The sequence below is a fragment of the Xanthomonas sp. WHRI 7064 genome (assembly GCF_040202355.2).
Lineage (GTDB): Bacteria > Pseudomonadota > Gammaproteobacteria > Xanthomonadales > Xanthomonadaceae > Xanthomonas > Xanthomonas arboricola.
The window spans coordinates 4,758,013-4,815,118 of sequence record NZ_CP167821.1; the positions used below are offsets into that span (position 1 = coordinate 4,758,013).

Sequence of the window (57,106 nt, forward strand, 5' to 3'; positions counted from 1 at the left end):
ACGCGGACGAACACCTGCATGCTGTCCAGCAGATCCATTCAACACTCCTGGTTGCCAATCAATGCAGGATAACGGCGTTTATCGCGGCTCGATAACGGATCAGGCTGGGCCCTCACTCAGACGGACGTTGTCGATGGATCTGAAATTGCGTGAATACACGGCACTGGTGACCGGCGCCAGCACCGGAATCGGCGCCGGCATCGCCCGCGTGCTGGCGGCCGAGGGGGTGCAGCTGGCGATCACCGCGCGCCGCGCCGACAGGCTGGAACAGCTGGCCAGCGACATCGCGGCGCAGGGTCACCCGCGCCCGCTGGTGATCCCCGGCGACATCACCAGCGCGACCGAGATCACGCGCATCGCCCGGGATGCCTGCCAGGCGCTGGGCCGGATCGAGATCCTGGTCAATACCGCCGGTGGCGCACGCCCTTTTGCGCTCGAGGCCAGCGATGCGGACTGGGACGAAGCCTTCGCGCTCAACTTCGGCAGTGCCCGGCGCATGACCCAGGCCCTGCTGCCCGGCATGCGCCACCGGCGCTGGGGCAGGATCATCAACTTCAGCGGCAGCATGGAGCCCCGCGAGGTCAACGGCGCCGGCGCGGCGAAGGCAGCGCTGCAGTTCTGGGCCAAGGGAATGGCCTCGCAGCTGGCGGCCGAGGGCATCACGGTCAATACCATCGCACCGGGACGCATCAACTCCGAACAGGTGCTGGACAAGCTCCATCCCACGCCGGAAGCGCGCCAGGTCTTCATCGCACGCCATGTGCCGATCGGCTACTTCGGCGAACCCGACGACATCGCTCATCTGGTCGCCTATCTGGCCTCGCCACTTGCACGCTATCTGACCGGTGAGGTGATTGCCGTGGACGGCGGCCTGCACGCCTTCGCCCACTAGTACGGCCGACTACCGACGTTACCGAGGGCCGGTGGAGGCCAGGCAGGCCGATATCGGCCGCAGCGGCGCGGTGCCGGCACGCAGGTGCCGACGAGCGTTAGACCCTGCTGCGTCCCGGTGGTGTCCCGACAGCGACAGTGCCGGGCCGTGCTCAGCGCGCGTCGAGGTAATACCAGCGGCCGTCTTCGCGCACGAAGCGGCTGTGTTCGGTCATGCGCACCGCGCTGCCGCCGCCGATGCGGTAGCGGGCCAGGAACGCCACTTCGGCGGTGTCGGTACCGGTCTCGATGGCGCGTTGCACGGTCAGGCCGAGCCAGGTGGTGCGGCCGCCCTCGTCCAGCGACAGCTCGGATGGGCGCGTGGACGGATGCCAGCTGGCGAGCAGGTACGCCACATCGCGGCGGACGTAGGCGCTGTAGCGCGCACGCATGAGGGTTTCGGCATCGGGCGCGGCGGCGCCGGCGTGGTAGTGCCCGCAGCACTGCGCGTAGGTGGCGGCGCGGCCGCAGGGACAGGGATCGGTGGGATTGGAAGTCGGCATCTGGCGATTGTGCGGGAATTGGGAAGTGGGAAGTGGGAGGCGGGGTTTCTGCGCGCTTATGCTGTCGCCCCGTCGTGCGGAGCGCCGCCTTGCTGGAACTGATTCCCACCGAATTGCCGTGGCTGCTGTGCATCGCTTTTGTCGCGGGGCTGGTGGATGCAGCGGTAGGCGGCGGTGGCCTGATCCAGTTGCCGGGATTGTTTGCCACCCTGCCGCAGCAGGCGCCGTCGCTGATTCTGGGCACCAACAAGTTCAGCGCGATGTTCGGCACCGGTGCCTCGGCGTGGCGCTATGCGCGCACCGTACGCTTTCCGTGGCGGCCGGTGCTGTACGCGACGGTGGCGGCGTTTACGTTTTCGTTTCTGGGCGCGACCGCGGTCAGCCTGATGCCCAAGCAGGCGGTGCGGCCGCTGATCCTGGTGCTGCTGATCGCGATGCTGGTCTACACGCTGATCAAGAAGGACTTCGGTGCGCTGCATCGGCCACGCCAGATCGGCCGGCGCGAACTGATCACTGCCTTGGCGATGGGCGCGGCGATCGGGTTCTACGACGGGTTCTTCGGGCCCGGTACCGGCAGTTTCCTGATCTTCCTGTTCATCCGCTTTTTCGGGCTGGACTTTCTGCGCGCCTCGGCCGCAGCCAAGGTGGTGAACCTGGCCACCAACCTGGCAGCGCTGTCGTTCTTCCTGCCCAGCGGCCAGGTGATGCTGGCGATCGGCATCCCGATGGCGGTGGCCAACGTAGCCGGTGCGGTCGCCGGCACGCGGATGGCGCTACGCGGCGGTACGCCGCTGATCCGCACGTTGTTCCTGGTGCTGGTCATCGTGCTGATCGGCAAGATGGGCTGGGATCTGCTGCACGGCGTTTAGAAATCCATACTCAGCGTCGCCGACAAGGTGCGCGGTGCGCCGGGATAATTGGTGGTCTGCGTCACCGGTTGCTCGATGTAGAAACGGTTGGCGACATTGCGCAGCATCAGCGCCAGTTGGTAACGGCCACCGAAGCGGTACGCCGCCGAGGCATCGAAGCGCGTGTAGCCGGCAATACGATAGCTGTTGGCGAGATCTCCTTCGCGCTCGCCCACATGCACCGCGCCGGCGCCCAGGGTCAGGCCGTACAGCGGCCCGCTGGCGACGTGATAGGTGCTCCACAGACTGGCGCTGACCCGCGGCACGCCGCGCAGGCGGTTGCCGGCCGGGATGACGGTATCGCGGGTGACCTGCGCATCCAGATAGCCGGCGCCCAGAATCAGCCGCCAGTTCCGGGTGAGCTCGCCGGTGATGTCCAGCTCCAGCCCGCGCACGCGTTGCTGGCCGGTGACCAGCACGAAGCCGCTGTTGTCCGGATCGCTGGTGGCGACATTGTCCTTGGTGATCTGGAACGCGGCGGCGGTGGCGAGCACGCGGTTGTCGAACAGCGCGCCCTTCAGGCCGAGCTCGTACTGGCGGCCGGTCTCCGGTGGTGCGCTGCCGCCGGAAAACAGCGTGGCGCTGCGCGGCCGGAACGACGTGGAGGTATTGGCGTACAGCGACAGCTGCGGCGCCGCCTTCCACACCACGCCGATGCGCGGCGATGCACGCCGGCCGTCTTCGCGGGTGCGCGCGCCGTTGTCGATGGTGGTCTGCTGCACGTCGTCCCAGCGCACGCCGGCCAGCACGTCCCAACGCTCGCCGATGCTGATCTGGTCCTGCACATACAGCGCGGCATAGCGCGCATCGACATCGATCTCGCGGGCCAGCACATAGCTGCCCGGCAAGGCGCCCTGCACCGGGTTGCGCACGCTGATGCGGGCCAGCGGTGCGCGCGCTTCGCCGGTGTGGCGATGCGCATCGACGTACTCGGCGCCGGCCAGCAGCTGATGGCGCAGCGGGCCGGTGGCGAAATGCGCCAGCGCTTCGGTCTGCGAGGTCGTTGCGCGCACCTGCTGGTCCTGGCGCACGGCGCGGCGCTGCAGGAAGGCGCGGTCGGCGCTGAAGCCGGTGAAGTCGGCCACGTCGCGGCCGCTGTCGCCGTCCTGGTGGTTGAGGATCTGGCGCAGCGTCAGCCAGTCGTTGGCGTCATATTCGATGCGCCCGCGTGCGGTGCGCGAAGTGCCGTGATTGCGTGACCACGGCTCGCCGAAGCTGCGCTCCGCCGGTCCACGCACCACCCCGTCGATGGCGACCAGCCCGCGATCGCCCGGGCTGGTCTGGCGGGTGTATTCCAGATCCAGATCGGCGCGCAGCTGCGAGTTGGGCCGCCAGGCCAGCGAGGGCGACACGAACACGCGATCACCATCGGCCTGCGCGGCGCGAAAGCTGCCGGTTTCCTGCGCGGCGGCGCTGAGCCGTGCCGACAGCGTCGGGCTCAGCGGGCCGGTGACGGTCGATTGCACGCGGCGCAGGCCGTGTTCCGCCACCTGCACCGACGCGTTGCCGCCGAACACCGCATCCGGGCGCAGTGTGACCAGATTGATCACCCCGCCGGGTTCGCCGCGGCCGTACAGCACCGCGGCCGGGCCCTTGAGCACTTCCACCTGGGCGACATTGGCCAGATCGCGCACGGTCTCGGTGAAGTTCTGCGCCGGGTTGAGCAGGATGCCGTCGACCGCATACGAGGACGCCTCGAAGCCACGGATGACGAAGGTTTCCGAGCGATTGCCCTGGGTGCCGCCGGGCTGCACGTTGGAGACATTGGCCACCACATCCACCAGCCGGGTGAGCTGCTGTTCGTCGATGACCGAGCGCGGCACCACCTGGATCGCCTGCGGAATGCGCTCCACCGGCGTCTGCGTGCGGGTGGCACCGGCGGCCTTTTCCGGCCGGTACAGGGCGCGCTTTTCGCTGACCACGATGGCGTCGAGCAGGCTGGCCTCCTGGGCGGCGGCCGGCATGGCGGCAAACAGGGACGCGAACAACAGGTGGCGAGGCGCAGGCAGTGGGGTCATCGGGATCTTCAGCGGGACGATGCGCGCTAGCGGGCACATCTGGGCCGATAATGATAACGATTCTTATCTACGCGCGCCCGCCTTGCTGCGCTGCTGATCTGGACGCCTGCGACCGCAGCGCGGTGACGCAGGCATCCAGGTGGCGCGCTCAGCGTTTTCCGCGCGGCTTGCCTGCAGATCCGCGCGTGGACACAGCACGTGCCTTGGCCACGGGTTTGGCTGGCGCAGGCTTGGCCACGCTACGCGCGGCAGTTGTCCTGGTTGCCTTGGTTGTGCCACCCAGCGAAGTGGTGGCGCGCCTGGTCGCTACCGTCGACTTGGCAGCGGGCTTTTTCGGCGCTGCCGCTGTTGTCGCGGCTTTGTTTGGCCTGGCAGTCGGTTTGGCGGACGCGGTCGCGCGCCTGGGTGCCGTCCCGGTGTTCGCTGGCGTCCTGGCCGGTTTGGCCGGCGTTGCCGGCTTGCGCGCTGTGCCCGCTGCAGGCGATGCACGCCTGGCTGATGCAGGTTTGGCGGATGCGGCCTTGCCCGCTGCGGTCTTCGCCGCTGCCGACTTGCCTGATCCCGCACGTGCGCTGGCAGCGGCTGTCTTCGCGGGCTTCGGCGCGGCTTGAACGGCCGGCGTCGATGCCGGCGCGACCTTGCTGGCGCGCCTGCTCGCCTTGGCCGCCGCGTCGTCCTGTGCAGGAACACCCTGAAGCGGCGCGCCCTCAGCGCCAGAGACAGCGCCGGTGCTGTCCATACGCGTTTGGACCTGCGTCGAACGCGCCGCATCCTCGCTCTGCGCAACACTCCTCGGCTGCTCCGTCACCGCTGCAGCGGCCTCGTCCCCACGCGAGCGCTCGGGTAACTGGAGTCGCTGCGCCTGCTCGTCGTATTCGATCAGCAGCACGCCGGAGTTGTGCCGGCCGCTGATTTCCACAAAGCAGGCACCGCCGATGAACGGCTCCAGCGTCATCACCGATTTCAGCGGCGTGGCCACCACCATCTGGAAACCGAAGTTCTCGAAGATGTTCATTGCCAGCGCGGTGAATTCGTTGTCGGCCTTGTCGAAGGCTTCGTCCAGCACCACCGCGCAGTAGCGTGGCAGTTCGCCGTCTTCGCCACCGAGCTGGTAGCGCAGTGCGGCGGCCAGGCAGGTGGTTGCCAGCTTCTGGCGCTGACCGCCGGATTTGCCGGCGCCGCTGCGGTAGATCTCCACCTGCGCGCGGGTCTGCGCATCCAATTCGACACCGATGAACTCCACATGCTGGCGCACGTCCAGCACCTGCTCACGCCAGCGGCGTGCGTCCGGTTCCTGCGCGCCCAGGCGTGCCACCAATGCGCGCAGGGTGGAAAACTGCGCCTCGGCCAGTGCGCGGTCTTCGGTCTGTTGATGCGACAGCACCGCGCGCAGCTGTTGCTGGAACTCCTGCACCTCGCCCAGGCGACGGTCGCTGACCTCGATGGTCAGCAGCGTGCCGCGATTGAACGGCACCTGCTCCAGACTGGCATTGACCTCGTCCATGCGCTGCTTGATGCCCTTGTGGGCCTCGGCGGTGTGGCGCTGCAGGGCCAGCAGATTGTTCTTGCTCTGGGTCTGCAGCAGATCGAAGAAGCGGTGCTCGTGGCGCGGCAGGCCATCGCTCTCCAGGCGATCCAGGCGCGCGAGAAAATCGTCGGCACTGGCCAGGCTCACGGTGAAATCGCCGCTGTCTTCCGGCCATTGCTGGCAGTACTTGCGGAAGCAATCGAGTAGCTGCGCGCTGAGCCGGCTGTCGCGGCCCTGGCTCTCGGCCAGTTGCTCGGCCAGGCCACGCTCGACCACGCGGAAATGCGCTTCCAGATTGTCCAGCGACAGCGGTGCCAGCGTCGCCAGGCGCTCGCGCAGGCCCTGCAGCTGGGTGGGCGTGAGCGCGGCGGTGCCGGCACGGCTGGCACAGGCAGCGTGCTGCTGTTCGAGCCGGACCCGCTCGCGTGCCAGCTGCGCGCGCTCCAGCCGCACGTCCTCGTAGGTGCGCTTGGCCTGGTCGCGCAAGGTGCGTGCGGTCTCGATCGCCTGGCCGAGCGCGCGCAGGCCGCTGTTGCCTTCGCGCAGCTGCTGCAGCTGTTCGTCGATGTCGCTCAGGCGCTGCAGCTTGGGGCCGACATCGATCTCGTCCCAGTCGCGCTCGACCAGCGTGTGCGCGGCCAGCTGCCGTTCCTGGTCCTGCTCGCGTTGCTTGCGCAGCGCGGCCACGTCGGCATCGCAGCTGGCGATGCGCTGGGCAAGCGTCTGCGCTTCGCGCTCGAACACCTTGAGCTTGTCGCGGTTGTCGTGGCCCAGCAACCAGCGCTTGCGGTCATTGACCGCATGGCGGTCGTCCTTTTCGTAACGGTCGCCGGGATGCTTGACCTGCCCTTCGCGGGTGATGGCGCGGTCGGCATTGCGCAGCGCGGCGGCGTTGTCGACGCATTCGTAGTCGAAGCGGCGCATCAATTCGTTGCGCAGCCACTCGGTGAAGGCATGCTCGCGTAGCTGCAGCTTGCCCGGCAATGCACGCGCATCCGGCGTGCGCGCATGCAGCGCATCGTTGCGGCGTACCCGGAAATACACCAGCCGCGTGCCGAGCTGGGTGCGGTTGACCCACTCGCTGACCTGCGCGTAATGGCGGTCGTCCACCAGCAGCGACTGCGCAAAACCGCTCAGCACGCGCTCGATCGCGCCGCGCCAGGCAGATTGATCCTCGCGTACCTGCACCAGTTCGCCGACGAACGGCAGCGCCGCTTCGGCAATGCCGGTGTCCTCGCACAGGCGCGCGCGCAAGGCCTGCATCGGTGCCGGCATGCTAGACGGCGCGCGCTTCAACGCATCCAGTTCGGCGCGGATCTCGGCAAAGCGCCGCTCATCGTCGCGGCGCGCACCCATGCGCTCGGCGATCGCCTCATCCAGTGCGCTGGCGTCGTGCTTGCCGTTCTCGAGCACGGTCTGCGCGTACGCGATCTGCTCGGCAAAGCCGCTGGCGCCTGCGGCCAGGGCCGTGCCGAGCTGGCGGCAGGCCTGTTCGATCTGCACGCGGCGCCGCAAGCGCTCGTCGCGCTCGCGCTCGACCCGGGCGCGCTCGCGTTCGAGTTCCTCGATCTGCTCGCCACCGGCGGCGCGTTGTTCGCGTTCCAGCCCGGCGAGTTTCTGTTCGTGATTGTCCAGCGACTCACGCCGCTGGCCTTCTTCGCCGGCCAGCCCGCGGTCCTGGCTATCGAGTTCGTGCAGGCGCGTCTCCAGCAAGGCCAGACGCTGCTGTTCGCGATAGCTGTCCACGCCCAGCTGCAGCTCGCGCAACTCGCCGACGCTGTGGCGCAGAGCCATCAGTGCCGCATGGTGCTCGCGTGCCGGGCTGAGCGTTTCCACCTGGCGGCGTGCGGTGACCACCGCATGGTGTGCGCCGTCGAGTTCGGCGAAGTCTTCCACCAGCCGGTCGGCCGCCTCGAACGTGCGCGGCTCGTCCAGCATGAAGCCGCGCAGGAACACATTGAGATCGCCCAGGTTCTTGGCCGACTGGGTCTTGTGCAGCAACCGCAACGCCATCTCGTTGCCGATGCCCAGCGCATGCCGAAAGCGCTCTGCGTAGCCGGCAAAACCGTCGAAATGCGCGACCTCCTCGCCAAGACGCGCCTTGAGCCTGCGCAGATCCAGATCGAAGCCATCCAGCTCGCTGGCCACATCGAAGCTGCGCGGCGCGACCATGTAATGGCGGCGCACATCGGCTGCGGCATTGCCGCTGCCGGCGATCCAGAACAGGCGAATCAGGCTGACCGTCTCACCGTGCGCGTTGCGGTATTCCAGCACCAGCGCCGACCAGGTGGCGCCCTTGCGCAGGTATTGGGTGGCGATCTCGCCCGAGGCGCTGTCCTGCTGATCGGCCCAGGCACCGCGCACATACGACACCAGGCTGCGATCGCGCCCGCTACGCTCGGCCTCGCGTGCGGCGGCGTTGAAGTCGACGATGCTGGGCGGGGTCAGCAAGGCCGACATCGCATCCAGCAGGGTCGACTTGCCCGACCCGGAGCGCCCGACGAACAGGAAGCCCTTCTCGGCGATCGGCACCTCGGTCAAGCCGTTGAACGTGCCCCAGTTGTGCACCTGCAAGCGCCGCATGCGGAACTGCTGCGCGCGCTGCTCGGCAAGCGAATCAGTGAACAGGGACGCGCCCGGCTGCGCCGGCGACAGGTTGGACTGGGAATTCATGGCTTAACTCACCAAAACGGGATGACGGGTAACGCTGAAGACGACTCACATCAGGACTGATTGAAGCGGGGTGTTGCGTGTTGCTGGGCTGGTGGCGGTGCTGTGGTCTGGGAGTGATTCGGTACGGCCCCTTCGCGGCCGGGGCCGCTCCTACGGCTGCGGTGGTCTGCGTTGACGTGGGGCGGCGGGGGCGGCCGATAAGGAAGCTGGATGCCTTGCTGCAGCCCGTGGAAAAAAGTGATCGCGTTTGATCGGGCGTGAGTGCTGACTTGTGCCGCACAACGCACGACTACACAAACTCCGCGCATCCCGGGCGTCATACATCGGGCATTGCGATCGGCCGTCCGCTCATCCGCCCTTCTGGCACCTTCTCCCGATGGGGGAAGGCACTTAGTCGAGCGCAACGTCTCCCTCGCGCAAGCCGCGATACGCCACCACCAGGGCCTGCACGTCTTCGGCCGAGAACAGCAACTTCAGCACCGGCGAGACCTCGTAGCGCTCCTCGCTGCCGCGCAGCCGCGACAGCAACTGGTTCTCGCGCATCTTGCAGATCGCCGTCAGCACCCGTCGCGCGAATCCGGCGCGGTCGGTGGACACGTTCTTCTCGTAGACCGACAGGGCCTCCACCAACTGCGCCTCGTCCACCACCGCACGCTCGCCGCGCGTATCGGCTTCGGCCAGTTGCTGGCGCAGGAACAGCAGCAGCACCGACTCGATAAAGGTCAGCGGCGCGCTGCGCAGCAGGGTCGGCGATTCCAGCTCGGCGGTGTCGGCCTGACGGGTGAAGGCCACCCCGCCCTCGCGGTCCAGCACCAGCTCCAGGAACAGCTCGCACAAGACCTGGCGGATCGCCGCCTCGTTGCGCAGCAGCGCAGGCCACAACGCACCGTGGCGTTGCGCATCGATGCTGGGGCCGGCCAGCAGCTGGCACAGCGCGCGCCGCGCATCGAACGGCAGCGTGCCGGTGTCGCCCAGAAACAGCTCGCCGCGCGGCTGTGCAGGCGATGTCTCCGTCAGCGGCGTGCGGCCGGCATCGACCGACGCGCCGCTGTCCTCGTCCGCGTCCAGGCGGGTGTCCTCAGTCCAGTTCATTGCGTTTCTCCCGGGTGAACCACACCAGCGGAATGCGTGCGCGCCGCAGGGCGCCGTCGCCGCCTTCCCATTGCACCGTTTCCATCTGTCCGTCGATCACCACGCCGTGGCGCGTGCCCAGCGACAGGTAACCGATCACGCTGCCCAGGCCCTGCGCGGCCGGGCGCTGCTGCAGCGCATCGCCGATGGTCAGGCGCGGGCGCTGGCCGAGCAGCTCGTGCAGGTCGCGGCGCAGGCTGCGCACGTCGATTTCCGATTGCGCGACCAGATCGCCCACGCTGTCGAGCGAGATGTCTGCCGCGTCGGCAGCCTGCACGCGGCCATCGACCTGGGTCAGGCGCGGGTCGTGCAGGCGCCATTGCGACAGCGAACGCAGGCGGGCAGCGCTCAACGCCTGGGTGTAGCCGGTGGCGGTGGTGGCGTGCAGGCTGTCGCGCAGCTGCAAGGCTTCGCCCTGCGCCTGCTTGAGCAATTGATTGAGCCGGCGCTGCTCCAGATAGCCGCGGCTCTGCACGAAACCGCGCAGGCTGCGGGCGAAGTGCTGCATCACCGTGTGCACCTCGCCGCCGCGCTCCAGCAGCGTGCCGGTCAACCCGCGCAAAAAGGCGCGCTCGCGCCGGTCCAGCTTGCGCGCAAAGCCGCGTGCCAGCAGCGCATCCAGCGCCTGATCGAGCTGGCTGCTTTGCTGGGTGTCGTTGAGCAGGCTCCAGAACGCCTCGAAGGTGCGCCCGGCCTCGCTGTCGGCGATCACGTCCACGCCGTTGAACAGCTGCTCCAGCACGTCGCCGCGTGCGCCCTCGTCGTCGATGATGCGTTCGCGGAACTGGCGGTTGAGCTGTTCGAAATCGTCGCGCACGCGATGGAAATCTTCGGCCAGCTCGTCGGAGAGATGGATCAGGTCGCGGGCACGCTCCAGCGCGCGCTTGCCGTCCAGCGCGGCCACGCGGCCGGAGGCCACCCGTTCGATCTCGGCATCGATGCGCGCGCGTTCTTCGCGCAGGGCGGCCAGACGCAGCTCCGGGTCGGCTTCGGTCTGGCCCGCCAGCTGCACCAGCTGCTGGATCACCAGCGACAGGCGGCTTTCTGTGGCGCTGCTGCTGCTCTCGCGCAGGCCGACGATGAAGCGGATGGCCTGGGTGGCCGCGCGCGACAGCTCGTATTCTTCTTCGGCCGCGCCCTCGGGCAGGCGACGTTCCAGCCAGCCCTGTGCCAGCCAATGCGCCAGATAGGCCTGCGCGGTACGCGGCAACTCGCGCGAGAGTTCGTCGGCGCGCAGCGCGTCGAGCTGGCGCTGCAGGCGCTCGTGCAGCACGGCCGAGGGCAGGCGGCGTTCGCCGTCCAGCAACACCGTCTGCAGCAGGCCGATCAGCTCCGGCGCGTGGTCGGCGGCCAGCAGTTTCCACACCGGCTGCTCGCGCAATTGGCGATAGCCGGCGATACGTGCCTGGTGCTTCATGGCGACGGCAACGGCTGCCTCAACGCTTGCCGCCCACTTCGATGAACTGCAGGAACTCGGCGCGGGTGCGCGCGTCCTCGCGGAAGCTGCCCAGCATCTTGGAGGTCACCATGCTGACGCCGCGCTTGTGGATACCGCGGGTGGTCATGCACTCGTGCGAGCCTTCCACCACCACGCCAACGCCGCGCGGCTGCAGCACGTCCTGGATGCACTGGGCGATCTGCGCGGTCATCTTTTCCTGCACCTGGAAGCGCCGCGCATAGCTTTCCACCACGCGCGCCAGCTTACTGATGCCGACAACCTTGCCGCGCGGCAGGTAGCCCACGTGCACCTTGCCGATGATCGGCGCCATGTGGTGCTCGCAGTGGCTTTCGTAGGAGATGTCGCGCAGCACGATCAGCTCGTCGTAGCCGGCCACTTCCTCGAAGGTGCGTTCCAGGTATTCGCGCGGTTCCTCGCGATACCCGCTGAACCAGTCGCCATAGGCTTCGGCGACCCGGCGCGGGGTATCCAGCAGGCCTTCGCGGGCCGGGTCTTCGCCGGCCCAGCGCAGCAGGGTGCGCACGGCATCTTCGGCCTGGGCCTGGGTGACGGGGGAATCGGGCTGGTCGGACTGGCTCATGCGCAGGGTGCACCCAAAGGGGGCGAGCATGGTACCCGAGGACGGGCCGGCGGCCCCAGTGGCGGTTGCGCCGGCTTGCCCGGGTTCAGTGACTATTGATTCATTGTTGAATTGATAGCATCCTATCTATTATGACGAACAGCGTTCTCTCTCCCCGCGCCCAGGTCAGCTCCGGCCTGCTGGTCGCCGCCCGCCAGTGGCAGCGGCTGGCCGACCAGGCATTTGCCGAATTCGGGCTGTCCAGCGCCTGCACCGGGCCGTTGTTGATGATCGGCCGCTCCGGCGGCGGTATCCGCCAGGTGGCGCTGGCCCAGCAACTGGGCATGGAAGGCCCCTCCCTGGTGCGGCTGCTGGACAAGTTGTGCGCGCAGGCGCTGGTGCGTCGCGAGGCCGACAGCAGCGACCGCCGCGCCAACCAGCTGTGGCTCACCGACGCAGGCCAGGCGCTGGTCGGGCGCATCGAGATCCGCCTGGATGCGCTGCGCGCGGAGGTGTTTGGCGCGCTCAGCGAGGCGCAGGTGCAGGTGGTGCTGACCTTGTGGGAGCAGATCGCGCAGGCGCACGCGCGGCTGAGTCAGTCCGACTGAGCCCGCTGTCGGGCGTCGCGCTGCGACGCCGGTTGTGACGTTCCGGATGGCCCGGTGCGCATTGCGCACGGCGCCGGACGTGGTTGTTTCCCCTTGCCCAGGATGTGCCCGATGTACGGCGAATTCAGTCTCTACGGTGTGTTCGTTCCCACCTTGCTGGCGTTGATGACGCTGGCCTACCTGCTCAACAGCGCCATCGGCGCGCTGCTGACCCGGGCCGGCGCGTACCGGCATATCTGGCACCCGGCGCTGTTCAACCTGGCGCTGTACATCGCGCTGCTGGGCGGCCTGTTTTCCCTTACCCGTTGGATGCAATCGTGAAAAAGCTGATCAAGAACGCGGGGCCGGCGCTGTTGACCCTGGCAATGGTGGTGGTGGCGGCCGTGGTGCTGCAGCACCTGTGGCGTTATTACATGGAAGCGCCGTGGACGCGCGATGCGCACGTGGGCGCCGATGTGGTGCAGGTGGCACCGGATGTGTCCGGGCTGGTGGAGGAAGTGGCGGTGGCCGACAACCAGGCGGTGCGGCGCGGGCAGTTGCTGTTCGTGGTGGACCGCGCACGCTATGCGATCGCGCTGGAACAGGCGCGCGCCGCGCTGGCCGAGCGCCAGGCCACCTTGAGCCAGTTGCGCCGCGAGATCGCGCGCGACCGCAGCCTGCAGGACCTGGTGGCTGCCGAAGATGCCGAGGTACGCCGCTCCAATGTGCAAAAAGCGCAGGCGGCGGTGGCCACCGCGCAATCGGCGGTGGACCTGGCCCAGCTCAACCTGGACCGCACCCAGGTGCGCAGCCCGGCCGACGGCCATGTCAGCGACCGCACCGTGCGCGTGGGCGATTACGTCAGCGCCGGGCGCCCGGTGGTGGCGGTGCTGGATACCGGCTCGTTCCGCGTCGACGGCTATTTCGAAGAGACCCGCCTGCAGGGCGTGCATGCCGGCCAGCGCGTGGACGTGCACCTGATGGGCGAGCCGGCCACCTTGCACGGGCATGTGCAGAGCATCGCCGCCGGTATCGAGGACCGTTACCGCAGCGGCAGCGCCGGCGCGTTGCCCAACGTCACCCCGGCGTTCGACTGGGTGCGGCTGGCGCAGCGCATCCCGGTACGCATCGTGCTGGATCGGGTGCCGGCGCATGTGCAGCTGATCGCCGGGCGCACCGCCACCGTGACCATCCTGCCGGACGCCGCGCGCGACGCCGCCACCGCGCCTGCCCGCGTGCCGGCCAAGGCCGCGCCATGAACCGCACCGTATTGCGTCCGCTGGGACTGGCCATGCTGCTGGCCGCATTGAGCGCCTGCACCACGGTCGGCCCGAACTACGCGGTGCCGGCGGAGTCGGCCTACCAGCGCCCGGCCGCCAATGCCGCGTTTGGCGACACCGGCAACGTCCAGGTGCAGGCCGGCGCGCCGCTGCCGGCACGCTGGTGGGCGCTGTACCAGGACCCGATGCTGGATGGCCTGATCGAACAGGCCTTGCGCGACAACGTCGAGTTGAAAGTGGCCGGTGCCAACCTGCGCCGCGCCGCCGCGGTGTACGAACAGGCGCTGGACGCGGGCGGTTTCGATTATGAGGTGGAGGCCGGCGTCAGCCGCGCGCAGGTCTCGGCCGAGGCCTTCCTGCAGCAGGAAAAGCTGCCGGTGTTCAACCTGGCCGACGGCAAGTTCGGGGTGTCATATCAATTTGATCTGTTCGGCAAGCTGCAACGCGGTGCCGAGGCCGCGCAGGCCGACACGCAGGTCGCCCAGGCCGCGATCGACCTGGCGCGCGTCAACGTGGCCGCGCAGGTGGCCGGCAGTTACGTGGAGATCTGCCACGCCAACCACGAGCTGCACGTGGCCGAGCATTCGCTGCAGTTGCAGCAGCGCAGCCGCGACATCACCCAGCGCCTGATCGCTGCCGGCCGCGGCACCCCGCCCGATCTGGCCCGCGCCACCGCGCAGGTGGCGATGCTGGAAGCGGCGCTGCCGCCGCTGCGCGCGCGCCGCCAGGCCGCCGGTTACCAACTGGCCGCGCTGCTCGGCAAGACTCCCGGCGAGGTGCCGGCCGGCGTGGATAGCTGTGCGCACGCGCCGGCCCTGCAGCGCCCGATTCCGATCGGCGACGGCCGCGCGCTGCTGGCGCGTCGCCCGGATGTGCGCCAGGCCGAACGCCGGCTGGCGGCAGCCACCGCGCGCATCGGCGTGGCCACCGCCGAGCTGTATCCGGATATCCGTCTGGGCGGCTCGATCGGTGCCACCGGCCTGCTGGCCGACTTCGGCGAGCCGGCCACGCATGCCTGGTCGTTCGGCCCGCTGATCTCGTGGACGCTGCCATCCGGCGGTGCGCGTGCGCGCGTGCGCGCCACCGAAGCCGGCGCGGACGCGGCGCTGGCGCAGTTCGACAACACCGTGCTGCAGGCGCTGCGCGAGGTGCAGACCGCCTTGTCGCGTTACGCGCAGGATCTGGACCGCCTGCATCTGCTGGAACAGGCGCAGCAACAGGCCGACCTGGCGTCGGCGCAGAACCGGCGTTTGTACCAGGGCGGGCGTACGCCGTATCTGTCCAGCCTGGATGCCGAGCGCACGCTGGCCACCGCCGACATGACGCTGGCCAATGCGCAGGCGCAGGTCTCGCAGGATCAACTGCAGCTGTTCCTGGCGCTGGGCGGCGGCTGGGAAGCAGCCGCCGGCCGCACCGACCCGACTGCCGCGCGATGAGTGCGCTGCTGCGCGATCGCCAGGCCTGGCTGTTTTCGGCCAAGACCTTCGCCGCCTCGATCGCGGCGTTGTACGTGGGGCTGGCCGGCAACCTGTCGCGGCCGTACTGGGCGATGGCCACGGTCTACATCGTCTCCCAGCCGCTGCTCGGCCCCACCCGCGCCAAGGGCGTGTACCGCGTGCTCGGCACCTTGCTGGCCGGCGCGGCCACCCTGGTGATGCTGCCGAACCTGGTGGAGACGCCGCTGCTGCTCAGTGCGGCGATGGCGTTGTGGCTGTCGGCCTGCCTGTTCCTGGCGCTGCTCAATCGCGGCCCGCGCGGTTATGCGTTTTTGCTGGCCGGCTACACCACCGCCTTCATCGGCTTCCCGGCAGTGACCGCGCCGGAGGGCATCTTCGACACCGTGGTGGCGCGCAGCGAGGAGATCATCCTGGGCACGGTGATGGCGGTGCTGTTCGCCGCGCTGGTCTTCCCCGCCTCGGTCAAGCCGATGCTTACCGCGCGCATCGGCAACTGGATGCAGGACGCCGCGCAATGGTGCCGGCAGGTGCTGCAGCGCGGCCCATCGCAGGCACCGCGCAATCGGCTGGCCGCCGATCTGGTGCAGTTCGAGGCCTTGATTGCCTTCGTCCGCCACGACGACCCACGCCATGCCGGTGCCGTTCCCACGCTGGAACAGCTGCGCGCACGCATGCTGATGTTGCTGCCGGTGCTGTCGTCGATGGCCGATCGGCTGGATGCGTTGCAGCGCGATGGGTCTGCGTTGCCGCTCGCCACCGCCGCGCTGCTGGAGGACGTCGCAGCCTGGGTGGACCAGGGCGAGGACGCACCCAGCGATGCGGACGTCGGCGCCTTGCGCGCACGCATCGCCGCACTGCGCCCGGTGGTGGATCAGGACATCGAGCATCTGCTGCTGGCCAGCCTGCTGCTGCGGCTGGAAGAGCTGCTCGACCTGTGGCAGGACTGCCGCGCGCTGCAGCAGGCGGTGGTGCACGGCAAGGCGACGCCGGTGCTGCGCGCGATGCCGGCTGCGGCCAGACCACCTGCAACGGCCGAATCATCCGAACGGGCTGACAGCGCACACAGCGAACCTGCTACGCGTTCGCGCATGCACCCCTCGTTGCTGCAGCGCCTGACCTGGTCACCGCGCGACGCAAGCGATGCGCCGGCAGCTGCCAGCACCACCCGCCATATCGATTTCGGCATGGCCGCGTTTTCCGCCCTCAGCGCGGGCTTTGCGCTGATGGCGTACTGCGTGCTGTGGATCGGCATCGGTTGGGAAGGCGGTGGCAACGGCGCGATGATGGCGGCGGTGACTGCCGCATTCTTCGCCGCGCAGGACGACCCGGCGCCGAGCATGCTGTCGTTCCTGACCTGGGCGGTGGTGGCCAGCGTGGTCGCCGGCATCTATCTGTTCGGCATCTTCCCGGCCATCCACGATTTCCCGATGCTGGTGTTGGTGCTGGCGGCGGTGTTCCTGCCGATCGGCGCGTTGCTGCATCGCCCCAAGACCATGCTGATCGCGCTGCCGCTGGTGGTGAACCTCACCGCGCTGCTGAGCCTGCAGAACACCTACAACGCCAATATCCAGAGCTTCGTCAACGCGGCGGTGGCGATGGTGCTGGGGATTGGATTTGCCGTAGTGCTGACGCGCTTGTTCCGCTCGGTGGGCGCCGAATGGAGCGCGCGCCGGCTGGTGCGCCAGGGCTGGCGCACGCTGGCCGATGCCGCCGAGGGCCGCGGCGCGCAGGACCGGCAGCACTTCGCCGCCCGCATGCTGGACCTGCTCGGCCTGCTCGCGCCCCGGCTGGCATTGACCCCGGAAGGCAGCGAGCTGGCCTCGGTGGATATGCTCAACGAAGTGCGCGTGGGCTTGAACATCCTGCAACTGCGCAGCGCGCGGCATGGTTTGCCGCAGCCGAGCGTTGAGGCGGTGAACGCGATCCTGGCCGATGTTGCCGCGCACTACCGGCAACAGATCGCGCACAAGCGCCCGCTGCCTGCGCCGGATACGCTGCGTGCGCGTCTGGATGCCTCGCTGGCGCGCGTCGGCAAGGTGCCGGCGGGGACGCATCGCGATGAGGCGCTGCTGGGTTTGATCGGCTTGCGTTACAGCGTGTTTGCGCGGACGGCGCTGCATACCCAGGCAAACGCCGATACTGAGTCGTCCTTAGCCCATCTCCCTGCGGGGCGATAAGGCACTGCCTGCGCGCCACTGGCGCGCGTGCCCTGGAGCGCCCGCGCTGCTGGCGGGGGTTGGGGTGAGGGGTCGTGTACCAATCCACGACCGCAGTATCGATGCTTCACCTTGGCGGCGCGTGGCGACGCGCTCACCACAGTCGGCGTGCCAGTCACCGGAGGCGCCCCGCATCCGCCCCTTCGGGGCCCTTCTCCCGACGGGAGAAGGGCAGAGCATCAGCGCTTGCGCTGATGCATCGCTGCTTCGTCGTCCAGCCAGTTGCTGCCCTTGTTGGTCAGGAAGAACATGTAGACCACCAACGACACCGCGATCACTGCCGTCGCGTAGATCACGAACTCGCTGACGTGGCCGGTCTTCAACGAGGCCTGGTACAGCAGCGGCGCGGTGCCGCCAAAGGCGGAGTTCGCCAGCGCATAGCCCAGGCCCACGCCCAGCGCACGCACATGGGTGGGGAACAGTTCCGCCTTCACCACCGCATTGATCGAGGTGTAACCGGTCAGGATCACAAAGCCCACGGTGAGGATCGCGAACGCGGTCAGCCAATCGGTCTGCTTGGGCAGCTCCATCACCAGGAACCAGGTGTAGAGCACCCCGCCGATGCCGAAGAACACCAGCAGGCTCTTGCGCCCGACGATGTCCGACAACCAGCCGCCAACCGGCTGCATCAGCATCAGCAGCGTCAGCGCGACCAGGTTGATGATGGTGCCGGCCATCACGTCGCCACCGGCGAACGCGGTCTGGATCATCTTCGGCCCGGTGACCGAATAGGTGTAGAACGCGATCGTGCCGCCGGCGGTGATCAGGAAGCACAGCAGCAGCGGGCGCCACTGATTGACGAACAGCTCGCGCATCGAGCCCGACGCCTTGGCCTTGCCGGTGCGCGAATCGGCGATGGATTCGGAGCTCAGCGACTCGTCCATGGTCTGGCGCAGCCAGAACACCACCAACGCACCGATGCCGCCCAGGCCGAACGCCACGCGCCAGCCCCACTCGGACACCTGCGGCGCATCGAAGAAATGCAGCATCACCAGCAAGGTAGTCTGCGCCAGCACGTGCCCGCCAACCAGCGTGACGTAATGGAACGAGGACAGGAACCCGCGCCGGCCGGGAATCGCCGCCTCGGACATGTAGGTGGCGCTGGTGCCGTACTCGCCACCGGTGGCAAAGCCCTGCAGCAGGCGCGCCAGCAGCAGGATGATCGGCGCGGCGATGCCGATCGTGGCCACCGTCGGCGTCACCGCGATGACGAACGAGCACAGCGCCATCATCGACACCGAGATCGTCAACGCCAGCCGGCGGCCGTAACGGTCGGCGAAGCGGCCGAAGTACCACGCACCGATCGGGCGCATCAAAAAGGTCATCGCAAAGATCGCCCACACGAACATGGTGGCGTTCTTGTCTTCCTTGGAGAAGAACTGCGATTCGAAGTAGGTGGCAAACACCGAGTAGACGTAGACGTCGTACCACTCGACCAGATTGCCGGCCGATCCCTTGAGCGTGTTGGACACCGAACGGCGAAGGCTACCGGGGGCTGCGCCAGAACCGGCGGCGATCGGAGACGTTGGGGGTGCGCTCATGCAGTCAGAACCTTGTGGGTGGGACACCCCGGAAGTATAGGTGCGTGCTTGTGTGACGCATGTAAGCATTTCGGCGCATATACAGGCCTGGCAACGGCCGGCAGTGGCGCGCGCTTCAGCCCGCTTCCGACGGTCGTCGGTGTGGTGCTTGCGGCCGCGGGCAACAGCGCAACTGCTGGTTTCTGCCAGTGACGCCCGGCACTCGCTACGGCAGCACCTGCCTGAGCGTCTCGATGAATGCACGCAGCCCGGGGGAATCTGCCGATGCCCCGGGTCATACAGCACCAGTCCCGGCACCGCCGGGCACCACGGCTCGCGCACGCGCGTTGGCCACCTGGATGCGTCAACATTGCCGGCATCACTGGCCGCAAGGACGCTTCGGGCGCCGCCGCATGAGCAAGCACCATACCGACATCAGCAAGTTCCTCAGTTTCGTGCTGCGCCACGAACCGCAGGCAATCGGACTCACGCTCGACCCGGAGGGCTGGGCCGAGCTGGACGCGTTGATTGCCGGCGCCCGGGCCAACGGCACCGCGCTCGATCTGGAGCTGATCCAGGCGGTGGTCGCCGGCAGCGACAAGAAACGCTTTGCGCTTTCTGCCGATGGGCAGCGGATCCGCGCGGTGCAGGGGCATTCCACGCCAACCGTGGCCCTGCAGCTCGAAGCCAGGGTGCCGCCCGAGGTGCTGTATCACGGCACCGCCACGCGCTTTCTCGAAGCGATCATGGCCGAGGGCTTGCGCCCCGGCCAGCGTCACCATGTGCATCTGTCCGACAACACGCAGACCGCCGCATCGGTGGGGCAGCGCTACGGCGAGCCGGTGGTGTTGCAGGTCGACGCCGGGCGCATGCATCGCGACGGCCTGCGGTTCTTCCAGGCCGACAACGGCGTCTGGCTCACCGCGCAGGTTCCGGCAGCATTCCTGACCCGCCCGCGCTGAGCTGAGGCACGCGGCAGGCCTGCCACCGCCTTCAGTGCGCGGTGCCGGCCAGCACCTGGGCCGGCATGGACACGCGCAGACGCCGGACGCATCACCCTTCACGGCCCCCATGCCGCCCGCCTTGCCAGAATGCCGGCCGCTTGGGGCTGTCGATGGCAGGGGAACCGGAGTTGGATGCATGACATGGATCATCGTGGCCACGGTCGTCACCACGCTGGTGGTGGGGCTGCTGCTGCTCAACTTCGCCACGCCCGAGAAAAAGCTCGAGCACATCCCCAGCCATTGCTACGACGTCGCCGACCCGCAGTTCAAACGCGAGATGTCGGTGTTGCTGGGTCCGGCGATCCTGCCCGGCAACAAGATCCAGGTGCTGCACAACGGCAGCGAGATCTTCCCGGCGATGCTGGCCGCCATCCGCAGCGCGCAGCGCACCATCACCTTCGAAACCTATATCTACTGGTCGGGCGAGATCGGCCGCGAGTTCAGCCAGGCGCTGTCCGAGCGTGCGCGCGCCGGGGTCAAGGTGCGCGTCACCATCGACTGGGGCGGCAGCCTGAAGATGGATGCCTCGCTGGTGCAGGACATGACCGACGCCGGGGTGGAGGTGCATCGCTACCGCCCGCTGACCTGGTACAACCTGCACCGCGTCAATAACCGCACCCATCGCAAGCTGCTGGTGATCGATGGCCGCATCGGCTTCACCGGCGGCGTTGGCGTGGCCGACCAGTGGATGGGCGATGCGCAGGACCCGGAGCACTGGCGCGACTCGCATTACCGCATCGAAGGCCCGGTGGTGGCGCAGGTGCAGGCCGCCTTCAACGACAACTGGATCAAGACAACCGGCCGCGTGCTCAACGGCGCCGAGTACTACCCCGAGCTGGCACCGGCCGGCGACAGCGACGCGCAGCTGTTCGTGGCCTCGCCCGCCGGCGGCAGCGAGAGCATGCACCTGATGTACCTGATCGCCATTGCCGCGGCGCGCAGCTCCATCGACCTGGCCGCCGCCTACTTCGTGCCGGATGCGCTGATCACCCGTTCGCTGCTGGAAGCGCGTGCGCGCGGCGTGCGCATCCGCGTGCTGCTGCCGGGCAAGCATATCGATGCGGTCTCGGTGCGGCTGGCCTCCAAGGCCAGCTGGGAGCCGCTGCTGCAGGCCGGCATCGCCATCCACGAATTCCTGCCCACCATGCTGCACACCAAGCTGCTGATCATCGACGGCCTGCTGGTCTCGGTGGGCTCGACCAACTTCGACATCCGCTCGTTCCGCCTCAACGACGAGGCCAGCCTGAATGTCTACGACCGTGATCTGGCCGCGCAGATGACCGAGGTATTCGAGCGCGACCTGCAACGGGCCGAGCTGTACACGCTGGAGCGCTGGCGCAAGCGGCCGCTGCGGCAGAAGCTGGGCGAGAAGCTGGTGGTCCCGTTCCGCTCGCAGGTGTAGGCAACGGCCTTCCCACCTGGCAGTGAGCGCACCCGCGCTCAGCGCTGCACACTCGAGCAAGCGCTCACGCCTGCAGCCGCAGCTGGCGCAGCCGCCACCACAGCCCGCCAACGTGCACCAGCGAGTACAGCACCAGCGCTGCGGCAATGCCCAGCGTCAACGGGCTGGCCTGCGAGCCGGCCGCCGCCGCGCCCGCGCTGAAGGCGCCATCGGCCCAGCGCCAGGCCAGGCGCCCGAGCAGCACCAGCGTCAGGCCGCCGCCGATCCACGGATTGGGCGTATACCAGCCGCGCCCTTCCACCCATTCGGCATGGGTGTAGCGAAGCGACAGCGCGCCCAGCCCGATGCCGACCAGCGTTCCCACGGCGATCCCTGGCCGAACCTGCGGCAGGCCATACACCGCAAACGCCAGCGCTGCCGCCGCAATGAGCAGCACCACGGTACGCAGCGCCGTGCTCACCGGCTTCCATTGCTGGCGGCCGAAGCTGCGCCGGATGCGCCGGTAGTAGAGGAAGGCGATGGCCGCCATCGACAGATACGGCGTCAGCGGTGCGATGGCAGCAGCGGGCATGGCGATTCCTTTGCGGGGTGAGGTGACCGACGCAGAATGAAACCGGCCCCCGCAGCGAACAAGGTGCCAAGTGTCACTTTCTGCGCGCACAGGCGGGTTGCCCGGGCGGCCACCGCCGCGCGCGGCAATCGCGACAGGCGCCAGCGTTCACGCAGGACCGGCCTGCCGGCTACCGCCGGTGAACGCCCCAGCCGCGCGCCAGCCATTGCCACACGCGAAGCGGAGCCGCACGGGTAGACTTGCCGGCAGAGTTCCCCCACCGCAGTGCCATGTCCGCCATCAAGCAAGAAGCCCGCACGCTGATCGACACGCTGCCCGAGACGGCAGGATGGGACGACGTGGTTCGCGTCGTGGACACTGCCAGCTTCGAGGCCGCCGTGCTGGACGGCATGGCCGCAGCGGATCAGGGCGCCTTTGCCGCGCCGGCAGAGGTGAGCGCACTGTTCGCCAGATGGGGCGTTGATGTTGCGGCGTGACTGGACCGTCCCGGCCGCCAGGCAACTCGCACACGCCCAGGATCACTACCACGCGCTCAACCCGACCGCCGCCGCCGCGATGGCGCGGCAGGTGCTGGAAGCCACCCGCACCCTGGCCGAGCAACCCGGCCGCGGCCGCGCCGGCCGCGTCGTCGGCACCCGCGAATGGGTGGTCAAGCAAACGCCCTACGTGCTGGTCTACCGCGTGCGCGACGACGCGCTGCAGCTGCTGCACGTCCGCCTGCAGACGCAGGACTGGCTGCCGCGCACCGAGCCGCTGATCGAACACATCGAACCCTGGATCGCCGCGCTGATCAGCGCCCTGCTGCACGTGCTGATGCTGCTGATCCTGCTGTCGGCCTCCACGCCCACCATGACCCCGCCGCAGGGCTCGGCCAGCGGCGGCCGCACCAAGGTGGATTTTGTCGGCGACACCTCCACGCCCGAGCAACCCACGCCCTCGCCGACCCCGACTCCGCCGTCGCAAACGCCCGCGCCCGTGCAGCCACCGCCGGCCGCCTCGCCGGTGCAGTCCACCCTGGTCAAGACCGCCAAGAACCCGATCCCGCCGGCAGGCAACACCCGCCGCGGCGGCCTGGTCGAGCAGCGCCAGACGCAACCGGTGCAGCGCGCCACCCCGCCGCAACCGCCGGCAGAGCCCTCGTCGCCGCCGCAGCGCCGCCCCGAAACCTGGACCGGCCGCCCACCCGGCATGCTCGAAGAAGAAGCCGATGCCGCCGAAGACGGCATGTCCAACACGCCCACCATCAGCGAAGGCCGCCGCCGCGACCGCAACAACGCCCAACCCAGCATGGATGTGGGCGGCTACCAGGTCTATTACGAAGTGCGCAGCGAAACCCAGCTGCGCAACTGGCGCGACCAGGGCATGAAGGAAGTGGCCATCATCCTGCCCGGCACCCAGTACCGCATGGTCTGCCCGCTGGAAGTCGCGCTCAAGCGCGGCTCCAGCAAATGCCGCCTGTTGCCGCCGGACTCGCCGGAGCTCAAAGACATCGGCGATGCCCGCGAGGTCATCAACATGATGGAGGTCTACAAGCAAGGCGAGCCGGTATGGCGCGGGCCCGGGCCGTATCGGTGAGTAGTGGGGCTAGGTTGGCCCTGGATTTCACTTACTGCTGGTGCGGGGATGACTGCTTCGATACCGGTGACGTTGTTTGAGTGCCTGCACTTTCCTGAAGTGCAAGCAACCTGATTCCTGCGCGAGGGCGACATGCCTTCTTTCACCGTCTGCAATATTCCCGACGACGTGCATCGCGCGATCCGCGCGAGGGCTGCACTGCACTGCCGCAGCACCGAGCCGAACGAGCCGAAGCTGCCTTCGGCGCGTTCACCGATTACCCGGCGGTTGCAGGCATCAGCGGCCCTGGTCTTTGCCCAGTTTGGTACCCAGTGCTCCCTTGAACGGCGCCGGATTGCTGGTCACCAGGCAGTTGTAGGTCTTGTCGCTGTTGAGAACCAGCACGGACGACTGCGGCCCCTTGAAGTCCAGCCCGACCGAGAACAGCACATAGGTGTTGGGCAGCGCGCTCGGCCGAAACGCACCGAAGGCATACTCCCCGGACAAGCCCAACGGTGACAGCGGTATCGTCACCGTCATCGGCTGCGTGCCCCCAGGCGATGGCAGCGACGAGGACGCAGACATCATCTTGGACTGCACGTCGATGGAGTACTTGGTGGTGACCGCCGAGCCCAGGTACTTGGAACCCGGTGCGGAAACCTGCTTGCGACAGGCCGTAATGTCTTCGGGTTTCTGATCCTGCTGGCCCGTCTGCAGCGTGGCAAAGACATAGCTCAGCGTGACCGTGTCCGTCCCGGTGACCGGTGCGGCAACGGCAGCGTCCATGCACAACGCGGCCACGACGAGTGAGAGGCCACAGGCCGCAAGCGCACCGCGATAGCTGGTTTTACGTTTCATTTCGATCGTTCCCTGGTGTGTGATGCAAGGTGTCGGCAGCGGCTGCCGCTTGCGCCTTGAATGGACATTCGCAACGGCACCTGTGCATAACGCCAAGCGGCAGATGATCGATTGCGTACGATGACGACATGCGTGTGTGTGGCAGCACCACACCTACGCCACCCAGCTGGCCACGCCGCTGGTGGGTTCATCGTTGAAGACCAAGACCTCGCAAACCCGGCAAATCGTCTCAACAACGTCGTTGCGTGATGCAGTTTGAAATTCGGAAGCGAATACGGCGCTGTCCACGGCTCACGTCAAGCATCAGTCGAGGCAAAGCGGCTATTTGAAGCGCTTAGGACTTGTAACTTCCAGTAACGCCAGTAGAAGTGTAGTCGCCTACTTGAAGAGGCGTGGATTGCAGGAATATCTCAATGCATACATTTGAATGTGGCACAAAATGGATCGCCTGGGCAGCCCTGACGACCCAACTCAGCTATTCATCAACCATGGGAAGCTTGTAGTACGCTGGTATCGTCTGCACGGAAGGAGTGTTGATGTACCAGCCTGCCTGGGAAGGCTCAGGACCGCGCGGACATTCTATTCAAGTGATTGGTTGTATCAGGAGATCGCCATGCCACGCATCGTGCTAAACGGGTGGGCCGCAACGCTTGCACTTACCGGGCTTGCGGTGCTCCCGCTTTCATCCTGCGCCAATGCAGATACTGCACGTACCGCTTCGACACAGGAAGACACCATGAAATCAGGAGCAAGCCCAATGCTTGAAGAGATTTATGCATCAAAAAAGCCCGTTCGATTCGAACAGGTCGACGTTAGTAGCATCGTTGCCAAGTACGTTCCTCTGGGAACAACAAAGTTGGTGGTGCTGGAGACGTTCAGCAAATCTCCAACGTCAAAGATTGTTGAAGACACCCCAGGCAAGGTGGTCGTCAGGGACAATAAGGGGCAGGCAATGCTTGATCCAGATGCACGTTCCGTTGTGATGACTTTTTCTTTGGATGCCGACGGCAAGGTGACACACGTCGACGCCGTCCACATCAAGAATCAGTAAGCCAACGGAGACCATCATGGACGAGAAGATTGAAGTTGGATATCGCAACATCGGGTCTGCGCTGGGCAAGGAGTACCATCACAAATTCCTTCTCTACACCGATAAAGAGGGCAACCAGCACACCATCAGCGGCTGGACCGGCGATGAGCAACCTGGATTGCCGTATGGCCGGATGCACGTTGAGACTAATCTGCCCTACAACCGGGCCAACCCCGATCATCGCGACAATCCGAATGCGGTTGGACAAAAGCAATATCGCGAAGAGATCACACACGGTGCGGACTTGTCGGGAACCTGGGCACGCATGGTCGCCAATGCCAAGAGCAAGGATGACAAGTATCCCTACGATCCCCAGTTGCAAAACTCCAACACACTGGCCGATAGCGTTCTGCGGGATGTACGCCTTCCGGAACCAAAGAACGATGGCGTTTTCGGCCACTGGGCGCCTGCATCGGGACGACAGCTCGACGAATCGATCCAGCCCTCGGTGCCAGGATTAGGTAACTCAGGACGTACCTTCAGCGCAGGCGGAGCACCCCTCGATCCGCATCAGGAAGCGCGGCTACGCGATGACCCATTGTTCAAGCAAGCCTTGGCGGGGCTCGATAAGCTCGGCCCGGATGCAGGCGTCTACACCAATCAGCAAGACAAGGAACGCATTGCCGGTGCCCTGGCGGTCCAGGCCAAACTCAATCGCCCGCCGCTGCCCGAGATCCAGGACGTTATTCCGAATCACACAAACGGCAATATTTTCGCGACGTACAAGAATCCAGGAAATGACATGGATGTATTACGCACGCACGTAGATAAAGCCGAAGCCGTCAAGCAGCCCTTGGCCGAGAACCTGCAGAAGCTCGAAGTTGCCAATCAACAGACCATGCAAGCGTCTACGCAGGAGGCATCACGCGCAGTGGACCAACCAAGTCATGGTGCGCTTGGAATGCGGTGAACAGAAATTGGGAATGCAGTCGTATCGCCTTGCTCCCGCAGCTCGCCGCCGCGGCGCTCTCCCAGCCACAGTTCCAGGCTGCGTGGCGTATCGGCGCTGATCACTTGGATCGCTCATCTACCGGGTCCGGCAGGTCTGGCCGGACCTGGATGCCCAATTGCCGCAACAGCTCGGACATCCGGCCTAGTTGCACAGCGACCTGGCCGCCTGCCGCAAGCCTTCCGCATTGCGGACTGGGCGGATATAGGCGTCGATGTCGGATGCTCGGTCGATTGGGATGCGCATGGCAGTGATCGAATCTAAAGCGGGCTTTAGATTATTCCGGCAGTCAACAGGTACAAGCGAAACCTGAAGCCGACATTAGATTAGCTATCGATTAGGCAGTTACTGGGATGAAACTGACGCTGACTTTCGTTTTGGTTACTTGGGGATGGCCCAACTTCACGCTACCGCTCGCGATGCCGGCCGGAGTCGGTGTCGCGTCCGGTTGATGATGTGAGCGCTGGAGCGGGCAGATCGGATACGGTGACCAGACCTCGCGTTGGTGGCGCACGGCTGGCCGGGAACTGGCTACAGTCTGCACAGGGCCGTGTGCGCCCGCTCCATCCACCTGCGTTCCCAAGGATCTGCATGTCTCTGCATCGTCTTGCCCCCCGCCTGGGTCTGGCCGTTGGCCTGTTGTGCGCCTGCTGCACGCACGCCGCCGCACCGGCAGCGGCCCATCGCCTGCTGCGCGTCACGCTGGACGGGGCGAGCGACCAGCCCGTGTCCGGGCGCCTGCTGGTCTTCGCCACCCTGGCCAAGGACGCCCAGGCCGCGGCCAAGGATGGCAAGGATGGCAAGGACGGCAAGGTGGAGGAGGTGAGCGTGAACCCGTTCCGCCCAACCGCGGTGGCGGTGGCGGCGCAGGAGGTGACCGCGCTCGCCCCCGGTGCCAGCGTCGAGATCGACCTGGACAACATCGCCTTCCCCAGCGGCTTTTCCGCGCTGCCGGCCGGTGAGTACCTGTTCCAGGCCGTGCTGGATCCGGACCACAGTTACAGCTATGCCGGCCGCGATGGCGGCGACCTGTTGAGCGAGGTCACCGCGGTGACGCAGGGCAAGGGCAAGCCGTTGCCCACGCTGAAGCTCAGCAAGCAGGTGCCCGCGTCGGACGACCCGTGGCAGGTGTCGCCGCGGGCGCCGCAGGCAATCCGCGACGCTATCCCGGAGGCCAGGCTGCATAGCGCGGACGCCTCGCTGGTCAGCCCGTCGCTGAGTGCGTTCTGGGGCCGGCCGGTGTCGCTGCGCGCCCGCGTGCTCACCCCGCCTGGCTACGACGCCAAGGCCGCCACCCGCTATCCCACCGTGTATGTCACCCACGGCTTCGGCGGCAACTACAACCGCTTTGCCGGCAGCATCGCCGCCACCTGGAGCGCGATGGCGGCCAAGCAGATGCCGCCGATGATCTGGGTGTTCCTGGACCAGTCCACGCCCACCGGCACCCACGAGTTCGCCGACTCGGTCAACAACGGCCCCTGGGGCACCGCGCTGACCGAAGAGCTGATCCCTTCGCTCGAACGGCAGTACAAGATGGACGGCAACGCCAAGGGCCGGTTCCTCAACGGGCATTCGTCGGGCGGCTGGGCCACGCTGTGGCTGCAGACGCGCTACCCCAAGTTGTTCGGCGGTACCTGGTCCACCTCGCCCGATTCGAGCGACTTCCACGACTTCACCGGGCCGGATCTGTACGCGCCCAATGCCAACGTCTACCGGCGCCCGGACGGCAGCCAGTTCCCGCTGATCCGCGACCAGGGCAAGGTGGTGGCCGACCTGGAAACCTTCGCCAAGCTCGAACGCGTGTTGGGCCCCTACGGCGGGCAGATGACCTCGTTCGACTGGGTGTTCTCGCCGCGCGGGCCCGACGGCCGCCCGGTGCCGATGTTCGACCGCGACACCGGCAAGGTGGACCCGGCCGTGGTGGCCTACTGGCGCACGCACTACGACATCGCCGCGCGCGTGGCCGCGCAATGGCCCGCGCTCAAGCCGGATCTGGACGGCAAGATCCACCTGATCGTCGGCACCGCCGACACGTTCTACCTGGATGGGGCCGCGCGCAAGTTCCAGGCCGTGATGGACGGCCTGGGCGCAAAAAGCAACTTCCGCTACCTGGAAGGCCGCACCCACTTCGACCTGTACAAGGAAGGCGAGGACAGCAACGCCTTGATGAAGAAGATTGCCTGGGAGATGTACGCCGTGGCGCGGCCCAAGCAGTAGCCCGCCGATGCACGGCCGGCGCTGCCGATCGGCGTGCCGGCCACCGGCACGCCAGGGCGCGGCGTCACCGGCCCCGCTGCTCAGGCCGAGCGCTTGGGCAATTCCCACTCCAGCTGCTGCCTGAGCACCAGCAGCAGCACCTTCAGGCGGCCGCTGCGGACCAGCGCCGCCGGCGTCTGGCCGTCAAGCGCGTTCATGGGCTTGCGGAACCAGCCGATCAGCGCCTCGTTGTTGCCGCCGTTCAAGGCCCAGGCGTGGCAGACGATCTCGCCCAGGTTCTCGATGCCGGTGCTGCCCAGCAGCTTGAGGTGCTCCGGCGTGAAGGCGAACAGCGACAGCACCAGCTCGGCGTCGGCGGCCTTGCCGTGGTCGACCGCCATCTGCTGGCTGTGCGCGGTGTTGTAGGCCGCCCCGTGCGCGCGGAAGTCTTCGGCACGCCGCATGCCGGTGAGCAGTGATGCAATGAGGTCGGCGCGTTCCATAAAGCAGTCCAACGGTGTGATAGCGCGCACGCTATCCGCGTCGTCGCCGCTGCTCAATCAGGAGTCTCCTGACAGCGGCGATGGGCGTCAGCGGCGGTTGCATTACGCGCCGGCCGGCCGGTACGGAGTTGGCAGGCCGGCGGCGGCTTCGGTGGCCGATTCCCGCTTGCGCGCCCGCCTGGAAGTGGCGCCAACCATTGGCAGCGCTTAACGCTGGGATTGCTAGCATCCGGGCGTGTCACTGGCAGCAGCCCGCACCCACACGGCTGCCGTATTGGAGTGTCATCTCATGAGGAGTTGTCAGATGCCCTGGAAATCCGCCCTCGCCGTGCTTGCCCTGTCCACCGCCGCCCTGCCGGCCTTGGCCCAGTCCGACCGCCAGGTGGTCGAAGACATGCTCACCCGCTCGGCCAATGTCTGCCCCGGCCACAGCACCGAGCGCACTTCGCCCACCGTCAAGGCCGTGCCCGTGGGCGCGCTGCGGGTGATGCTGGAACGCGGCCTGGTCATGTGCCCGGACCGCCGCCTGGATGCCGCCGCGCCGGCGGTGTTCTACGGCCGCCTGGGTGTGTTCGCCTGGAACCCGGAAGTGCCCGCCGGCAAGACGGTGATCGTCAAGCAGATCGACACCATGACCCGCAACGAGGAATACCCCGCCGAGACGCTGGTGTGGGATGCCAAGGGCACCGCGCTCAAGCAGCAGACCGTGCCGATGTTCGAGCCCAAGCCGGGTGCGGCGGTGTTGTACAAGGTGCGTTGAGCGCAGGCACACGCCACCGATGCGCGACCCATTGCAACCACACACACTGCGCCCGCGCGATCGCGCAAGGCGACGCAGGCGCAGGGTGTGGCTAGGCATCGGTATTGTCCTGCTGCTGGTAGCACTGGGCGGCTACCGCTGCACGGCAAGCCCGGCCGAGCAACGGCAGCAGACGTACTGGCGCGACAAAGCCGAGCGGGAACTGACACCAGGCATGTCGCAAACGCAGGTACTGGCCTGGGCGGAGCGCAATGCGCTGCGTACCGCCATGGGCATGGGCCCCACGCTCATGGCCGCCCCCGTGCGAACGCGGTGGCCGCATTTTCCCTGCGCAACCACGTTCACCATGATTTCGCTGACGTTCGATGCGCAGGGAATGCTGGTTTCCTTCCGAGTCGGTCGAGGGGGCACCTGTCTGTAGAGCGGCAGTTGCCGCCTGGTCCACGACGCGCGCTGCATTGGCTGGTTGCGCTGCGTGTCAGGCCTCAGCGAGCGTCGATTCCGACGCCGGCACCCGCCGCGGCTGCGGACAGACGCATGTGCCGGCGCGCGGCGTTGGCGATGGCGCTCCCCACCTTGTGGATCAGCAACGGCACCGCCCAACTGGCCCATAGCAGCGCCGCGATCGTGCCCGGCGAGGGCGCAATCCCGGCCCCCACTGCCGCATAGAGCGCGATGCGAAATATCACCGGCGCCAGGGTCACCAGATACGCCCGCACCATCCAGCGCTGGTGCAGGTCCACCTGCCCGCGAAAGATGGCCACCAGGCCTACGGAGGCCACCACCAGCCACACCGCTTCCGTCGCTGCGAAGGCCACACGGATCGCCATCGGCGCCGACGAGGTGGCGATCAAGCCGGTGGCGCCGAGCATCGCCACCAACATGCCAACGAAATACGCACGCCCAACCCAGCGGTGCACCCATGCGTGCCTGCGCCAGCGTTGCGTGGCGAACTGCAACGTGCCCAGGGCGATGCCGACGGCACCGCCACCCAGGTGGCACCACAGCCAGCCGCGCCGGGTCAGGAACATGGCGTATGCCGGCAACTCCAGCGCGGCGTACTTCAGGTACACGTGGCGCACGAACTCGGACGCGAGCGCGGCCAGCGCAAGCCACAGCAGCGCCCACGCCACGCGGGCAAACGGCCTGCTACCTGCTACCTCGACACCTTCGCGCATCGGATCGACCCGCATGCCCCGCTCCTTCGGCCAGCCTGCTCTCGGCAGCGGAACGCTAGCATGGACATGCAGCAGGAGCGTGGGCGCGATCGTAGGTGCGGCGCGGAGGGAAGACTTACGCCTGGCGCTGCATTGCGTGCGACACCGGATCAACACCGTCGCTACCGAGCCGCTGCTCGTAGATCTCGTCGACCACGCCGCGTACCGCGCGGGCGGCATTGAAGATGCTCTCGCCCAGGACCGACAGACTGGTGACATCCAGCGGCTTGCCGCTGCACACCGCCACCATGTCGCTCTGCGCAGTGATCGTGCGCAGCAGCGTATGGAACTGGTCGATCTGCTGCAGGGTGACGCCGAAGGTGAAGGGCTCTGCGTGCGTTTGTATTTTGGCCGCTGGCCGCACGCGCTGCCGATTATTGGTCGTAAGGGCTCTCGAAGTGGTCATGGCATCCGTCCTCGACGTGAGCGGACGGGGATGTCCGCAAAGCCACCGTAGCGCGCTTTTTCGGATATCTGAAAACCAGATATTCGCCCGATTTTTAGCGGAGCACAGGTTCCCGTCTCAAGCCGATTTTTTCGGTTCGATCGTCGCGGTGAAGCGCCGAGGCTCACCAGTGATCGGGTCATCGAATGCCAACGTGTGCGCGAACAACTGCAGTGGCCGCTCCGGATCATCGGGCCGCTGATCTTCCAGCTCTGGATAGAAACGGTCATGCAGGATCGGCGCGCCCAGCGCGGCCATATGCACGCGCAATTGGTGCTTGCGCCCGGTGACCGGCTCCAATCGATACGTCCACGTGTCTGCGCCGCGCACAACCACATCGATCACCGTCTCGCTGTTCGGCTCACCCACACCCTCGCGCATGCGGAAGAACGGCTCGCCCGGCTCCAGCCGGCTGCGATGCACATACGGAAACGTCAGCCCCGGCAGCGGCGGTGCGACTGCCAAGTAATGCTTGCGAATGCGTCGCTCGCGGAATAGCGCTTGGTAGATCCCGCGTGTTGCAGCGTTAGCAGAAAACAAAACCAGCCCCGCAGTATCGCGATCAATGCGGTGCAGCGGCACCAACGCGGGGTTATCGAAACGCCGCGCCAAACGGGTCAACAGCGTCTGGTGCACGTAGGCACCGGCTGGCACCACGGGCAGGAAATGCGGCTTGCAGGCCACGACAATATGCGCGTCGGCATGCAACACCGTTTCCGTTGCCGTAATGATCGGCTCGTCCGCTACTTCGCGGAAGTAATAGATCTCCGCACCAAGCCGATACGGCGCAGCGATATCCAATGCCTGCTGCTGCGCATCCAGTACGCGCCCACGCGCGAAGCGATCACGCCACGTGTCAGCACCAACCACCGGAAAGCACGCACACAGTGCCTCCCACACCGTGTGCCACGGGCCGGACGGCAGCTGGAACTGGCTGGCAGGAGTGCCATCGAGGGTCGGGCGAGGAGCAGACATGGCGACAGCAGAAGCGCACTCAAGCAGATGGGCTGGGATCGTACCTTGTCGCGTCGATTCTCTACGCAGTGATGTAACAGCTCTCAATCCGAGAGAGACTTTCGAGCGCTGCGCACCGCATGCATTGCTGGGAAGCGTGCACAGCGACCACTACCGCAGCCCGCTTCATCGCGTGGATTGGCATGCGGTTGCGCTAAACAACGCGCAAGCGAACTCAAACTTTAGCGTAAAGAACACACCTGTTTACCTGCGCACGCGTCGTGCCGAGTGTTGATGAGGCATCGATCGCAACGGCGCGCGTGGTCTGCTGACAAAACCCGTTTCAACGGCTATGTTCAAGCCGGGAACGGGGGTTCTGGCATGGGACGCAGAAAGAAACAGGGTGGATTCGATGCATTGGCCGCATTGCCGTGGCCGGTTGGCTTCGTTATGGGAATCACTGCGTATCTGGTGGTGCGCTACGGCATCGGCTGGTGGTTCTCTCACCAGGACGGAATGTTGTCGCAAGGCTTCGCCCAGCAATCGAGTGGAATGTTCGCGCCATTGGCGTGGACGCTGCTCGGCGTCTGCTGGCTTGCTGCGCTACTCTCCTACCTGGGCACACGCAGCCGGCGGCACTTTCTGGAAACACGCACAAGCCTGGAGAGCCTGGCCGCCGGCGGCTGGCGCCAGTTCGAACTATTGGTGGGCGAAGCATTTCGCCGCCAGGGCTACAGCGTCGAAGAAACCGGCCTGGGCGGCGCCGACGGCGGCATCGACCTGATCCTGCGCAAGGACGGCCGCCGCACGCTGGTGCAATGCAAGCAATGGAAGCGCCAGCAAGTCGGCGTCAGCGTCGTGCGCGAGATGTTCGGCCTGCTCGCCCATCACCAGGCCCACGCGGTAAAGATCGCCTGCATCGGAACCTACACGAAGGACGCTGAGCGCTTTGCCGAAGGCAAGCCCATTGAATTGATTGGCGGCGCACAGTTGTTGGGGATGATTCGAGCGGTGCAACGACAAGCCACAGCGCAGTCGACGCCGGGGCCGGCGCCAGTACGTGTCGAGCCCGTCTTTGCTTCACCTGGGTCCACCGCCTCCGCAGCCATCGTCACCCCAAGCTGCACGCGCTGCAGCAGCGCGCTTGTGCAGAGAAGAAATCGGCATACCGGCGAGAGCTTCCTAGGCTGCCGTCAGTTCCCGAAGTGCAGAGGAGCCGCATAATTGAACCTGACCCCATTTTTCGAAGCGCCTTATTCAACTGAGATAGGCATGCTCAGTGCGGAAGCTATAGTGCCGAACCCGCAGCCGATTAGGCACCTGATCCAACAGCTTCGGTCCCGACCGCGTTGTTACGCCTCCGCCTCCCCGGGTGTAATCCATACACCTGCTCAAAGGTTGGATAACACCACCCGTATCAGTGTTGGGCGACGCCCCGGCTATCGGGTAAGTGGTTGATATTGGATAGGAAGAGCCTATTACCAAGCGTCCGCCATTTGCGGATACTAGATACAACACCGCATTTAGGCGGTCCAACATTAGTTAGGGCGCACAAAAAGTGTCAGACGAGCTTATACATCTCAACAAAATCCACGCAGACGGGCACTCGAAGTATGTGTACTTCCTGCTAGCTGCTACTGGCGCTGCACTTGGCTATGCTCTTCAAAAAATTGATGGCTCTACCTACAGCTGCCAAGTTTGGTTCGGCCTTTCCGCGATTGGGTGCTGGATTTTTAGCTTTTTCTTCGGTTGCATGCACGTCACAGCGATCCAGTCAGTAATTCTTTCAAACTCTCACTTGCTTCAGCTTCAGCAAGGCAATCATCCCATGCAGCCAAGGACGCAACAGGAAATGGAAATCGCATGGCGCATTACAAACGATGCACTGGAGTCAAAGAACAATAGGGCTCAGCTCCTCCTTCGGCTTCAGTTTTGGTTGCTTGCTACAGGCGTCTTGTTGTTTACAACTTGGCGCGTACTCGTACTGATGGGTACAGCCTAGAGTGCGCCCTAACAATTCATTCAAGCCGAACCCGCTTGGCGGGTCGGCTTAATTCTGGTGTTAGACCCCTTGGGGAGGGATAACCGCATGACAAAGAAAGAAGTAACCTCGAGGCCCGCTGCAACTAAGGCTTCCAAGACGCTCACGAGCTCTTCGTCCTCGAAGGCAGCGAAGTCAGCCGCAGGCAGTGCCCTGTCGCAGCGGAAGGCGCCGCAAAAGGAAACATCTTCCGCCGCCGGGAAAGCCGCCTCGAAAACGCTCCGCGATAGCAAGGCGAGTTCGGGTGCGAAGAGCGCCGCAGGCTCTGCGCTCTCTCAGCGGCCCGCAGCCGCGAGAAAATCCACCTCGGCCACGCGTGGCGGTGGCACTGAAAGCGGCGGACCGAGGGGGCGCAAGAAATGAACCTTAAAGGTGCGCTCGACAACTACTACTACCACTCCGGCAAGGCGAGTGACATTGTCCGACAACTTGCGCTGGGCGCCATTGCCATCATTTGGCTATTTCAAACTACAGATGGTGGAGCCCGTGTGCTTCCGGCGGCTCTGTTTCTTCCGCTCAAGCTCATTGTTGGGGCGTTGGCGGCCGATTTGCTTCAGTACGTCGTCGCAGGTTTTTTATGGGGTGCGTTTCATCGTTCAAAAGAGAAAAAACTCGGAGAAAACGACGCGTTTAAGGCGCCACGCACAATCAACTGGCCCGCAATCCTCTTTTACTATGACAAAGTAGCTCTTGTGGTGCTCGCTTACTGGCACCTTTGGCGGTTCCTGTCCCAAGCTATCCGTGCAGGGGTCTAACAATTCGTCCAAGCCTACACCGCTTCGCGGCGCGGCTTAACTCAGGCGTTAGGTGTGCCAATTGGAGATTTTCGCTAATGAAGCGTGACATGGAGCTTGTTCGCCAAATCCTCTTAGCCGTTGAGTCCAGCCAAGCCAAATCTGCGTTTGACGGATATGACGCCGACTCGATCAAATACCATAAAGCACTGGTGATTGAGGCCGGATTGGCTGAAGGTTCTGTTCTCAAAAGTGGTACTGGAAATCGTGAAATCCCTGCAAATGTGATGCTTAAGAAACTCACTTGGGCAGGGCATGACTTCATTGACGCCATTTCATCGGAATCAAACTGGGAAAAAGTAAAAGCCTTCTTGCAAGACGGCGGCAAGCAACTGACCATCGAGACAGTCAAAGCTGCGGTTGCTCATCTATTTGGCTTTGGCACTTAACAATTCATTCAAGCCGAACCCGCTTCGCGGGTCGGCTTAATTCAGGCGTTAGGCCACAGGAGAAATTTTCTTGGACGTCGAAGTAAAGCCATCAGCTAAAGCCTTAGCTGAAGCCTTGGGCTTGTCGGAGGATCTCCTCCGAGCGATTGAGCTATCGCAAATTCCTCTGACCAACGTCGCTTTGATGGCCGCTCGCCTCGCTAGACTCCTTAACGACTTCGATCATCAGAAAATTTTTGAGTATGAGAGCGGTGGATATCCATCCTCGCCAACCGGGGTATCGCCAGAGGTTTGGCGCCTTGCAGTACTTTCTGGGAGGACCTACAAACAAAAATTTAAGGAAGAAGTCAAAACTTATGCAAGACTCGAATCGATTGAGCAATTGGAGGCTCTGCTAGAGGCTTCAAAGCTCGGGATCGATGCAGCTAGGGATCCGAGCGTTTCGATCTCTTCCGCCAATCCAAACCAGTACGTGGGTTCGGGAAGCGGCAATTGGGCAGAAAGAAACAGGCTGCACCAATCAATCAGCGAGGCATCCGCGAAACTTAGCTCTCGCAGGTCCTTTATCTATTCGTACGTTTTGCAAAAAAACCTAGAGCTAAAATTCTCTGGAATCGCGGGGGACGCATTCTCAAGAATCCGTCTAGTAGCTGATGAACTAATCGGGATTACAGTACCATCAGCTGCGCAGAAATTTATTGCGATCTACGAGAACCTACAGTCCGACAATCCGGAAGATTGGTCTAACGCCGTTCATAGCTGCCGACGAATCTTGCAAGACTTGGCGGATCACCTGTTCCCGGCTACGGGCACGCCGCGCAAGAAATTGATAGGTGGCAAGGAAGTTCGTATTTCTCTTGGGGCAGATAACTATATAAATCGCCTCGTCTGCTTCACTGAGGACAATTCCACTTCAGAACGCTCCGAAGAAATTGTAGGATCTCAGCTAACGTATTTGGGTGATCGCCTCGACTCCCTGTTTAGAGCTGCTCAGAAAGGCTCGCATGCGACCATATCAACACGAGACGAGGCAGATCGTTATGTCGTGTACACGTACATGCTAGTAGCCGACCTCTTGAGACTGGCTGCGCCCGCGAGCCAATAATTCGTTCAAGCCGATGCCGATTCGCAGCACGGTCTAACTCAGGCGTTAGCGATCAAGGTGCGAGTGTCAAGAATTTGGATAGTAACGGGGTTAGTAACGGGGTCAGGTTGACTTTTTCTGACCTCGTCAGCGCTCACATTCGAAATGTCTGGGTGGGTGCACCTTGACCTCCCATACATCCCCCACCCGCCATCCTCGGCTCCAGACTCAACTGGAGAACACACGATGATGAAGTGGATGGGCACCGCGCTGGCCGCGGCATTGCTGGTGAGCGGTTGCGCCAAGGAGGAGGGCGAGAAGTTCGTCGGCCACTGGGTCAACGTGCAGACGCAGGAAGAGACGATGGACATCGAGCGCAATGGCGAGACCTTCATGGTCCGCAGCACCACGCCGAAGTTCTTCAGCCGCAAGCCCAAGACCGAGAGCTACCCGGCGGTCTACAAGGACGGGGCGCTGCGGGTCACCAACGATGGCGAGACGGTGAACTTCGCCATCGACGCGGCCAACGGCCACCTCAACACCGGTGGCGAGCAGTACCAGCGCGTGCCGGCCAAGTAAGCCCACCGCTGTCGCCAGCGCCCGCGTGCAGACCTTGCCGGCCGCACGCGGGCGTTTGCGTTTGTGGCCTAGCCGGCCACGCCGAAGGGCTACTGGTGCACGCTGCCTCGCGCAGACGCCGAGCCGGACGCACCGCCCATCGCCCGGTCTTGCGCTACCGCTGCCATTCCACCCCGCGCAAGCCGTACAGTGCGCAGGCACGCCAGGGTCATGGCGCTGCCCGACCGATCAATCCAGCAACTACGAGGGTGTCATGAGCAAGGGGATGGACCAGAAGAAGAGCCAGAAGAAAGAGCCGACCAAGACGCTGAAGGAAAAGCGCGCGGCCAAGCAGGAAAAGAAGGGCAAGTAAGCCGCCCGGCCTGCCAGACGGCAGACGAGGTCAGGCGTAGGCCTGACCTCGCGGTGTGACGCCGTGCCAACCTCAATGACCGCCCAGGCGTAATGGGTGCTCAGGGTTATCACGGATGAAGCGATCGACCTCCGACAGCTTGGCTGGGAGAGCAACGCACGGGTGGCTGCGGTAACTGAAGAACCGAAAGCCAGCGCGATACAACCGCTCGACCTTGCGCCATTGCGCCTGGTTGCGGGCCGGGGGTGCCTTGAACGAACGCCCCATCACGCACAGCGCGTTACCGCAGCCAGGACAGGGGGCCACCTGCTCGCGCGGAGCGATCTTGAAACTTCTGCGGCAACCGAAGCAGGCGTGCGCTAGCCGATAGGCGGCGCCGGTGACGGGCGCCTTGGGCACACGCGGCTGACGAGCACCGACGGCATAACGCAATGCGGTGCGATGGGCTTTGTCGGTGGAACTCATTGACGTGCCTCCGGGCCGACCACGGCTGGCTGACGCTGCACGACATATCGAGTACTGCCATCGCATGACGCGGTGCCGGCCCGATGCGTGGCGGGCAGGATCGCTGCGACCTCGTCAGGCAGAGCCAGTTGCCAATCCAGGTTGGGAAAGGCGGCAGGGAAGCTCGTGCCGTTCGGATTGGCAGAGTGCGCGTAAATGCCCGTATCCATCGTGTCCTCACTGAGGTCTGCCCACAGTTGCACCGCTGCCCCACGTTGCGCCAGACGTGCTTCCAGGTAGCACAACACGCGCACTGCAACCGCGTTGACCATCTGCCGATGCTCAACACAGGAGTGGCCGCGGCCATTCCAGTCCACATGCGTATGCCACAGGTCGAACCAGCTTTCCGGGTCCAACTTGTCGACCGCTGCACGCGCCTTGGCTTCTGCCCGCACCCAATAGCGCTCCATGCGTTTGCGGCGACGTCGGTCCACCGGTGCGGTCCTGTTTCGGGAGCGCGGTTTCCGTCAAAACACTGCACGGCGTCACCCGAGCTGGGGTCCCAAAGCTCTGCAATCGGTCAACCAGCCCAGATGCGCTAATGTGGGTTTGTATGGATTTAGGAGCGCGTCATGAGCCGTTTGACCATTGATCTAAGCGATCAGCAGCATCAGAGCCTGAAGGCGCTGGCGGCTCTGCAGGGCAAGACCATCAAGCAATACGCGCTTGAACGCCTGTTCCCTGGCGACCTAAACGCCGATCAGGCATGGCAGGAGTTGAAAACCCTCCTTGGGGGACGTGTCGAGGAAGGCCTTGCCGGCAACGTGTCTACCAGGAACGTCAGCACCATCCTGTATGAAGAATTCGCCGAGGGCCGTCGCGGTTGATGCACGGCTAAGTCCTCACCGACGCAGCCGAAGCCGAAGCCGATCTGCGCGGGATCATCCGCTACACCTCGGCACGCTGGGGCCAGGCGCAGGTTCGCCGATACATCGCAGACCTATCGAGGCGTGATCTCGATGATGTTGGATGTAGCAGTCTTCAGCGACGTCATATCGGCTGAGGTGGTTTTACTCTTTGATTCCTGCTGCTCCCGATAACGTATAAGTGGGTGTACCCCGACCGAGTAATTGCGCCCAGGCATGATCTGGTAACTCAATGACAGATTGATCGTCCTGACGATTGACTGCCCCGGCTTCAGGACAAGAGATGGCGTGGAACCTCGGACGTTGTGCACATAAATGCCGCGATAGTCGACGGGGCTGCCGTCCTCTTGCAGGACCTTGAACAGATTGGTCTGCAACACCCCGCCTTTGTCTACGTCTGGAACATACGAGGCAGGTAGCTCGATGGGCTGGTCACCTGCGTTGGCCATCGTGACTGAGACGGATGCTCCAGCTGTCGCTGTATGCGCTGCCTGTCTGTTTTGGAGTCTGATCTCCAGCCTCCCAGCCGCAGTCGCGCTGGAGCAGGCTGACAGCGCGAGAATCCCAAGAACCCATATCGCCTTCATCATTCACCTCTTACGCGCAAGCGCTTCTTTGTCGTCAGTTCTCATGCCATCTCTCCGGCTTGGGGTACGAGCCCTGGACGGGCGGAACCACCGTGGCGGGCGACTCCTGGGCAGACGCTAGTCGCGATTCATCCTCGGAGCGATCTTTCAATCCAACGTGCACTATCGCGCGCGGTTGGGGACCTGACGCTTTGGCGCTTCCCACATCACCGTCTAGCGCAAGTCCTCGTCGGCACCGTCCACCCGGTCTCCTGCATCAAGCTGCTGCAACACGCGATCGAAATCGCTCACGAACAGCTGGTCCTGCACGATGCGGTACTTTTCGAACTCGCTTTCCGCATGCGCTTTGGCGATCTCGGCGGTGACGCGCCCTGCGTCCTGCAACACCTGCCGGTCGGTTGCTTCGATGAAACGATTCAGACGTGTTTCCCAATCCTGCATGGTCATCGGAATCTGCCGCAGTGCCATGTCCTCGGCCAGGTCCAGATAGGCCGATACGAGGCGTTGCAACTGCGCCATCTCGCCGGTGGTCAGGTAGTTCTTGGCAACCGCCACGTCAAACTTCTGGATCTTCCCGCGCGGTGCATCGGCCCAGGTGGTCAGGCCCATGTGCTGCTTGCCGGCATCGGCTCGGTGGTAGACGACTTCTGCTGCGGTTTGCCCGTGGATGGCCCAGTGCAGCTTGTTCTGCACTGTGGCGAAGAACCGCTGGGTTCCCTGCGCGGTGGCATCGTAGTCCAGGGCGGTGGCGTAGATGTCGGTGATCTTCTGGTAGAACTTGCGCTCGGAGAGACGGATCTCGCGGATGCGCTGCAACTGCTCTTCGAAGTAGCGCTTGCCGAGCACCGTGCCGTCATTCTTCAGGCGCTCATCGTCCATCGCGAAGCCCTTGATCGTGAAGGACTCGATGATGGTGGTGGCCCACTTGCGGAACTGCACCGCGCGCTCGGAATTGACCTTGTAGCCCACGGCAATGATGGCCGCGAGGTTGTAGTGCTTGGTGTCGTAGCTCTTGCCGTCGGCGGCAGTTATTCGAAAATTTCGAATAACTGCATCTGGCTGTAACTCGTTGTCAGCGAACACCTTTTTCAGGTGGTAGTTGATGGTGTGGGTTTCGACATCGTAGAGCTGGGCCAGCATCTTCTGCGTCAGCCAGACGTTTTCGTCGGCATACGCCGCCTGCACGCCGCCCTCGCCTGCGGCGGCCACGAAGGTCAGGTATTCGGCCGCCGACGAGCGGACGAGCGAAATTTCATGCTTTTTCGCCATTGATGCCTCCCATGCTGGCGATACCGCACAACCAGTTTTTCTTCGTCCATGATGCTATCCGGGCATGCCCGGTGATGGTGATAGGCGAACGTGCCGTTCTGCCGTAAGTGATGTTGCCATTGCGCCGGCTCGCGTCCATCAGAACAACGACCCCTGCACGGGCAGCGCAGTGGATGGTTCTGCTGCTTGCGTGGCGGGTACCGCCTGCTGCTGCGCACCCAACCGCCACGCCAGGCCCGAGATGCGTGCGGCGTGCCGGGCGAGTGCGCTGCGGATGACCGCTTCGCTGCCGGCCAGGTGCAGGGCGCGGCGGGCGCGGGTGATGCCGGTGTAGAGCAGTTCGCGGCTGAGCACGCGGGCGTCGCGGGTGGGCAGTTGCAGCCAGACGGTATCGAATTCGCTGCCCTGGGCTTTGTGCACGGTCATGGCGAAGGCGCTTTCGTGCGCAGGCAGTGCGGCGGGGTGGAAGCCGCGCACCTGGCCGTCGCCGTCGCCTTCGAACCAGGCGACCAACGGGCCTTGGGCCCGGCTGTCGGTGCCTGGGTCGCGGCGGTTGGCGGTGCCGCCGGGCTGGCCTGGCCCTGAAGCGGCGCCTTCGCCGCTGCGCCCCGAAGAGGGACTCGCGTCGCTTCGCAGGCAGATGCCGACGTCGCCGTTGAACAGGCCGTGGCGGTAGCTGTTTTCGGTGATCAGCAGCAGGCGGCCCTGGAACCAGGGCGAGGCGGCGCCGAGGCGGCGCGCGCCGAAGCCGGTTTCGGCCAGCAGTTGTTCGATACGGGCGTTGAGGCCGCGTGCGCCCTGCGGGCCGGCGCGCACGGCGGTGAGCAGGCGCAGGCGCGCGGCGTCGCGCAGGGCCGCGGCCGGGTCTTGTGCATCGGCCAGCGCGCGCCAGTGCGCGAGCAGTGCGTCGCGGCCCAGGGTGAGCGGGTCTTCGCCGTCTTCGTGGAAGTGCACGCCGGCCAGCTCGCCGCTGCGCAGCAGGGCCAGGGCGGTGTCGGCGTCGCCGGCGCGCACGGCGTCGGCCAATGGGGCGAGCGCGAAGTCGTGCGCCTGACGGTAGCCGCGCAGCAGGTGCACGCGGTGGCCGGCCAGGCCGCCGCTGTGGGTGGCGGCGGGCGTGGTGTCGCCGGGCGCGTTGCCGAGCAGCGCTTGCAGCGCCTGTGCGTCCTGCGGCTGCAGGGCATCGCCGGGGCCGGCGGCCTGCAGGATGGCGGCGAGCACGTCGCCGGCTTCCACCGAGGGCAGCTGGTCGGCGTCGCCGAGCAGGATCAGCTGGGTGCCATCGGCCACGGCTTCGACCAGCTTGCACATCAGCGGCAGGTCGACCATGGAGGCTTCGTCGACGACGATCAGGTCTAACGGCAGCGGGTTGTCGGCGTGATGGCGGAAGTGCGGGGAATCCGGGATGACGCCGAGCAGGCGATGCAGGGTGCTGGCACCGCTGGGCAGGGCGTCGGCCAGGGCCGGGTCGATGCCGCCAGCGATGGCGCGCGTGACCGCAAGGCGCAGGCTCTCGGCCATGCGCTCGGCGGCGCGGCCGGTGGGCGCGGCCAGGGCGATGCGCGGTGCCGGGGTGTTGGAGGCGTGTGCCTGGGCGATGCGCAGCAGCAGCAGGCGGGCGATGGTGGTGGTCTTGCCGGTGCCGGGGCCGCCGGTGACCAGCAGCAGGGTGCGGCGCAGCGCCAGCGCGGCGGCCTGAGCCTGGCGGTCTGGGTGGTGGGATGGGGCCGGTGGGGCCGTACCTTCCTGGTCGACGGATGGCTCGGGCAGGCCCGTGCCCTCGCCCGCCCTTCGGGCACCCTCTCCCATGTGGAGAGAGGAAGCCTGGGGGAATAGCTGCGCGAACAGTGGGGCCAGCGTGGCGGCGTCGAAGGGCGGCGGCGACTGGGCGGCAATGCGTTGCAGGCCTAGCGCCAGGCGGCGTTCGTACTCGCGGTAGCGGCGCAGGTAGAGCAGGCCGTGTTCCAGGACCAGCGGGCAGTCGGCGGCGGCGGGGTCTTGCGGATTGGGTTGGTCGACCCAGCGCGAGGCGGCCAGGGTGCGTTGCCAATCGGTGGGGTCCGGGAGTGCGGGCGCTGGGCCCTCGCGCGTGTCCAGCAGCATGCCGGCGCGGCTGGGGTCCAGCCCTGCGTGGCCGCTGGTGACGGCCAGCGAGGCGAGTGCGGCGCCGGCCAACACCTGGGGGTCGGTGTCCGGGGCCAGGCGTTGCAGGCTCTGGGCGAAGGTCAGATCCAGCGGGCGCAGGGCGTCGGCCTTGATCAGGGCGTTGAAGAGGGTTGGGTGGTTCATGGGGTGGACGCCTCCCGGGCGCAGGCGCCCTCACCCCAACCTCCGCTGCGCGTCCCGGCCCGCGCGGCGTGGCGCAGACACTGCCAGGCACGCGCGCCAGTGTGCGCAAGCGGGGTCTGCCCGCCCCGAGGGGAGCCGGGCGTGCGCACAGCGCTGATCGGGCGTGCGGTCTGTTGGGTCATGGCTTGGATGCTTCGGCGGCGGACGTACCCTCACCCCAACCCCCGCTCCGCGCCCCAGCCCGCGCCAGCGGCGCTCCAAGGCACGCGCGCCAGTGGCGCGCAGCCAGTGCCTTATTGCCCCGGGGAGAGCGGGGCTTTGGTGCGTCAGCGGTAAGGGGCTGTGCGCTAGCGGGCATCGGGCGTGCCTGGGTTGCTGGATGTCGGCTCCGGGGCGCTGCCGGCGAACAGGGCGTCCAGGGCTTGGACCAGCGCCGGGTCGAAGCGCCAGGCGTGGATGCCGGGTGCGGGCGTGACGCGGTTGACGGCGTCGAAGCCGGCGTCGGCGTCGAAACCCGAATCGGAGATGGAGCTGGCGCCATTGACGAGGTCGGAATCGGAGGCGGCGCTGGCGCCGTTGACGGAGTCGGAGTTGGAGTCGAAACCGGAGTCAGAACCGGAACCGGGGATGGAGCTGGGGTCGGCTGCGGGGTTGCGGGTGGCGTCCAGGCCGCGGCAGAACAGGTAGCGCACGCCGCCGAAGTCGCGCGCGTAGTCGTAGCCATCGCCCAGGCGGAAACGCAGCCAGCGGTGCAAGGCGACGGTGTAGATCAGCGCCTGCAACTCGTACTCGCTATGCGCCATGGCGCGGGCCAGGGCGTCGGCGTCGTAGCTGGGCAGGCGGTTGGACTTGTAGTCGAGCACGTACCAGCGCCCGTCCACGGTGTAGGTGAGGTCGATCAGGCCGGTCATCAGGCCTTCCAGCCGCTGGCGCGCGCCGAAGGCCTGGCGGTCGCCGACCACGCCAAACCGGTGCAGCAACGCAAGCAGCGCATCGACGCGGGTGGGCCGCATGGCGAAGTGGAATTCCATCTCGTTGCGGCGTTGCGGCGCGGGCACGGCGGCCAGTGTGGTGCCTTCGGGCAGGGCGACGGTGAGGGTGTGGCCGATCAGCGCGGTGAGCATGGCCAGGCCGTCGTCCCATTCCTTCTCGACGTAGCCACCGCGTTGCAGCGCCTCGAGGATGGCGGCGGCCTGGCCCTCGGGTGCGGGCAGGCCGGGGCGCCAGGCCTGCCAGGCGGCGAAGTCGCAGCGCTCGAACACGTCGTGCATCACCACGCCGAAGCGGTTGCCGGCAAAGCGCGGGTCGAAGGCGTCGACCTCGGCGGCCACCGCAACGGCCTCGCTGCCGGACGGCTCGTCGCTGCCGCCACTGCCGACCACCGTGGCGCTGGCCATCGGGTCGGTGGCGGCGCCGGCATCGGCATTGGCCAGCTGGGTGAAGCTGTAGACCCACCAGTCCGGGGCGATATGCCGCTGCGGCGCGCGCGCGGGCGGCACCTGTGCCTCGACCGGCGGCGGCAGGCGCGGCAGGTTGGTAGGCGGCGTGGACGTGTCCACCACCACTGCGCCCTCGCCGGCCGCGCCTTGCAGCGCATCGAGCGCGCGCAGCATGCCGGATAGTGCGGTGCGCTCGTGCTGGTGGAACGGGCCGCTGGCGATCCACAGCGCGTGCTCGGCACGGGTCAGGCCGACGTAGAGCAGGCGTGCGTCTTCGGCACGTTGTTCCTGCTTCCAGGCCACTTCGGCGGCGCTCCAGGTTGGGTCGTCCTTGTCTGTCTTCCAGTGCAGCTGGCGGCCGAGCTCCGGCGCATGCACCACGCAATGGCGGCCGGCGCCCTTGTCGCTGCGGCCGATGCCGATGTACGGCAGGAACACCAGTGGATATTCCAGGCCCTTGCTCTTGTGCAGGGTGACGATCTGCACGCGGCGCGCGTCCGATTCCAGCCGCAGCTGCTGGGCTTCGTCGTTGTCGTCGGCATTGGCGATGCGGCGCGACAGCCAGTCGACCAGGCCGTGCGGGCCGAGTGCGCGGGCATCGGCCTCCTGCAGCAGTTCGGCCAGCTGCAGGTAGTTGGTGAGGCGGCGCTCGCCATCGACCAGGGCGAGCAGGCGTTGCCCGTGTGCGGCGCCCAGGTCGCCGATCAGGGCGAGCGGGCCGCCGCGCTGCCAGCGCTCGCGCCAGTCCAGCGCCTGCTGCTGCCAGCGGCGGTGACGCTCGCCGTCGTGTGCGAGTGCGGCGATGGCGGCGGCGTCCGCTCCGATCAGCACGGTGGCGAGCGCGGCGCGCAGGCGGCTGTCGTCGCCCGGGTCGAGCAAGGCCTGCAACAGGGCCAGCAACTCCAGCGCTTCGTCGGTGGCGAACAGGCTCTGCTTGCCGGCCGCCACGGCGGGGATGCCCACCGCGCCCAGCGCCTGCTGCATGCGCGTGGCCTCGCCGTGGCTGCGCACCAGCACGGCGATATCGCCGGCCTGCACCAGGCGGCCATTGACGGTGGCGGTGCCGTCGCGGCCACCGGCCAGCCAGCCGCGGATCGCCGCCACGCAGGCGGCGGTGGCCAGCTCGCGGGCGCGGTTGGCGCTCCAGGGTTTGGGCTTTCCTGCTTGCTTGGTTTTTGCCGCTGCCGCGGCAGGTGGCGGCGGCGGGTCCGGGGCGCGCCACAGCGTCAGCGCCGGGGCGGCGGCGCCATCGCGTTGCAGGTCGGCATCCACCCGCTTGGTGCCGGGCCGCACCGGGTGGAAGGCGATGCCATCGGTGAGGAAGGCATCGGTGTAGCCGGCCTGCGCGTACAACGCGTCGATGGCCGCCAGCACGCCGGGGCGCGAGCGGAAGTTGTGGCTCAGCGGCGGGGCGAGTTCGGCAGTGACCGCGGCGGCCAGATAGGTGCGCACGTCACCACCACGGAAGCCGTAGATGGCCTGCTTGGGGTCGCCGATCAGAAACAGCGCCGGCTCCAGGCCGGCGGCGCGTGCGAGCGGGCCTTCGCCGAACACGTTGGAGAAGATCGCCCACTGGCGGTCGTCGGTGTCCTGGAATTCGTCCACCAGCGCGATGGCGTATTGCGCGCGCAGCCGCGCGACCAGCGCCTGGGCCTGCGCGCCTTCCAGCGCGTGCGCGACGCCATCGACCAGGTCGTCGTAGGTCTGCACGCGGCGCTGGCGCTTGAGCAATGCCAGCCGCGCAATGGCGTCCTCGCGCAGGGCGTGCAGCAGGCGGATGCGGCGACGGCTGCGCCATGCTTCGATACCGGCCAGCGCGGTGAGATAGCCGTCGATCTCGTGGCTCAGCGGCGAGGCCGGGGTGCGATCGACAAACTTCTTGTTGGTGCCGGCGGCCAGTTCCGCAGCGGTCAACTTGATCAGCTTGGCGTGCGGGGCGGCGTTGACCGAGGGCGCGGCGGCGAAGCTGTCGAACCAGTGCCACAACGCTGTTAGCCACTCGGGCTTGTAGCTGACCTTGCTCAGGATGCCGCCATCGATGGCGGCCATGATGGTGTCGAAAAACGCGCGGCCGTGCGCCTGGAATGCGGCGGCTAATGCGGTGCTGGCGTCATGCACGGCCTGCAGCAGCGCAGCCCCATCGTCGGTGGTCGTTGCCACCGCCGGCAGCAGCGTTGGATGGCGCACCAGTGCGCGCAGATCGCTGGCCAATGCCTCCGGGCCGCCCGACCACAGCGCGATCAGGTCTTCGGCCATTGCCGCATCGGCGGCGCGCTGGCGCCAGAGATCGGCGGCGACTTCGCCGAGCAGTTCGCGATCGTTGGCGAGCAGTTCCGGTGCGGCGAAGGCCTGGCCGCTTTCCAGCGCATGCTCGCGCAGCACGCGCGCGCAGAAGCCGTGGATGGTGAACACGGCGGCCAGGTCGATTTCTTCCACCGCCTGTTGCAGGCGGCGGCGCAGGGCGGCGGGTGTTTCGGTGCCGGTGGCCAGGTGCGTGGCGAGGATGGCGCGCGTAAGCAGCACATCGGGCGCGTCCTGTAGGAGTGGACCTGGCCGCGACGAGTCGTCGGCGAAGTCGGTCGCGGCCCGGGCCGCTCCTACGGGGGCGTCGGGGACCAGGGTTGCGGCCAGCACCAGGCGCTCGCGGATGCGGCGGCGCAGTTCCTGGGTGGCGGCCTCGGTGAAGGTGACGGCGAGGATCTGGCCGATGCGCAGGCCACGCTCGACCACCAGCCGGGTGAACAGCGTGGCCAGGGTGAAGGTCTTGCCAGTGCCGGCGCTGGCCTCGATCAGGCGTACGCCATGCAGCGGCAGGTGCAGATACGGGTCGGTGACCGGGCTGGCGCTCATTCGGCCTCTTCCTGCGCGCCATGCCAGTGGCGCCAGCTCTCGATCAGACGCTCCGGATCCAGCGTGGCATCGGCGTTGCCGCGCTCGAGCAGGTCGTACACGCGGTGGCTGGTGATGGCGAAATCGGCAAAGCGCTGCGCGTCGGCGAACGGGTCACGGCCGCGGTTGACCAAGCGCAGTTCCGGGCTGTGCGATTCGCTCCAGCCGAAGCTGGACTGCCACTGCCCGGCAGCGTCCTTGATGGCCTTGTCCAGGTCGTCGCTGCGCGCGGCCTGGTGATATTTCCAGCTGCTGTAGGGCGCGAACGCCAGCGGCGTCTGCAAGCCCTGCCGGTACATCTGCAGCAGCGCAGCCAACGCGCCCTGCGCCTGGGTCTGCGACAGCGGTTCGGCATCGATGGGATGCGGGCCTAAACCGTCTTCGTCTTCGAAGAAGCGCACATAGGGCGCGTGCTCGCCGGCAGCGCGCAGCAGCAGCCATTCCAGGCCGTGGCGGATCGCGCTGCGGCCGCTGAGCGCGCCGACCTGCACCCGCCCCACCCCGCTCGCATACCAGCCGGGCACGCGGCCGTGCACCTCGGTCTGGCCGATGTGCACCTGCAACCGGCGCGACTGCGCCGGCGCTTCGCCACGCCACTGCCGGAATGCCTCGGCATACGGGCGCAGTTGCGCCACCCGCTCATCAAGCTGGCGTCGCCCGAGCGGCCCGGACGGCAGCAACGCGCGCGCGCGCAGACGCTCGTAGAGCCGCTCGGTGTCGCCGGCCAGCGCGGCATCGAACACGTGCTGCTGCAGGCCGTATTGCTCCAGCCCGCGCGTGGGCGCGAGCAGCGGCTCCAGATCGCTGTCTTCGCCGGCCGGATCCGGCAAACGCATCCCCAGGCGGTGGCGCAGGAACTGCCCGGCCGGGTCGGCGAACAGGCGGCGCAGTTCGTCGATCGACACATTCGTCGGCACTGCGATGTCATCGGCCGGCAACGCGCCGGCCACCCAGGGCGCCAGCGGCTGGCGCTGGCCGGTAAGGCTGTCCACCGCGGGGCGCCACTGCCGGCGATAGCTGAAACGGCGCGGATCGGCGCCGTGATCGCCCGGCGCACCGAAGGCGGCGGCGGCAAACGGCTGCAACGGGTGGTGCACCACCAGCGTGTCGATTGCCGCCGGGTCGGCGTGGTACTGCGCGGCGCTGCCCAGCAGCTCGCTGACCAGCACCGACGGTTCGCGCGCGCTACCGTCGCGCGCATCGGCGCCGAGATAGCTCAGGTAGAACACTTCCTGCGCGGAGGCGAACAATTGCAGGAACAGGAACCTGTCGTCCTCGCGGGTTGAACGGTCGCCGTGCCGGCGACGCTCGGTGCCCAATTCTGCAGTGAGGCGATTGAGCCCGGCGGCCGGGTCGCGGCGCGGGAAGTCGCCATCGTTCATGCCGAGCAGGCAGATCGCGCGGAATGGCAGCAAGCGCATCGGCACCATGCGGCCGAAGCTGATGCCGCCGGTGAGCAGCGGCGCGCGCGTGTCCGACTCGCCCAGCACTGCAGCAAAATGCGCGCGCACCACTTCGGCCGGCACGCTGCCTGCGTACTCGGCGCGCACTGCGTCGCGGGCGAACTGGTCGATCAAGCTACGCAAACGGTCCAGCGCGCGCTGCGCACGCGGTGCCGAGGGCGCTTTTGGCATCAAAGCCTCCAGCAGGCCGAGCAGCCGCTCGCGCCATTCCACCGGCGTCATCGCCTCGGCCAACACGGACTGGTGACGTTCGAGCACACGCAGCAGCTTCAACAAGATATCCAGTGCGGCCAGCGCGCTGCCTTCCAGCTGCGGCCATGGCGCCACGCCCTCGATATCGTCGTCGGCGCCGCTGGCATGGCCAAGCAGCAGCCGGTCCAGCGCGAAGCGCCAGGTGTAGGCGTCGTCGCTCGGTGCCTGATGCTGGCGCCGATGCGCCGCATCCAGCCCCCAGCGCGCGCCGGCCGCATGCAGCCAGCCGCGCAGACGGTCCAGCCCGGCTTCGTCCAGGCCGGCGGCCTCGGCAATCGGCGCGCTGGCGAGCAGGTCGAGGATCTCGTGCAGGCCGAAGCGTGCGATCGGCAAGCCGAGCAAGCTCAGGAACACTTCGGCCAGCGGCTCGCTGGCCAACGGGCTGGCGTCGGCCAGCGCGTACGGCAGCGCGTCGTCGTTGCCGTGGCTGCCGAACACCGCATCCAGGTACGGCACGTACGGGTCGATATTTGGCGACAGCACCGCGATCTCGCGCGGCTGCAGCGGCGGGTCGAAGCGCGCATCGTCGAGCAAGGCGCGCAGCTGGTCGTGCAGCACCTGCAGCTCGCGCAGGCGGGTGTGGCAGGCGTGCACCTGCAGGCTGGGGTCGTGCAGATTCACCGCCGGCAACACCGCAGGCACGCTGGGCGCGCGGCGATGGAACAGGTCGCTCTGCATGCGCCGCAGCAGGCTGTCGCCCAGGCCACCGTCGGCCAGTGCGCGGCGGCCGGACTCCAATGGGTCGGCGTAGGCGGCGATCTCGGCCAGCGGGTGCACCACCTCGTAGTCGCCGACCAATGCCATGAAGTCACGCCCGGCCGCGCCCCAGGCCTGCAGCAGCGGGTTTTCCTGCACCTGCTCGGCAAACAGCTGTACCGCACCGTCTTCGCGACGGCGCTGCCACAGGGTTTGCAGGTCGCCCCAGTAACCTTGCGTGGGCGTGGGCAGATAGAAATGCAGCGTGCCCACGCGCGCCTGCGTGGCCAGCACGCGCAGCACGTCGGGCGAAATATTTAAGATGGCGAAGGCGAACAGGCGCCTGGGCAAGCCCTGCGGCAGCGGGCCGTCCGGGCGCGCGTAGCGATCCAGATACTGGCCGATGCGACGCGCGCGGTATTGCCGGCCGGTGGCGATGCTGCGCCACAGCCGCGCCTGCGGATCATCGGGGTCGGCGCCGCCTTCCCAGCGCAGCAACCAGTCGCGTCGCCAGGCCTGGTACTTCTCGAACACATTGCCCAGCTCGCCGGCCAGCGCCCAGGGCTTGAGCGCATCGCCATCGGACAGATAACCGGCCAGCGGCGCCAACGCCGCGTCGCTGCCCAGATCGGCCTGCAAGGCGGTATAGAGGCGCCACTGCGTGGTCGCCATGTCCAGGTCGTCGTCGGCCGGGCCGAGATTGCATTCCAGCGCGCGCGCGACGAACTCGCCGGGTGTGAGGAATTCCAGATTGGCCGCAACCCCATGCTCGGCCGCCAGCGTGGACTGCAACCAGCGCCGCATCGCCACCTGCGGGATCAGCACCACCTCCGGCTGCAGCAACGGCTGCTCCGGCACCGGCCGGCGCAGCTCCTGTGCGAGCAAGGCAGCCAGCGTATCCAGCGCATTTGAGGGATAGAGGCGGAAATCGGGCGCGGAAGTGGCGTGCATGCGTACGCGCATTGTGCCGGATGCGGCCGTGCTGCGCTGTTGGCCCAGGGCAGGCGCGCAGCGAGTGGCGCCGCTGTTCGGGCCGTACTGGAGTGGGCAGGCGCGGGGCCAACGATGGCGATGACGGCCAACACGCTGGAGCTACTGCACCCGAACGCAGCAGGCACGAGCGGATTGCGGATTGCCTGCGATGCCGCGCGGCCGCGGCACTCGGCGATATCGCTGCAAGCCACCGTCGACCAACGCGCCTCCAGGCGCCGGCGCCGCCATGCAATACCCCTGCGGCGGCATCACAAAAAGCGATGGGCCGGGGTCTTCGCCCGGCCCATCGCGGTGGCTTGGTGCACGACGCTAGAGACGATCAGTATTTCTTTTCCAGGTTGATCATCCAGGTCTGATCGTTGTTGCTGTCGCCATCGGTGATGCCGCGGTATTCCAGCCGTGTCGACAGGCCCTGCTCGGTCAGCAACGCCGCGCCGATGCCCACCATCAGGCGGTTGCGATCGAACGCGCTCTGGCCCGCACGGTAGAACGGCCCGCCGTTCAGATCGGCGTAGCTCAGCGTGGCATCGCCGCGGCCCTGGAAGTCGCGCTGATATTCCACGCGCAACTGCGGGGTCAGCCGGCCCCAGGCCACTTCGCGGCGCCATTCCAGGCGCAGGCCCAGGTTGCCGGTGGTGGTGGCCACGTCCATGTCGTCATAGCGCAGCGCGAACGGCGCCACGCCATCTTCGACATAGCCATCCAGCGTGGCGCGCGCCACATCCAAACGCGCATACGGGGTGATCTGCAGCTCGCCGCGTTGCAGGTCCGCACCGGTGGACAGCGAGGCGATCCACTGCTTGCCGTCGCGGTTGCCTTCGGCCATCGAGGCGTCGTCGGTGACATAGCGGCGCAGGTCGTAGGACAGCAGCTGGTAGCCGACCAGGGTGTCGAAGAAGAACGCCTTGCCCGGATGGAAGCTGGCATACAGCGCCATGGTGTAGGCGGTGGCCTTGGAGTGGCTGCCGTTCCTGCCCACATCGCTGTCGTCGCGGCCCCAACCCAGGCCCGCACCGATCGCCAGCGACTGCGCCACCCGGTAATCGGCGCCCACGCTCAGGCCGTCGGTCTGGAAGTCCACGCCGTTGCTGTTGGACTGCTTGTCCAGGCTGCCAGAGCGGATCGCACCGCCCACCCACAGCCCCAGATCGCCCTGCCCCTGCGCGGTGCTGGTGCCGCTGCTGGCCACTGCAGGCGCATCGCGGAAGTCGTTGTCGGCCTCCTGCGTGTCCGGGCTGCACGGCTGCGCACTGATGCCGCGGTCGGCCTGGCGGCAATGCGAGGTCGGCTGGAAGCTCACCGCGTTGCTGAAGGTGCTGCCGCCGCGATGGGTGGCTTCCAGACGGCGCTGGAAGTTGTCGATCTGCGCCCGCGCAAAACGCCGCGTGGACTCGGACTGCGCATCGATCAGGCCACGCACTTCCGCATCCACGCTGGGGTCGCGGCGCGGCGCGATGGTGAACACCACGTTGGCCGGCACCGAGGTGGCGAACGCGTTGGACAAGGTGAACTGCACCGTGGCCTGGCCGACGAAGGCCGGGTTCGGGGTGAAGGTCAGCATGAAGGTCGGCGTCTCGGCCATTGCAGCAGCCGCCGGCGACGGGCCCGAAGCACGTGCCGCCGCCGCGGTGGCGAGACCACCAACCTGGGTGATGGTGGCGGTACCGGCCGAGGCCGGCAGCACCGCGACCACGGCCGCCGCCACGAACGGCCCGCCGGTGGCATTGCGGGTCAGGTCGACCTGCTGCGCCTCGCCCGGCACTGCCGCCGCAGTCACCGACACCGCAACCGGCCGCGCGTTGACCGCGATGGTCACGGTGGCCGCCGCCGAGGTGCCGCCGCTGCCGGTGACCGTGTAGCTCACCACATCGGTGCCGACGAAACCGGCAGCCGGCGTGTAGACCAGCTCCAGCCCGTTGACCACGGCGGTGCCGTTGGTCGGCGCAGCGGCAATGGCGATCGTGGTGATGTTGCCGGTGTCGTTGGCGGTCACCGCCACCGTCACCGCAGCATCGGACATGGTGGCCGCCACATCCGCCACCGCCACCGGCGCCGCATCGCTCACCGTGAAGCTGTAGGCCTGGGTGGCGCTGGCATTGCCGGCATCGGCCACCGCGATGGTGAAGGAAGAGGTGCCCTGCGTCGTCGGCGTGCCCGACAGCGTGCCGTCGTTGGCCAGCGTCAGGCCGGCCGGCAACGTGCCGCTGGCAATGCTGTAGCGATAGGGCGCAATGCCGCCACTGGCCGTCAGCACCTGGTTGTACGCGCTGCCGCGCACCGCCGGTGGCAGGGTCGGTTGCGCCAGCACCAGCGTTGCCGCCGCGATGGTGACCGAGTAGTTCTGGCTGGCCTGCACAGCCGGGCTCGGGGTGCTGTCGGTCGCGGTCAGGGTGAAGTTGAAGGTGCCGGACAAGGTCGGCGTGCCACTAAGCGCGCCGGTCGCTGCATCGACAACCACGCCATTGGGCAAGGCGCCCGCAGTCAGTGCATAGCGGTAAGGCGCCGTGCCGCCGGTGGCCGGCGTGATCGCTGCGGAGTACGCCTGCCCGGCCGTGCCTGCCGGCAAGGTGCTGGCCGGCAACGCCAGGTTCGGGCCGGCCACGGTCAGTGCATAGGCCTGCGTGGCGGTAAAGGTGTTCGCATCCGTCGCGGTCACGGTGACGTTGAAGCTGCCTTCCACCGTGGCGGTGCCCGACAACGTGCCGTTGCTGGCCAGCGTGATGCCGGCCGGCAGGCTGCCCGCGCTGACTGCATAGGTGTACGGCGCGGTGCCGCCGCTGGCGCTCAGGGTCTGGCTGTAGGCGGTACCGCGGGTGGCGGCCGGCAGCGTGGTGGGCGCGATCACGACCACAGGTGCCGCGATGGTCAGCGTGTAGCTGCGGCTGGCCTGCGCCGCCGGGCTGGGTGTGCTGTCGGACACGGTCAGGGTGAAGTTGAACGTGCCCGCCACGGTCGGCGTGCCGCTGAGCGCGCCGGTGGCCGCGTCCACCACCACACCCGCCGGCAGAACACCGCCGGTCAATGCATAGGTGTAAGGCGCAGTGCCGCCGGTGGCCGGCGTGATCGCCGCGAAGTACGCCTGCCCGGCCGTGCCTGCCGGCAAGGTGCTCGCCGGCAAGACCAGATTCGGGCCAGCCACAGTCAGGGTGTAGGCCTGGTTGCCGGTGAAGCTGCCCGCATCGGTCGCGGTCACGGTGAAGTTGAAGGTGCCTTCCACCGTGGCGGTACCCGACAGCGTGCCGTTGCTGGCCAGGGTGATACCTGCCGGCAACGTGCCGCTGGCGAGCGCGTAGGTGTACGGCGCGGTGCCGCCGCTGGCGCTCAACGTCTGGCTGTAGGCGGTGCCGCGGGTGGCGGCCGGCAGCGCGGACGGCGCGACCACGATCGGCGGCGCAGCGATGGTCAAGGTGTAGCTACGTGTGGCCTGCGACGGCGTGCCTGTGGTGCTGTCGGTAGCGGTCACGCTGAAGCTGAAGCTGCCCACGCTGCCGGGGGTGCCGGTCAGGGCGCCGCTGCTGCCGTCGAGCGTGATGCCCGCCGGCAAGGCACCGGCGGTGACGGCGTAGGTGTACGGCGCAACGCCGCCGGTCGCCGGATTAAGCGCACTCGAATAGGCCTGGCCGGCGGTGCCGGCCGGCAGACTAGTCGCCGGGAAGGTGGTCGTGGCCACGGCCACGGTCAGCGTGTAAGCACGGGCGCCGCTGGTGGGGCTGCCGCCGCTGTCGGTGGCGGTCGCGGTGAAGTTGAAGCCGCCGCTGGCGGTGGGCGTGCCGGACAGCACGCCGCCAGCGCTCAGGCTCAACCCGGCCGGCAACGCACCGGCCGTGATGGCGAAGGTGTACGGCGCGGTGCCGCCGCTGGCGCTCAGGGTCTGGCTATAGGCGCTGCCCGCGGTCGCCGCCGGCAGCGATGCCGGCCCGACCACCACCACCACATCGTCGTTGACGATGGTGCCGGTACCGGTGGCGCGGGCGATGCTCGCGTTGCTGGCGCCGGACAGGCCGACGCTGAAGGTCTCGTTGGGTTCGACCGCGGTGTCGCCATTGACGGTGATCGCCACGCCCTGCGCGGTAACGCCCGGCGCGAAGGTCAGCGTGCCGGAGCGGGCGGCGTAGTCGCTGCCGGCGGTGGCGGTGCCATCGGCGGTGATGTAATTGACCGACACGGTCTGGCCGCTGGCCGCACTCAGGCTCACCGTGAAGGTGGCCGTGGTGGTGCCGCTGTTGCCTTCATTGACGCTGACGTCGTCGATCGACAGTGCGGGCAGCGCATCGTCGTTGACGATGGTGCCCTGGCCCTGGCCATCGCCCACGCTCGCCCCGGTGACGTTGCTGACGTTGACGAAGAAGGTCTCGTTCGGCTCGCTGAGCGTGTCGCCGTTGACCAGCACGGTGAAGGTGGCGCTGCTGCTGCCGGCGGGAATGGTCTGCCCGGTCAGGCTGGAGGCAACGTAGTCCACGCCGGCAGTGGCGGTGCCGTCGGCGGTGGCGATATCGAAGCTGACGCCGCCGGTGCCGGCCGGCTGGCTGAGCGAGACGGTGAAGGTGGCATTGGTGGTGCCGGCATTGCCCTCGTTCACCGACACGTTGTTGATCGACAGCGTCGGCTGGTTAGGAGTGATGGTGATGTTGACGGTGATGGTGTCGCCCCGGCCATCTTCAAGCGGGAACGTATCGCTGGTGGCGCTGTCACCGTTGTGGGTGTAGGTGACGATCTGCGTGCCCTGCGCACCACTCGGATTGGGCACCACGAGCGTGCCGTGCGGGGGTTGCACGCCGTTCCAGCCGATGCCGATATCGTCTGCTCCCGTGCCATCGCAGGTCGTCACGTCGATCTGTACCGAACCGCCCTGCACCACGGTGGCGTTCAGCGTCGGGCAGTAGGTCGAGGCTTGCGCCATCGCCCAGCCTGGCGCCAAGAGCATCATCGCGAACAGGACAAACATCACGGCCAAACGTGCGCGGCCACCAGTGGCGTCCGCTGGAAACCTACGTTGCTTATTCACTGTCCACACCCCTGGAGCGCGCCATCCCCGGCGCCGGCAACGATCCTCGTGCCTGAAGACAACGTCGCCCTAGTGGGATTGCTCCCTTCGACATTGCGAGGGTATTTGAACAGGAACTGACTAACGAATAAAGAACAAAAACTTAATACTTCATTCCAATTCTGAATAGTTGAGACTTGCTCTATTCAAACATGACATGTATCTGTGCAAATTATTCCGACACGCAGTCGACGTTGCACTTACGGGAAGGAAGTCCGCATGAGTGAGTTCTTCTTGGGTCAGATCATGATGACCGGCTTTGTGTTTGCGCCCAAGTATTTCGCGCAGTGCAATGGCCAACTGCTGCCGGTCAATCAAAACCAGGCACTCTTCAGCTTGCTTGGTACGCGTTTCGGTGGCGACGGCCGCACTACCTTTGGCTTGCCGGACATGCGCGGGCGCACGCCCATCGGCTTCGCACCGTCAACGGATCCGAGCTGGCAACCCCCGGTGCCGCCACTGGGCCAGATGGCTGGCAGCGAGAACGTGACGCTGCTGCCAAGCAATTTGCCCGCACATACCCACCTGCTGGAATCCACCAGCACCGCGGGCAATAACCGCAGTCCTTCTGGCCGCAACTTCGGCAACAATGCCAGCACCACGGGTCCGGCCACTGCGCTCTATGCGGCACCGGGGACGCTGGTGTCCTTGGACCCGAAGTCGGTAGGCCCTGCCGGCGGCAGCCAACCGCATCCAAACATGCAGCCTTACACCACGATCAATTTCTGCATTGCGCTGTCCGGCATCTTTCCCTCGCGTAGCTAGTTCGCCGGCACTTCTACACGCTGCGTGCCGATGACGGCGCGGCATCACAGACCAGGAAGGACACCATGGCCACTCCATTCATCGGCGAGATCCGCATGTTCGGCTTCGGCCGCACCCCGCAGGGCTGGCAGGCGTGCGACGGCAGCCTGCTGTCGATCTCCGAGTACGAGACCCTGTTCGTGCTGATAGGCACGCTCTATGGCGGCGACGGGCAGAACACCTTTGCGGTACCGGACCTGCGCGGACGCGTGCCGCTGCACCAGGGCCAGGGCCCTGGTCTGAGCAACTACGTCATTGCCCAGACCTCTGGCACCGAAACGGTGACGCTCAACAGCCTGCAGATGCCGGCGCACACGCACACGCTGGTCGCTACACCCACTGCCGCCACCGCGACCGCGCCTGCGGGATTGCTGCCCGGCACAGTGACCGGCGACGTGTTCTACGCGACCGATACGACCGGTGCCACGGCAGCGCCGATGGCGACGCAATCGACGACGATCACCGGCGGCGGACAGGCGCACGACAACACTATGCCGACC

44 protein-coding genes and 4 pseudogenes (2 of these 48 running past the window's edge) are annotated in these 57,106 nt (G+C 66.6%); 26 read left to right on the top strand and 22 right to left on the bottom strand.

Features of this window, described 5'->3' with window-relative positions:
- Positions 1-38, bottom strand: the beginning of a protein-coding gene (locus ABQY74_RS20215) for a LysR family transcriptional regulator (protein ID WP_047126568.1). 835 nt of this gene lie to the left of the window's left edge; only the first 38 of its 873 coding nucleotides appear in the window; its start codon is at positions 36-38; its stop codon lies off the left edge, out of view.
- A gap of 23 nt (positions 39-61) precedes the next feature.
- On the opposite strand from ABQY74_RS20215, the gene ABQY74_RS20220 reads away from it, so the two are divergent.
- Positions 62-892 carry an SDR family NAD(P)-dependent oxidoreductase gene (locus tag ABQY74_RS20220; protein ID WP_260400695.1) on the top strand — a complete coding sequence of 277 codons (831 nt, stop codon included), beginning with the start codon at positions 62-64 and terminating at the stop codon, positions 890-892.
- 151 nt (positions 893-1,043) lie between these two features.
- Here ABQY74_RS20220 and ABQY74_RS20225 read toward each other — a convergent pair whose 3' ends face one another.
- Positions 1,044-1,433: a YchJ family protein gene (locus tag ABQY74_RS20225; RefSeq protein WP_047126566.1), complete on the bottom strand. Its 390-nt coding sequence runs from the start codon at positions 1,431-1,433 to the stop codon at positions 1,044-1,046.
- Between the two features lie 89 nt (positions 1,434-1,522).
- Between ABQY74_RS20225 and ABQY74_RS20230 the strand changes: the two genes are divergently transcribed.
- Positions 1,523-2,302, top strand: coding sequence for a TSUP family transporter (locus ABQY74_RS20230; RefSeq protein WP_181098469.1), 780 nt, complete (start codon positions 1,523-1,525; stop codon positions 2,300-2,302).
- Here the strand turns inward: ABQY74_RS20230 and ABQY74_RS20235 are convergent.
- From ABQY74_RS20235 to folE, 5 genes and pseudogenes are all read right to left on the bottom strand, one after another.
- Positions 2,299-4,359 carry a TonB-dependent siderophore receptor gene (locus ABQY74_RS20235; RefSeq protein ID WP_047126750.1) on the bottom strand — a complete coding sequence of 687 codons (2,061 nt, stop codon included), beginning with the start codon at positions 4,357-4,359 and terminating at the stop codon, positions 2,299-2,301. The two genes, ABQY74_RS20230 and ABQY74_RS20235, sit on opposite strands and share 4 nt — an antisense overlap.
- A gap of 756 nt (positions 4,360-5,115) precedes the next feature.
- Positions 5,116-8,560 (bottom strand): annotated as a pseudogene (locus ABQY74_RS20240) (ATP-binding protein); the annotation flags it as partial.
- 390 nt (positions 8,561-8,950) lie between these two features.
- Positions 8,951-9,652, bottom strand: coding sequence for a DUF4194 domain-containing protein (locus tag ABQY74_RS20245; RefSeq protein WP_349792712.1), 702 nt, complete (start codon positions 9,650-9,652; stop codon positions 8,951-8,953).
- Entirely contained in the window at positions 9,639-11,108 is a 1,470-nt protein-coding gene (locus ABQY74_RS20250; protein ID WP_016902174.1) for a DUF3375 domain-containing protein, read from the bottom strand. The genes ABQY74_RS20245 and ABQY74_RS20250 overlap by 14 nt, the downstream gene beginning before the upstream one ends.
- Before the next feature lie 19 nt (positions 11,109-11,127).
- Positions 11,128-11,730, bottom strand: a complete 603-nt coding sequence (gene folE, locus ABQY74_RS20255; RefSeq protein WP_016902173.1) for a GTP cyclohydrolase I FolE — start codon at positions 11,728-11,730, stop codon at positions 11,128-11,130.
- 131 nt (positions 11,731-11,861) lie between these two features.
- Here folE and ABQY74_RS20260 point away from each other — a divergent pair, with 131 nt between their 5' ends.
- From ABQY74_RS20260 to ABQY74_RS20280, 5 genes are all read left to right on the top strand, one after another.
- Positions 11,862-12,317 (top strand): MarR family winged helix-turn-helix transcriptional regulator, encoded by a 456-nt coding sequence (locus tag ABQY74_RS20260; RefSeq protein WP_047126564.1) that lies wholly within the window; start codon positions 11,862-11,864, stop codon positions 12,315-12,317.
- A gap of 102 nt (positions 12,318-12,419) precedes the next feature.
- On the top strand, positions 12,420-12,638 hold the full coding sequence (locus tag ABQY74_RS20265) for a DUF1656 domain-containing protein (protein ID WP_024939640.1): 219 nt from the start codon (positions 12,420-12,422) through the stop codon (positions 12,636-12,638).
- Positions 12,635-13,555, top strand: a complete 921-nt coding sequence (locus tag ABQY74_RS20270; protein WP_046345151.1) for an efflux RND transporter periplasmic adaptor subunit — start codon at positions 12,635-12,637, stop codon at positions 13,553-13,555. The genes ABQY74_RS20265 and ABQY74_RS20270 overlap by 4 nt, the downstream gene beginning before the upstream one ends.
- The gene (locus ABQY74_RS20275) at positions 13,552-15,012 is read left to right on the top strand and encodes an efflux transporter outer membrane subunit (protein ID WP_047126563.1); all 1,461 of its coding nucleotides are present in this window, start codon (positions 13,552-13,554) and stop codon (positions 15,010-15,012) included. Before ABQY74_RS20270 ends, ABQY74_RS20275 begins: the two co-directional genes overlap by 4 nt.
- Positions 15,009-17,210, top strand: a complete 2,202-nt coding sequence (locus tag ABQY74_RS20280; RefSeq protein WP_349792715.1) for an FUSC family protein — start codon at positions 15,009-15,011, stop codon at positions 17,208-17,210. The genes ABQY74_RS20275 and ABQY74_RS20280 overlap by 4 nt, the downstream gene beginning before the upstream one ends.
- 218 nt (positions 17,211-17,428) lie before the next feature.
- On the opposite strand, the gene ABQY74_RS20285 is transcribed toward ABQY74_RS20280, so the two are convergent.
- A complete protein-coding gene (locus ABQY74_RS20285) occupies positions 17,429-18,790 on the bottom strand; it encodes an MFS transporter (protein ID WP_039513708.1) in 1,362 nt (453 codons plus the stop codon).
- A gap of 392 nt (positions 18,791-19,182) precedes the next feature.
- Between ABQY74_RS20285 and ABQY74_RS20290 the strand changes: the two genes are divergently transcribed.
- Both ABQY74_RS20290 and ABQY74_RS20295 read left to right on the top strand, forming a co-directional pair.
- Positions 19,183-19,731 carry an RNA 2'-phosphotransferase gene (locus ABQY74_RS20290; RefSeq protein ID WP_104575314.1) on the top strand — a complete coding sequence of 183 codons (549 nt, stop codon included), beginning with the start codon at positions 19,183-19,185 and terminating at the stop codon, positions 19,729-19,731.
- Positions 19,732-19,909: 178 nt separating this feature from the next.
- Positions 19,910-21,175, top strand: a complete 1,266-nt coding sequence (locus ABQY74_RS20295) for a phosphatidylserine/phosphatidylglycerophosphate/cardiolipin synthase family protein (protein WP_016902165.1) — start codon at positions 19,910-19,912, stop codon at positions 21,173-21,175.
- Between the two features lie 64 nt (positions 21,176-21,239).
- On the opposite strand, the gene ABQY74_RS20300 is transcribed toward ABQY74_RS20295, so the two are convergent.
- Positions 21,240-21,746, bottom strand: a complete 507-nt coding sequence (locus tag ABQY74_RS20300) for a hypothetical protein (RefSeq protein WP_349792717.1) — start codon at positions 21,744-21,746, stop codon at positions 21,240-21,242.
- Positions 21,747-22,015: 269 nt separating this feature from the next.
- On the opposite strand from ABQY74_RS20300, the gene ABQY74_RS20305 reads away from it, so the two are divergent.
- The 3 genes and pseudogenes from ABQY74_RS20305 to ABQY74_RS20315 form a co-directional block, all read left to right on the top strand.
- A complete protein-coding gene (locus tag ABQY74_RS20305) occupies positions 22,016-22,222 on the top strand; it encodes a hypothetical protein (RefSeq protein ID WP_053054105.1) in 207 nt (68 codons plus the stop codon).
- Positions 22,209-23,321 carry a type II toxin-antitoxin system RelE/ParE family toxin gene (locus ABQY74_RS20310; protein ID WP_349792719.1) on the top strand — a complete coding sequence of 371 codons (1,113 nt, stop codon included), beginning with the start codon at positions 22,209-22,211 and terminating at the stop codon, positions 23,319-23,321. The genes ABQY74_RS20305 and ABQY74_RS20310 overlap by 14 nt, the downstream gene beginning before the upstream one ends.
- A gap of 132 nt (positions 23,322-23,453) precedes the next feature.
- A pseudogene (locus tag ABQY74_RS20315) lies at positions 23,454-23,501 on the top strand (plasmid stabilization protein); the annotation flags it as partial.
- A gap of 96 nt (positions 23,502-23,597) precedes the next feature.
- Here ABQY74_RS20315 and ABQY74_RS20320 read toward each other — a convergent pair.
- The gene (locus tag ABQY74_RS20320) at positions 23,598-24,158 is read right to left on the bottom strand and encodes a hypothetical protein (RefSeq protein WP_349792721.1); all 561 of its coding nucleotides are present in this window, start codon (positions 24,156-24,158) and stop codon (positions 23,598-23,600) included.
- Positions 24,159-24,771: 613 nt separating this feature from the next.
- Between ABQY74_RS20320 and ABQY74_RS20325 the strand changes: the two genes are divergently transcribed.
- The 3 genes from ABQY74_RS20325 (at position 24,772) to ABQY74_RS20335 (ending at position 28,414) form a co-directional block, all read left to right on the top strand.
- Positions 24,772-25,209, top strand: a complete 438-nt coding sequence (locus ABQY74_RS20325) for a DUF6393 family protein (protein WP_228608098.1) — start codon at positions 24,772-24,774, stop codon at positions 25,207-25,209.
- A gap of 16 nt (positions 25,210-25,225) precedes the next feature.
- Positions 25,226-26,158 carry an XVIPCD domain-containing protein gene (locus ABQY74_RS20330; protein ID WP_043087610.1) on the top strand — a complete coding sequence of 311 codons (933 nt, stop codon included), beginning with the start codon at positions 25,226-25,228 and terminating at the stop codon, positions 26,156-26,158.
- Between the two features lie 630 nt (positions 26,159-26,788).
- Entirely contained in the window at positions 26,789-28,414 is a 1,626-nt protein-coding gene (locus tag ABQY74_RS20335; protein WP_349792724.1) for an alpha/beta hydrolase-fold protein, read from the top strand.
- Between the two features lie 80 nt (positions 28,415-28,494).
- Here the strand turns inward: ABQY74_RS20335 and ABQY74_RS20340 are convergent, their stop codons facing one another.
- Positions 28,495-28,896: an antitoxin Xre/MbcA/ParS toxin-binding domain-containing protein gene (locus ABQY74_RS20340; RefSeq protein ID WP_181100883.1), complete on the bottom strand. Its 402-nt coding sequence runs from the start codon at positions 28,894-28,896 to the stop codon at positions 28,495-28,497.
- Between the two features lie 328 nt (positions 28,897-29,224).
- Here ABQY74_RS20340 and ABQY74_RS20345 point away from each other — a divergent pair, with 328 nt between their 5' ends.
- Positions 29,225-29,656: a hypothetical protein gene (locus ABQY74_RS20345; protein WP_349793116.1), complete on the top strand. Its 432-nt coding sequence runs from the start codon at positions 29,225-29,227 to the stop codon at positions 29,654-29,656.
- A gap of 85 nt (positions 29,657-29,741) precedes the next feature.
- Positions 29,742-30,077 carry a hypothetical protein gene (locus tag ABQY74_RS20350; protein ID WP_184432808.1) on the top strand — a complete coding sequence of 112 codons (336 nt, stop codon included), beginning with the start codon at positions 29,742-29,744 and terminating at the stop codon, positions 30,075-30,077.
- A gap of 57 nt (positions 30,078-30,134) precedes the next feature.
- Here ABQY74_RS20350 and ABQY74_RS20355 read toward each other — a convergent pair.
- From ABQY74_RS20355 to ABQY74_RS20365, 3 genes and pseudogenes are all read right to left on the bottom strand, one after another.
- Positions 30,135-30,834, bottom strand: a pseudogene (locus ABQY74_RS20355) (DUF2306 domain-containing protein).
- A gap of 115 nt (positions 30,835-30,949) precedes the next feature.
- Positions 30,950-31,279 (bottom strand): hypothetical protein, encoded by a 330-nt coding sequence (locus ABQY74_RS20360; protein WP_349792727.1) that lies wholly within the window; start codon positions 31,277-31,279, stop codon positions 30,950-30,952.
- Positions 31,280-31,396: 117 nt separating this feature from the next.
- The gene (locus ABQY74_RS20365; RefSeq protein ID WP_349792728.1) at positions 31,397-32,293 is read right to left on the bottom strand and encodes an RluA family pseudouridine synthase; all 897 of its coding nucleotides are present in this window, start codon (positions 32,291-32,293) and stop codon (positions 31,397-31,399) included.
- A 360-nt stretch (positions 32,294-32,653) separates the two neighbouring features.
- On the opposite strand from ABQY74_RS20365, the gene ABQY74_RS20370 reads away from it, so the two are divergent.
- From ABQY74_RS20370 to ABQY74_RS20390, 5 genes are all read left to right on the top strand, one after another.
- Positions 32,654-33,496 carry a restriction endonuclease gene (locus ABQY74_RS20370; protein ID WP_349792729.1) on the top strand — a complete coding sequence of 281 codons (843 nt, stop codon included), beginning with the start codon at positions 32,654-32,656 and terminating at the stop codon, positions 33,494-33,496.
- A gap of 1,176 nt (positions 33,497-34,672) precedes the next feature.
- Positions 34,673-35,068, top strand: a complete 396-nt coding sequence (locus ABQY74_RS20375) for a hypothetical protein (protein WP_349792730.1) — start codon at positions 34,673-34,675, stop codon at positions 35,066-35,068.
- A gap of 89 nt (positions 35,069-35,157) precedes the next feature.
- Positions 35,158-35,496, top strand: coding sequence for a DUF2513 domain-containing protein (locus ABQY74_RS20380; RefSeq protein WP_372469987.1), 339 nt, complete (start codon positions 35,158-35,160; stop codon positions 35,494-35,496).
- 70 nt (positions 35,497-35,566) lie between these two features.
- Positions 35,567-36,601, top strand: a complete 1,035-nt coding sequence (locus ABQY74_RS20385) for a hypothetical protein (protein ID WP_349792732.1) — start codon at positions 35,567-35,569, stop codon at positions 36,599-36,601.
- A 225-nt stretch (positions 36,602-36,826) separates the two neighbouring features.
- Positions 36,827-37,159: a hypothetical protein gene (locus ABQY74_RS20390; protein ID WP_349792734.1), complete on the top strand. Its 333-nt coding sequence runs from the start codon at positions 36,827-36,829 to the stop codon at positions 37,157-37,159.
- A 424-nt stretch (positions 37,160-37,583) separates the two neighbouring features.
- Here ABQY74_RS20390 and ABQY74_RS20395 read toward each other — a convergent pair whose 3' ends face one another.
- Both ABQY74_RS20395 and ABQY74_RS20400 read right to left on the bottom strand, forming a co-directional pair.
- A complete protein-coding gene (locus ABQY74_RS20395; protein ID WP_349792736.1) occupies positions 37,584-37,976 on the bottom strand; it encodes a hypothetical protein in 393 nt (130 codons plus the stop codon).
- Positions 37,973-38,425: a hypothetical protein gene (locus ABQY74_RS20400; protein WP_372469988.1), complete on the bottom strand. Its 453-nt coding sequence runs from the start codon at positions 38,423-38,425 to the stop codon at positions 37,973-37,975. The genes ABQY74_RS20395 and ABQY74_RS20400 overlap by 4 nt, the downstream gene beginning before the upstream one ends.
- 162 nt (positions 38,426-38,587) lie before the next feature.
- Here ABQY74_RS20400 and ABQY74_RS20405 point away from each other — a divergent pair, with 162 nt between their 5' ends.
- Positions 38,588-38,842: an antitoxin gene (locus tag ABQY74_RS20405; RefSeq protein ID WP_104555827.1), complete on the top strand. Its 255-nt coding sequence runs from the start codon at positions 38,588-38,590 to the stop codon at positions 38,840-38,842.
- A gap of 44 nt (positions 38,843-38,886) precedes the next feature.
- Positions 38,887-38,964, top strand: a pseudogene (locus ABQY74_RS20410) (type II toxin-antitoxin system RelE/ParE family toxin); the annotation flags it as partial.
- Here the strand turns inward: ABQY74_RS20410 and ABQY74_RS20415 are convergent.
- The 6 genes from ABQY74_RS20415 to ABQY74_RS20440 form a co-directional block, all read right to left on the bottom strand.
- The gene (locus ABQY74_RS20415) at positions 38,956-39,330 is read right to left on the bottom strand and encodes a hypothetical protein (RefSeq protein ID WP_225874229.1); all 375 of its coding nucleotides are present in this window, start codon (positions 39,328-39,330) and stop codon (positions 38,956-38,958) included. The pseudogene ABQY74_RS20410 and the gene ABQY74_RS20415 overlap by 9 nt on opposite strands.
- 351 nt (positions 39,331-39,681) lie before the next feature.
- The gene (locus ABQY74_RS20420) at positions 39,682-40,737 is read right to left on the bottom strand and encodes a virulence RhuM family protein (protein WP_104553862.1); all 1,056 of its coding nucleotides are present in this window, start codon (positions 40,735-40,737) and stop codon (positions 39,682-39,684) included.
- Positions 40,738-40,875: 138 nt separating this feature from the next.
- Positions 40,876-43,026 (bottom strand): exodeoxyribonuclease V subunit alpha, encoded by a 2,151-nt coding sequence (gene recD, locus ABQY74_RS20425; RefSeq protein WP_104555828.1) that lies wholly within the window; start codon positions 43,024-43,026, stop codon positions 40,876-40,878.
- A gap of 347 nt (positions 43,027-43,373) precedes the next feature.
- Positions 43,374-47,315 carry an exodeoxyribonuclease V subunit beta gene (recB, locus tag ABQY74_RS20430; RefSeq protein WP_349792741.1) on the bottom strand — a complete coding sequence of 1,314 codons (3,942 nt, stop codon included), beginning with the start codon at positions 47,313-47,315 and terminating at the stop codon, positions 43,374-43,376.
- Positions 47,312-50,716 carry an exodeoxyribonuclease V subunit gamma gene (gene recC / locus ABQY74_RS20435; protein ID WP_349792743.1) on the bottom strand — a complete coding sequence of 1,135 codons (3,405 nt, stop codon included), beginning with the start codon at positions 50,714-50,716 and terminating at the stop codon, positions 47,312-47,314. Before recC ends, recB begins: the two co-directional genes overlap by 4 nt.
- Before the next feature lie 361 nt (positions 50,717-51,077).
- On the bottom strand, positions 51,078-55,703 hold the full coding sequence (locus ABQY74_RS20440) for a putative Ig domain-containing protein (RefSeq protein ID WP_349792745.1): 4,626 nt from the start codon (positions 55,701-55,703) through the stop codon (positions 51,078-51,080).
- Positions 55,704-56,021: 318 nt separating this feature from the next.
- Between ABQY74_RS20440 and ABQY74_RS20445 the strand changes: the two genes are divergently transcribed.
- Positions 56,022-56,567 (top strand): phage tail protein, encoded by a 546-nt coding sequence (locus tag ABQY74_RS20445; RefSeq protein WP_104555831.1) that lies wholly within the window; start codon positions 56,022-56,024, stop codon positions 56,565-56,567.
- Between the two features lie 65 nt (positions 56,568-56,632).
- A protein-coding gene (locus tag ABQY74_RS20450) for a phage tail protein (protein ID WP_104595935.1) crosses the window boundary here: on the top strand, positions 56,633-57,106 show its 5' portion. 54 nt of this gene lie beyond the right edge of the window; only the first 474 of its 528 coding nucleotides appear in the window; it begins with the start codon at positions 56,633-56,635; its stop codon lies off the right edge, out of view.

Excerpts from the sequence above, each read along its gene's own strand:
- ABQY74_RS20220 (WP_260400695.1), top strand. The coding sequence starts at position 62 with ATGCAGGATAACGGCGTTTATCGCGGCTCGATAACGGATCAGGCTGGG.
- ABQY74_RS20225 (WP_047126566.1), bottom strand. The coding sequence starts at position 1,433 with ATGCCGACTTCCAATCCCACCGATCCCTGTCCCTGCGGCCGCGCCGCC.
- ABQY74_RS20235 (WP_047126750.1), bottom strand. The coding sequence starts at position 4,359 with ATGACCCCACTGCCTGCGCCTCGCCACCTGTTGTTCGCGTCCCTGTTT.
- ABQY74_RS20245 (WP_349792712.1), bottom strand. The coding sequence starts at position 9,652 with ATGAACTGGACTGAGGACACCCGCCTGGACGCGGACGAGGACAGCGGC.
- ABQY74_RS20250 (WP_016902174.1), bottom strand. The coding sequence starts at position 11,108 with ATGAAGCACCAGGCACGTATCGCCGGCTATCGCCAATTGCGCGAGCAG.
- folE (WP_016902173.1), bottom strand. The coding sequence starts at position 11,730 with ATGAGCCAGTCCGACCAGCCCGATTCCCCCGTCACCCAGGCCCAGGCC.
- ABQY74_RS20260 (WP_047126564.1), top strand. The coding sequence starts at position 11,862 with ATGACGAACAGCGTTCTCTCTCCCCGCGCCCAGGTCAGCTCCGGCCTG.
- ABQY74_RS20265 (WP_024939640.1), top strand. The coding sequence starts at position 12,420 with ATGTGCCCGATGTACGGCGAATTCAGTCTCTACGGTGTGTTCGTTCCC.
- ABQY74_RS20275 (WP_047126563.1), top strand. The coding sequence starts at position 13,552 with ATGAACCGCACCGTATTGCGTCCGCTGGGACTGGCCATGCTGCTGGCC.
- ABQY74_RS20280 (WP_349792715.1), top strand. The coding sequence starts at position 15,009 with ATGAGTGCGCTGCTGCGCGATCGCCAGGCCTGGCTGTTTTCGGCCAAG.
- ABQY74_RS20285 (WP_039513708.1), bottom strand. The coding sequence starts at position 18,790 with ATGAGCGCACCCCCAACGTCTCCGATCGCCGCCGGTTCTGGCGCAGCC.
- ABQY74_RS20290 (WP_104575314.1), top strand. The coding sequence starts at position 19,183 with ATGAGCAAGCACCATACCGACATCAGCAAGTTCCTCAGTTTCGTGCTG.
- ABQY74_RS20295 (WP_016902165.1), top strand. The coding sequence starts at position 19,910 with ATGACATGGATCATCGTGGCCACGGTCGTCACCACGCTGGTGGTGGGG.
- ABQY74_RS20300 (WP_349792717.1), bottom strand. The coding sequence starts at position 21,746 with ATGCCCGCTGCTGCCATCGCACCGCTGACGCCGTATCTGTCGATGGCG.
- ABQY74_RS20305 (WP_053054105.1), top strand. The coding sequence starts at position 22,016 with ATGTCCGCCATCAAGCAAGAAGCCCGCACGCTGATCGACACGCTGCCC.
- ABQY74_RS20310 (WP_349792719.1), top strand. The coding sequence starts at position 22,209 with ATGTTGCGGCGTGACTGGACCGTCCCGGCCGCCAGGCAACTCGCACAC.
- ABQY74_RS20320 (WP_349792721.1), bottom strand. The coding sequence starts at position 24,158 with ATGAAACGTAAAACCAGCTATCGCGGTGCGCTTGCGGCCTGTGGCCTC.
- ABQY74_RS20325 (WP_228608098.1), top strand. The coding sequence starts at position 24,772 with ATGCCACGCATCGTGCTAAACGGGTGGGCCGCAACGCTTGCACTTACC.
- ABQY74_RS20330 (WP_043087610.1), top strand. The coding sequence starts at position 25,226 with ATGGACGAGAAGATTGAAGTTGGATATCGCAACATCGGGTCTGCGCTG.
- ABQY74_RS20335 (WP_349792724.1), top strand. The coding sequence starts at position 26,789 with ATGTCTCTGCATCGTCTTGCCCCCCGCCTGGGTCTGGCCGTTGGCCTG.
- ABQY74_RS20340 (WP_181100883.1), bottom strand. The coding sequence starts at position 28,896 with ATGGAACGCGCCGACCTCATTGCATCACTGCTCACCGGCATGCGGCGT.
- ABQY74_RS20360 (WP_349792727.1), bottom strand. The coding sequence starts at position 31,279 with ATGACCACTTCGAGAGCCCTTACGACCAATAATCGGCAGCGCGTGCGG.
- ABQY74_RS20365 (WP_349792728.1), bottom strand. The coding sequence starts at position 32,293 with ATGTCTGCTCCTCGCCCGACCCTCGATGGCACTCCTGCCAGCCAGTTC.
- ABQY74_RS20370 (WP_349792729.1), top strand. The coding sequence starts at position 32,654 with ATGGGACGCAGAAAGAAACAGGGTGGATTCGATGCATTGGCCGCATTG.
- ABQY74_RS20375 (WP_349792730.1), top strand. The coding sequence starts at position 34,673 with ATGAACCTTAAAGGTGCGCTCGACAACTACTACTACCACTCCGGCAAG.
- ABQY74_RS20380 (WP_372469987.1), top strand. The coding sequence starts at position 35,158 with ATGGAGCTTGTTCGCCAAATCCTCTTAGCCGTTGAGTCCAGCCAAGCC.
- ABQY74_RS20390 (WP_349792734.1), top strand. The coding sequence starts at position 36,827 with ATGATGAAGTGGATGGGCACCGCGCTGGCCGCGGCATTGCTGGTGAGC.
- ABQY74_RS20395 (WP_349792736.1), bottom strand. The coding sequence starts at position 37,976 with ATGAGTTCCACCGACAAAGCCCATCGCACCGCATTGCGTTATGCCGTC.
- ABQY74_RS20400 (WP_372469988.1), bottom strand. The coding sequence starts at position 38,425 with ATGGAGCGCTATTGGGTGCGGGCAGAAGCCAAGGCGCGTGCAGCGGTC.
- ABQY74_RS20405 (WP_104555827.1), top strand. The coding sequence starts at position 38,588 with ATGAGCCGTTTGACCATTGATCTAAGCGATCAGCAGCATCAGAGCCTG.
- ABQY74_RS20415 (WP_225874229.1), bottom strand. The coding sequence starts at position 39,330 with ATGGCCAACGCAGGTGACCAGCCCATCGAGCTACCTGCCTCGTATGTT.
- ABQY74_RS20420 (WP_104553862.1), bottom strand. The coding sequence starts at position 40,737 with ATGGCGAAAAAGCATGAAATTTCGCTCGTCCGCTCGTCGGCGGCCGAA.
- recD (WP_104555828.1), bottom strand. The coding sequence starts at position 43,026 with ATGAACCACCCAACCCTCTTCAACGCCCTGATCAAGGCCGACGCCCTG.
- recB (WP_349792741.1), bottom strand. The coding sequence starts at position 47,315 with ATGAGCGCCAGCCCGGTCACCGACCCGTATCTGCACCTGCCGCTGCAT.
- recC (WP_349792743.1), bottom strand. The coding sequence starts at position 50,716 with ATGCACGCCACTTCCGCGCCCGATTTCCGCCTCTATCCCTCAAATGCG.
- ABQY74_RS20440 (WP_349792745.1), bottom strand. The coding sequence starts at position 55,703 with ATGTTTGTCCTGTTCGCGATGATGCTCTTGGCGCCAGGCTGGGCGATG.
- ABQY74_RS20445 (WP_104555831.1), top strand. The coding sequence starts at position 56,022 with ATGAGTGAGTTCTTCTTGGGTCAGATCATGATGACCGGCTTTGTGTTT.